This window comes from Sphingopyxis sp. Root154 (genome assembly GCF_001427105.1).
Taxonomy (GTDB): Bacteria; Pseudomonadota; Alphaproteobacteria; order Sphingomonadales; family Sphingomonadaceae; genus Sphingopyxis.
Genome location: NZ_LMGI01000001.1, coordinates 968,652 through 1,022,962, shown reverse-complemented (window position 1 = coordinate 1,022,962; position 54,311 = coordinate 968,652). Strand labels below are relative to the sequence as shown.

The 54,311-nt window shown below is 65.0% G+C and carries 56 protein-coding genes (2 of these 56 cut by a window edge); 31 read left to right on the top strand and 25 right to left on the bottom strand.

Features of this window, described 5'->3' with window-relative positions; translation table 11 throughout:
- Positions 1–327, top strand: the 3' portion of a protein-coding gene (locus ASD73_RS04535; RefSeq protein ID WP_156377283.1) for a hypothetical protein. The gene continues 171 nt to the left of window position 1, outside the view; the window shows 327 of its 498 coding nt (coding positions 172–498); the start codon falls outside the window, past its left edge; the stop codon is at positions 325–327.
- 32 nt (positions 328–359) lie between these two features.
- Here ASD73_RS04535 and ASD73_RS04530 read toward each other — a convergent pair whose 3' ends face one another.
- Both ASD73_RS04530 and ASD73_RS04525 read right to left on the bottom strand, forming a co-directional pair.
- A complete protein-coding gene (locus tag ASD73_RS04530) occupies positions 360–1,073 on the bottom strand; it encodes a hypothetical protein (RefSeq protein ID WP_156407303.1) in 714 nt (237 codons plus the stop codon).
- A gap of 242 nt (positions 1,074–1,315) precedes the next feature.
- Positions 1,316–1,630: a GIY-YIG nuclease family protein gene (locus ASD73_RS04525; protein WP_056368778.1), complete on the bottom strand. Its 315-nt coding sequence runs from the start codon at positions 1,628–1,630 to the stop codon at positions 1,316–1,318.
- 208 nt (positions 1,631–1,838) lie between these two features.
- Between ASD73_RS04525 and ASD73_RS22195 the strand changes: the two genes are divergently transcribed.
- Positions 1,839–2,651 (top strand): hypothetical protein, encoded by an 813-nt coding sequence (locus ASD73_RS22195; RefSeq protein WP_082521354.1) that lies wholly within the window; start codon positions 1,839–1,841, stop codon positions 2,649–2,651.
- Between the two features lie 41 nt (positions 2,652–2,692).
- Here the strand turns inward: ASD73_RS22195 and ASD73_RS04520 are convergent, their stop codons facing one another.
- The 5 genes from ASD73_RS04520 to ASD73_RS04500 form a co-directional block, all read right to left on the bottom strand.
- A complete protein-coding gene (locus ASD73_RS04520) occupies positions 2,693–2,917 on the bottom strand; it encodes a hypothetical protein (RefSeq protein ID WP_039576499.1) in 225 nt (74 codons plus the stop codon).
- Positions 2,918–3,035: 118 nt separating this feature from the next.
- On the bottom strand, positions 3,036–4,100 hold the full coding sequence (locus ASD73_RS04515; RefSeq protein WP_056368781.1) for a ribonucleotide-diphosphate reductase subunit beta: 1,065 nt from the start codon (positions 4,098–4,100) through the stop codon (positions 3,036–3,038).
- A gap of 120 nt (positions 4,101–4,220) precedes the next feature.
- Positions 4,221–6,173: a ribonucleoside-diphosphate reductase subunit alpha gene (locus ASD73_RS04510; protein WP_056368787.1), complete on the bottom strand. Its 1,953-nt coding sequence runs from the start codon at positions 6,171–6,173 to the stop codon at positions 4,221–4,223.
- A 723-nt stretch (positions 6,174–6,896) separates the two neighbouring features.
- Entirely contained in the window at positions 6,897–9,188 is a 2,292-nt protein-coding gene (locus tag ASD73_RS04505; protein ID WP_056368788.1) for an EAL domain-containing protein, read from the bottom strand.
- A gap of 114 nt (positions 9,189–9,302) precedes the next feature.
- Positions 9,303–11,045, bottom strand: coding sequence for an acyl-CoA dehydrogenase (locus tag ASD73_RS04500; protein ID WP_056368789.1), 1,743 nt, complete (start codon positions 11,043–11,045; stop codon positions 9,303–9,305).
- 51 nt (positions 11,046–11,096) lie between these two features.
- Between ASD73_RS04500 and ASD73_RS04495 the strand changes: the two genes are divergently transcribed.
- A complete protein-coding gene (locus tag ASD73_RS04495) occupies positions 11,097–12,044 on the top strand; it encodes an L-threonylcarbamoyladenylate synthase (RefSeq protein ID WP_056368790.1) in 948 nt (315 codons plus the stop codon).
- Here the strand turns inward: ASD73_RS04495 and ASD73_RS04490 are convergent.
- Genes ASD73_RS04490 through ASD73_RS04480 form a run of 3 tightly spaced genes read right to left on the bottom strand, consistent with a single transcriptional unit; the run spans position 12,041 to position 14,231 of the window.
- A complete protein-coding gene (locus ASD73_RS04490) occupies positions 12,041–12,943 on the bottom strand; it encodes a DMT family transporter (protein ID WP_056368791.1) in 903 nt (300 codons plus the stop codon). The genes ASD73_RS04495 and ASD73_RS04490 overlap by 4 nt on opposite strands.
- Before the next feature lie 9 nt (positions 12,944–12,952).
- Complete coding sequence (locus ASD73_RS04485; RefSeq protein WP_056368792.1) at positions 12,953–13,732, bottom strand: SDR family NAD(P)-dependent oxidoreductase; 780 nt, start codon at positions 13,730–13,732, stop codon at positions 12,953–12,955.
- A 10-nt stretch (positions 13,733–13,742) separates the two neighbouring features.
- A complete protein-coding gene (locus ASD73_RS04480; RefSeq protein WP_056368793.1) occupies positions 13,743–14,231 on the bottom strand; it encodes a thioredoxin family protein in 489 nt (162 codons plus the stop codon).
- A 56-nt stretch (positions 14,232–14,287) separates the two neighbouring features.
- Here ASD73_RS04480 and ASD73_RS04475 point away from each other — a divergent pair, with 56 nt between their 5' ends.
- The 4 genes from ASD73_RS04475 (at position 14,288) to ASD73_RS04460 (ending at position 18,447) form a co-directional block, all read left to right on the top strand.
- The gene (locus tag ASD73_RS04475; RefSeq protein WP_056368794.1) at positions 14,288–15,805 is read left to right on the top strand and encodes an acyl-CoA carboxylase subunit beta; all 1,518 of its coding nucleotides are present in this window, start codon (positions 14,288–14,290) and stop codon (positions 15,803–15,805) included.
- 105 nt (positions 15,806–15,910) lie between these two features.
- Positions 15,911–17,044 carry an acyltransferase family protein gene (locus ASD73_RS04470; RefSeq protein ID WP_056368795.1) on the top strand — a complete coding sequence of 378 codons (1,134 nt, stop codon included), beginning with the start codon at positions 15,911–15,913 and terminating at the stop codon, positions 17,042–17,044.
- A gap of 13 nt (positions 17,045–17,057) precedes the next feature.
- Positions 17,058–17,255: a hypothetical protein gene (locus ASD73_RS04465; protein WP_056368796.1), complete on the top strand. Its 198-nt coding sequence runs from the start codon at positions 17,058–17,060 to the stop codon at positions 17,253–17,255.
- 82 nt (positions 17,256–17,337) lie between these two features.
- The gene (locus tag ASD73_RS04460) at positions 17,338–18,447 is read left to right on the top strand and encodes a S41 family peptidase (protein WP_056375944.1); all 1,110 of its coding nucleotides are present in this window, start codon (positions 17,338–17,340) and stop codon (positions 18,445–18,447) included.
- A gap of 86 nt (positions 18,448–18,533) precedes the next feature.
- On the opposite strand, the gene ASD73_RS04455 is transcribed toward ASD73_RS04460, so the two are convergent.
- Positions 18,534–19,013 (bottom strand): GNAT family N-acetyltransferase, encoded by a 480-nt coding sequence (locus ASD73_RS04455; protein ID WP_056368798.1) that lies wholly within the window; start codon positions 19,011–19,013, stop codon positions 18,534–18,536.
- A 266-nt stretch (positions 19,014–19,279) separates the two neighbouring features.
- On the opposite strand from ASD73_RS04455, the gene ASD73_RS04450 reads away from it, so the two are divergent.
- Positions 19,280–20,176 carry a beta-1,6-N-acetylglucosaminyltransferase gene (locus ASD73_RS04450; RefSeq protein ID WP_056368799.1) on the top strand — a complete coding sequence of 299 codons (897 nt, stop codon included), beginning with the start codon at positions 19,280–19,282 and terminating at the stop codon, positions 20,174–20,176.
- A 193-nt stretch (positions 20,177–20,369) separates the two neighbouring features.
- Complete coding sequence (locus ASD73_RS22190) at positions 20,370–21,320, top strand: nuclear transport factor 2 family protein (protein WP_156377281.1); 951 nt, start codon at positions 20,370–20,372, stop codon at positions 21,318–21,320.
- 8 nt (positions 21,321–21,328) lie between these two features.
- Here the strand turns inward: ASD73_RS22190 and ispG are convergent, their stop codons facing one another.
- Entirely contained in the window at positions 21,329–22,480 is a 1,152-nt protein-coding gene (gene ispG, locus ASD73_RS04440) for a flavodoxin-dependent (E)-4-hydroxy-3-methylbut-2-enyl-diphosphate synthase (protein WP_056368800.1), read from the bottom strand.
- Positions 22,481–22,739: 259 nt separating this feature from the next.
- On the opposite strand from ispG, the gene ASD73_RS04435 reads away from it, so the two are divergent.
- A complete protein-coding gene (locus tag ASD73_RS04435; protein WP_056368801.1) occupies positions 22,740–23,492 on the top strand; it encodes a TorF family putative porin in 753 nt (250 codons plus the stop codon).
- Between the two features lie 80 nt (positions 23,493–23,572).
- On the opposite strand, the gene ASD73_RS04430 is transcribed toward ASD73_RS04435, so the two are convergent.
- Genes ASD73_RS04430 through ASD73_RS04415 form a run of 4 tightly spaced genes read right to left on the bottom strand, consistent with a single transcriptional unit; the run spans position 23,573 to position 28,521 of the window.
- Complete coding sequence (locus ASD73_RS04430; RefSeq protein ID WP_056368803.1) at positions 23,573–24,721, bottom strand: alpha-hydroxy acid oxidase; 1,149 nt, start codon at positions 24,719–24,721, stop codon at positions 23,573–23,575.
- A gap of 2 nt (positions 24,722–24,723) precedes the next feature.
- Positions 24,724–25,992: an FAD-dependent oxidoreductase gene (locus ASD73_RS04425; protein WP_056368804.1), complete on the bottom strand. Its 1,269-nt coding sequence runs from the start codon at positions 25,990–25,992 to the stop codon at positions 24,724–24,726.
- Entirely contained in the window at positions 25,982–27,646 is a 1,665-nt protein-coding gene (locus ASD73_RS04420) for an amidohydrolase (protein ID WP_082521350.1), read from the bottom strand. Before ASD73_RS04420 ends, ASD73_RS04425 begins: the two co-directional genes overlap by 11 nt.
- A complete protein-coding gene (locus tag ASD73_RS04415; RefSeq protein WP_156377280.1) occupies positions 27,643–28,521 on the bottom strand; it encodes an NAD(P)-dependent oxidoreductase in 879 nt (292 codons plus the stop codon). The genes ASD73_RS04420 and ASD73_RS04415 overlap by 4 nt, the downstream gene beginning before the upstream one ends.
- A 59-nt stretch (positions 28,522–28,580) precedes the next feature.
- Between ASD73_RS04415 and ASD73_RS04410 the strand changes: the two genes are divergently transcribed.
- The 4 genes from ASD73_RS04410 to ASD73_RS04395 are packed head-to-tail and all read left to right on the top strand — an operon-like array spanning position 28,581 to position 31,214.
- Positions 28,581–29,831 (top strand): threonine ammonia-lyase, encoded by a 1,251-nt coding sequence (locus tag ASD73_RS04410; RefSeq protein ID WP_056368806.1) that lies wholly within the window; start codon positions 28,581–28,583, stop codon positions 29,829–29,831.
- Positions 29,828–30,229 carry an acyl-CoA thioesterase gene (locus ASD73_RS04405; protein WP_056368807.1) on the top strand — a complete coding sequence of 134 codons (402 nt, stop codon included), beginning with the start codon at positions 29,828–29,830 and terminating at the stop codon, positions 30,227–30,229. The genes ASD73_RS04410 and ASD73_RS04405 overlap by 4 nt, the downstream gene beginning before the upstream one ends.
- Complete coding sequence (locus tag ASD73_RS04400; protein ID WP_056368808.1) at positions 30,226–30,723, top strand: GNAT family N-acetyltransferase; 498 nt, start codon at positions 30,226–30,228, stop codon at positions 30,721–30,723. The genes ASD73_RS04405 and ASD73_RS04400 overlap by 4 nt, the downstream gene beginning before the upstream one ends.
- The gene (locus ASD73_RS04395; protein ID WP_056368810.1) at positions 30,720–31,214 is read left to right on the top strand and encodes a GNAT family N-acetyltransferase; all 495 of its coding nucleotides are present in this window, start codon (positions 30,720–30,722) and stop codon (positions 31,212–31,214) included. The genes ASD73_RS04400 and ASD73_RS04395 overlap by 4 nt, the downstream gene beginning before the upstream one ends.
- Here the strand turns inward: ASD73_RS04395 and ASD73_RS04390 are convergent, their stop codons facing one another.
- A complete protein-coding gene (locus ASD73_RS04390; protein WP_056368812.1) occupies positions 31,215–31,694 on the bottom strand; it encodes a MarR family winged helix-turn-helix transcriptional regulator in 480 nt (159 codons plus the stop codon).
- Positions 31,678–32,934 (bottom strand): S41 family peptidase, encoded by a 1,257-nt coding sequence (locus ASD73_RS04385; RefSeq protein WP_162248132.1) that lies wholly within the window; start codon positions 32,932–32,934, stop codon positions 31,678–31,680. Before ASD73_RS04385 ends, ASD73_RS04390 begins: the two co-directional genes overlap by 17 nt.
- A 218-nt stretch (positions 32,935–33,152) precedes the next feature.
- On the opposite strand from ASD73_RS04385, the gene ASD73_RS04380 reads away from it, so the two are divergent.
- Positions 33,153–33,590 (top strand): VOC family protein, encoded by a 438-nt coding sequence (locus ASD73_RS04380; RefSeq protein ID WP_056368817.1) that lies wholly within the window; start codon positions 33,153–33,155, stop codon positions 33,588–33,590.
- 242 nt (positions 33,591–33,832) lie between these two features.
- The gene (locus ASD73_RS04375; protein ID WP_056368820.1) at positions 33,833–34,996 is read left to right on the top strand and encodes a helix-turn-helix transcriptional regulator; all 1,164 of its coding nucleotides are present in this window, start codon (positions 33,833–33,835) and stop codon (positions 34,994–34,996) included.
- Position 34,997: 1 nt separating this feature from the next.
- On the opposite strand, the gene ASD73_RS04370 is transcribed toward ASD73_RS04375, so the two are convergent.
- Both ASD73_RS04370 and ASD73_RS04365 read right to left on the bottom strand, forming a co-directional pair.
- Positions 34,998–35,693: a class I SAM-dependent methyltransferase gene (locus tag ASD73_RS04370; protein WP_056368822.1), complete on the bottom strand. Its 696-nt coding sequence runs from the start codon at positions 35,691–35,693 to the stop codon at positions 34,998–35,000.
- Positions 35,686–36,150, bottom strand: a complete 465-nt coding sequence (locus ASD73_RS04365) for an RrF2 family transcriptional regulator (RefSeq protein WP_056368824.1) — start codon at positions 36,148–36,150, stop codon at positions 35,686–35,688. Before ASD73_RS04365 ends, ASD73_RS04370 begins: the two co-directional genes overlap by 8 nt.
- 246 nt (positions 36,151–36,396) lie before the next feature.
- Between ASD73_RS04365 and ASD73_RS04360 the strand changes: the two genes are divergently transcribed.
- A complete protein-coding gene (locus ASD73_RS04360; RefSeq protein WP_056368826.1) occupies positions 36,397–36,915 on the top strand; it encodes a GNAT family N-acetyltransferase in 519 nt (172 codons plus the stop codon).
- On the opposite strand, the gene ASD73_RS04355 is transcribed toward ASD73_RS04360, so the two are convergent.
- The 4 genes from ASD73_RS04355 to ASD73_RS04340 all read right to left on the bottom strand — a co-directional run bounded on the left by ASD73_RS04355 (position 36,894) and on the right by ASD73_RS04340 (position 39,881).
- Positions 36,894–37,676: an esterase/lipase family protein gene (locus tag ASD73_RS04355; protein ID WP_235534130.1), complete on the bottom strand. Its 783-nt coding sequence runs from the start codon at positions 37,674–37,676 to the stop codon at positions 36,894–36,896. The two genes, ASD73_RS04360 and ASD73_RS04355, sit on opposite strands and share 22 nt — an antisense overlap.
- Positions 37,677–37,769: 93 nt before the next feature.
- Positions 37,770–38,948: a PQQ-dependent sugar dehydrogenase gene (locus ASD73_RS04350; RefSeq protein WP_056368828.1), complete on the bottom strand. Its 1,179-nt coding sequence runs from the start codon at positions 38,946–38,948 to the stop codon at positions 37,770–37,772.
- A 70-nt stretch (positions 38,949–39,018) separates the two neighbouring features.
- Positions 39,019–39,654 (bottom strand): sigma-70 family RNA polymerase sigma factor, encoded by a 636-nt coding sequence (locus ASD73_RS04345; RefSeq protein ID WP_056368831.1) that lies wholly within the window; start codon positions 39,652–39,654, stop codon positions 39,019–39,021.
- Entirely contained in the window at positions 39,654–39,881 is a 228-nt protein-coding gene (locus ASD73_RS04340; protein WP_056375943.1) for a NepR family anti-sigma factor, read from the bottom strand. The genes ASD73_RS04345 and ASD73_RS04340 overlap by 1 nt, the downstream gene beginning before the upstream one ends.
- Positions 39,882–40,172: 291 nt before the next feature.
- Here ASD73_RS04340 and ASD73_RS04335 point away from each other — a divergent pair, with 291 nt between their 5' ends.
- Positions 40,173–40,727, top strand: a complete 555-nt coding sequence (locus ASD73_RS04335) for a sigma-70 family RNA polymerase sigma factor (RefSeq protein ID WP_082521397.1) — start codon at positions 40,173–40,175, stop codon at positions 40,725–40,727.
- Between the two features lie 58 nt (positions 40,728–40,785).
- On the opposite strand, the gene ASD73_RS04330 is transcribed toward ASD73_RS04335, so the two are convergent.
- Positions 40,786–41,580, bottom strand: a complete 795-nt coding sequence (locus ASD73_RS04330) for a response regulator (RefSeq protein ID WP_056368836.1) — start codon at positions 41,578–41,580, stop codon at positions 40,786–40,788.
- Positions 41,581–41,811: 231 nt separating this feature from the next.
- Here ASD73_RS04330 and ASD73_RS04325 point away from each other — a divergent pair, with 231 nt between their 5' ends.
- From ASD73_RS04325 to fghA, 13 genes are all read left to right on the top strand, one after another.
- Positions 41,812–43,335 (top strand): sensor histidine kinase, encoded by a 1,524-nt coding sequence (locus ASD73_RS04325; RefSeq protein WP_235534129.1) that lies wholly within the window; start codon positions 41,812–41,814, stop codon positions 43,333–43,335.
- A gap of 49 nt (positions 43,336–43,384) precedes the next feature.
- A complete protein-coding gene (locus ASD73_RS04320; RefSeq protein ID WP_056368841.1) occupies positions 43,385–44,635 on the top strand; it encodes a putative DNA modification/repair radical SAM protein in 1,251 nt (416 codons plus the stop codon).
- Positions 44,632–46,059 (top strand): UdgX family uracil-DNA binding protein, encoded by a 1,428-nt coding sequence (locus ASD73_RS04315; RefSeq protein WP_056368843.1) that lies wholly within the window; start codon positions 44,632–44,634, stop codon positions 46,057–46,059. The genes ASD73_RS04320 and ASD73_RS04315 overlap by 4 nt, the downstream gene beginning before the upstream one ends.
- Positions 46,059–47,072 (top strand): ligase-associated DNA damage response exonuclease, encoded by a 1,014-nt coding sequence (locus tag ASD73_RS04310; protein ID WP_056368845.1) that lies wholly within the window; start codon positions 46,059–46,061, stop codon positions 47,070–47,072. The genes ASD73_RS04315 and ASD73_RS04310 overlap by 1 nt, the downstream gene beginning before the upstream one ends.
- Entirely contained in the window at positions 47,069–48,637 is a 1,569-nt protein-coding gene (locus tag ASD73_RS04305) for a cisplatin damage response ATP-dependent DNA ligase (RefSeq protein ID WP_056368847.1), read from the top strand. The genes ASD73_RS04310 and ASD73_RS04305 overlap by 4 nt, the downstream gene beginning before the upstream one ends.
- Positions 48,638–48,734: 97 nt before the next feature.
- Positions 48,735–49,349, top strand: coding sequence for a superoxide dismutase (locus ASD73_RS04300; protein WP_056370302.1), 615 nt, complete (start codon positions 48,735–48,737; stop codon positions 49,347–49,349).
- A 111-nt stretch (positions 49,350–49,460) separates the two neighbouring features.
- A complete protein-coding gene (locus ASD73_RS04295; RefSeq protein WP_056368849.1) occupies positions 49,461–50,840 on the top strand; it encodes an L-serine ammonia-lyase in 1,380 nt (459 codons plus the stop codon).
- A 31-nt stretch (positions 50,841–50,871) separates the two neighbouring features.
- The gene (locus ASD73_RS04290; protein ID WP_056368851.1) at positions 50,872–51,984 is read left to right on the top strand and encodes an S-(hydroxymethyl)glutathione dehydrogenase/class III alcohol dehydrogenase; all 1,113 of its coding nucleotides are present in this window, start codon (positions 50,872–50,874) and stop codon (positions 51,982–51,984) included.
- 7 nt (positions 51,985–51,991) lie between these two features.
- Positions 51,992–52,375, top strand: coding sequence for a VOC family protein (locus ASD73_RS04285; RefSeq protein ID WP_056368853.1), 384 nt, complete (start codon positions 51,992–51,994; stop codon positions 52,373–52,375).
- Positions 52,372–53,244: a formyltetrahydrofolate deformylase gene (gene purU / locus ASD73_RS04280; protein WP_056370303.1), complete on the top strand. Its 873-nt coding sequence runs from the start codon at positions 52,372–52,374 to the stop codon at positions 53,242–53,244. The genes ASD73_RS04285 and purU overlap by 4 nt, the downstream gene beginning before the upstream one ends.
- A gap of 121 nt (positions 53,245–53,365) precedes the next feature.
- Positions 53,366–53,746, top strand: a complete 381-nt coding sequence (locus tag ASD73_RS04275; RefSeq protein ID WP_056368856.1) for a VOC family protein — start codon at positions 53,366–53,368, stop codon at positions 53,744–53,746.
- A 30-nt stretch (positions 53,747–53,776) separates the two neighbouring features.
- Complete coding sequence (locus ASD73_RS04270; protein ID WP_443027948.1) at positions 53,777–54,262, top strand: prolyl-tRNA synthetase associated domain-containing protein; 486 nt, start codon at positions 53,777–53,779, stop codon at positions 54,260–54,262.
- Positions 54,259–54,311, top strand: partial view of an S-formylglutathione hydrolase gene (gene fghA / locus ASD73_RS04265; RefSeq protein ID WP_056368859.1) — the 5' portion only. The gene runs 796 nt beyond the window's last position; only the first 53 of its 849 coding nucleotides appear in the window; it begins with the start codon at positions 54,259–54,261; its stop codon lies beyond the right edge, outside the window. The genes ASD73_RS04270 and fghA overlap by 4 nt, the downstream gene beginning before the upstream one ends.

The following is a 54,311-nucleotide window of genomic DNA, read 5'->3' as shown; positions in this document are numbered from 1 at the left end:
CTGCTCGGGATCGCCGCGGTGCTGGCGGTGTGGGCCTATGTGATCGGTATGTGGCGGCGGCGCGGCGATTATCTGCGCCACGACGGGGTGACGCTCTATCGCGGCGGCAGCGCGCGCTGGCCGCTCGCGCTGGTGCGCGACGTGGTGGTGGCGCGCGGCAATATGGGGGTGGAATCGCTGCGGCTGGTCGTCGACGACGACAGCGAAGTCACGCGCGAGCTGGTGAAGCTCTATATGCTCGAAGACCCGCCCGAGGTAGTGCGCGACGGGGTGATGTTCGCGGTGGCGCGGGTGAGCGGGGCGATGCGGCCGGTTACCGTGCATTGACGCGCGCGGGGTCGCTCTGGCGGTCCCAAAGTTCAGCGAAGTTCAGCCCTGTCGTCATCGCGCGTCGGCATCGCCGGCGACGCCGGGACCGCTTCGCCCGCGTCGTCGCGATACCAGTGCGGTAGTTCTCCGTCGCACAGATCGGCCACTTCCAGCGCCACCGCGAGATCGCCCGGGGCCATCAGCGCGGCGGGCGCGGCCGGCGGTTCGGGGTGCAGATGGACCAACGCCTCGGCCACCGGGGTGGTGGCGGGGGCGGCGATGCGGTCGGGGCCGGCGTCGCGAAACCGGTCGGGGCCATAGGCGCGCAGCAGGAACATCCGCAAGCGGTCGCTCTGGCGCAGGCAGCGGCCGACGCGGTTGCCGTCGCGGTCGAACACCGGCTCTTCGCTGCCGACCAGCGCGCGTTCGAAAGCGGCGTCGAGCAATTTCTTCGACGCCGCGTCGATCGCCGCCGACCAGGCGCGGTCGAACGCCTCCGCCCCCGGCGCGCGGCGCAGGCGATAGGCGGAGGATTCGGACATGCCGACACATTGCGCGGCGGTGGCGACCGAGCCGCTGTCGGCCAGCGCCTCGGTAAAGGCGCGCTGTCTGTCGGGCGACCAGCCGTCCTTGCGGCGCTTTTTCAGCACCGGCACCCAGTCGTAAGCGGCAGGGTCGTGGCCGTGCGCGTCGAGCGCGGGGGTGGTTTCGGTCGTGGGAGCGGGTGTCGCGTCGGGCGCGGGGATGGGGGCCATGTGGCTCATCTGCCAGTTTGGAGCATAGGCGAATAATGTAGGACAGCGGTTTTTGGGGTGGGGTGTGCGAAATAGGATTTGGCGCGCGGTGCGGCGCGGGGATTGAGCTTCGCGCGAAGGCTTAGAAACAAGAAATGCTACCCCTCTTTCGTCACCCCGGACTTGATCCGGGGTCCATGACGCCGGCGCTGCTATGGATGCCGGATCAAGTCCGGCATGACGAATGAGGGGGGAGGTGTGGTGGAGGGCCGTCACCCACCCAGCGGCGGCAATCCCAATTCCTCAGCCAAGTCGCGCCAATCCGGGTTTGCCGCCTCGATCAGGTCGATCTTCCACTTGCGCTGCCAGTTCTTGATCTGCTTTTCGCGCGTGATCGCGGCGTGCATCGTCCCGGCGAGTTCGAACCAGACGAGCGTTTTGACGCCATAGCGGTCGGTGAAGCCGCCGAAACTGCCGTCGCGGTGCTGGCAGATACGCTGGATCAGGTGCGAGGTGACGCCGGTGTAGAGCGTGCCGTGCCGCGCGCTTGCCATGATATAGGCGCAGGGCTGGAAGTCGGCGTGCATGGGGTGGAGGCTAGGGCGGCGATAGACCCCGGATCAAGTCCGGGGTGACGAAGATTGGGTCGGATTTGAGGCGTCTCTTCGGGTCGTCATGCCGGACTTGATCTAGGGTCAAGGGCGGAGCAAGATTGATGCGTCATGCGAGGTCGATACATCGTCACGGGAACGCCGTTAATCTAAACGATGACGAAACTAGATTTGGGGGAGTGACATGGCGTCTAATTTGGATCGCTACGAAGAGGACTTCAAGCGCCTAAAAGATCTTGGCTTTCAGCTTGAGCTTAGGATGCAATTTGATTTGTTTCCGGAAGAAATGCGCGAACAGCTAAATAAGCAATTTAAAAACGAAGATGGTCTTGATAAATTTGTAAAAGATCTACCTTCTTTTCATAGAGATTACCAAAAATGGTATTCAGAGTCTCTTGCTATAGTGCGGCAGCTTATTCCAGATCGAGTGAATGATTTTACTGCCTTGTATGAGGTTCCCAAGGGCAGGAAGGATATAAAGTTTGGAAATTACGTGATCCACGACTATTTGCAGGGATTGAGGGTTTCAGACTCTTGGGGAGAAGTTAAGGTAGATACTACTGCCGCTCTTCCGCAGTTTCGCATACAGCGGAATATATTTGAATCCTCTGAGCAAAGATTCAAAAGTTCACTTTTCGAGATTCTGTCGTTGGTCCAAGCCGATTTGCTCGATGATGAGATTGACGCCGCTCGTGTACTGCTAAAAAATAAGTTTACGCGAGCAGCCGGGGCTGTCGCTGGCGTTGTGTTAGAGAGTCATTTAAAAGCGGTTTGCGGTAACCATGCGATAAAAATCGTTAAGCAGAATCCTACAATTTCTGTCCTCAATGACCTACTTAAAGATAATAATATCATTGATGTATCGCAGTGGAGATTCATCCAACATTTAGGCGATATAAGAAATTTGTGTGATCATAAAAAGGCTGCCGATCCAACGTCAGATCAAGTTCAAGATCTAATAGATGGTGTCGCGAAGATTTCTAAAACTGTTTCTTAGCTTCTGCACGCGGCCATTTTAACCTACGCGCCAAATCGCCCTCAAACCGAAAACCCGCCCGCATTCCGCCGGTTCGAGCTCGCCGCCAGCACCTTTTTGCCCTGCGGGGTCAGCGCCCATTTGGCGCCCTGCTTCACGACCAGTCCCAGCGTGACGAGTTCGTCGCGGATCGGGTCGGTGGGGAGTTGGGGGCGGCGGTTCGACAGGCCTTCGAGCGTCGTGCGCTGCGGCTGGCTGAGGATGATGAGTTTCTGTTTTTCGGTCATTTGCTTTTCCTGTGTGGGTCGCCGGGTGGCTTTGTGCCTCGGTAGCCCACCCCGCTGCGACTAGCCAGCCAGCTGGCAAGTCTCGCTGCCCCTCCCGCTTGCGGGAGGGGAGCAGAATTTACTCGGCGGCGATGCCCGCCTGTTTGAACATGTCGTCGCCGTCGGTTTCGGCGGTGATGACGGGCGCGCCGTCGTCGTTCGCCTTGGCCTTCTTGCGGTTGTCGAAGCTGGACCAGACATTGTTCCACTCGCCGCGCGTCGCGCCCTTGCTATATTCGGTCGCGCGCGTTTCGAAGAAGTTGGCGTGCTCGACGCCGTTGAGCAGCGGGGCGAGCCAGGGAAGCGGGTGCTCCTCGATCATGTAGATCGGCGCGAAGCCGAGCTGCCCGAGGCGCCAGTCGGCGATGTAGCGGATGTAGCGCTTGATTTCCTTGGGCGTCATGCCGGGGACGGGGCCCTGTTCGAACGCGAGGTCGATGAACGCATCCTCGAGCCGCACCGTTTTCTGGCAGGTGTCGATGATGTCTTCCTTCACCGCCTTGGTCAGGCAGTCGCGTTCCTTGGTGAAGGTGTGGAACAGCTTGATGATGCCTTCGCAGTGGAGGCTTTCGTCGCGGATCGACCAGCTGACGATCTGGCCCATGCCCTTCATCTTGTTGAAGCGCGGGAAGTTCATCAGCATCGCGAAGCTGGCGAAGAGCTGGAGGCCCTCGGTAAATCCGCCGAACATCGCGAGCGTGCGCGCGATATCCTCGTCATTGTCGACGCCGAACTGCTGCATATAGTCGTGCTTGGCGCGCATCTCGTCATATTCGAGGAACATGCCATATTCGCTTTCGGGCATGCCGATCGTGTCGAGCAGGTGCGAATAAGCCGCGATGTGCACGGTTTCCATGTTGCTGAACGCGGTCAGCATCATCTTGATTTCGGTCGGCTTGAACACGCGGCCGTACTTGTCGTGGTAGCAATCCTGCACCTCGATATCGGCCTGCGTGAAGAAGCGGAAAATCTGCGTGAGCAGGTTGCGTTCGTGGTCGCTGATCTTCTGCGCCCAGTCGCGGCAATCCTCGCCCAGCGGCACTTCCTCGGGAACCCAGTGGATCTGCTGCTGGCGCTTCCAGAAATCGAACGCCCACGGATATTCGAAGGGCTTGTAGGTGTTGCGGGATTCTAACAACGGCATGGCGGCTATCCTCGGGTCAGATTTTTTTCGTCATTCCGGCGAAAGCCGGAATCCATCGATGGGCTCTGCTCCCTCGCGTGGACCCCGGATCAAGTCCGGGGTGACGAGGGAGGATAAGCTTTACTGGCAGGCCAGACACTCGTCGTAATCGGTGGTCTGCAGGTCGTACACCGGGGCTTCGGCGGTGTTGTCGGCCTCGACCCCGCCCGCGAAGCCGGCGCGCTGCACCGATTTCGAGCGGAGATAATAGAGCGATTTGATGCCGAGTTCCCACGCACGGTAGTGGAGCATGAGCAGATCCCATTTCTCGACGTCGGCGGGGATGAACAGGTTCAGCGACTGCGCCTGATCGATATAGGGCGTGCGGTCGGCCGAGAGTTCGAGCAGCCAGCGCTGGTCGATCTCGAAGCTGGTCTTGTAGCAGTCCTTCTCGTCCTGCGACAGGAAGTCGAGGTGCTGGACGCTGCCGCCCTTCTCCAGAATCGAGTTCCAGATATTGTCGCTGTTCTTCGCCTTGTCGACAAGCAAAGCCTCGAGGTGCGGGTTGCGGATCGAGAAGCTGCCCGACAGCGTCTTGTGCGTGTAGATGTTCGCGGGCACCGGCTCGATGCACGCGCTGGTGCCGCCGCAGATGATCGAGATCGACGCGGTCGGCGCGATCGCCATCTTGCAGCTGAAGCGCTCCATCACGCCCTGATCGGCGGCGTCGGGGCAGGGGCCGCGTTCCTTGGCGAGCAGCATCGACGCCTGATCGACCTGCGCGCGGATATGCTTGAAGACGCGGAGATTCGACGACTTCGCCATCGCGCCCTCGAACGGCAGGCCGCGTGCCTGGAGGAAGCTGTGGAAGCCCATCACGCCGAGGCCGACCGAGCGTTCGCGGCTCGCGCTGTACTTGGCGCGCGCCATTTCGGGCGGGGCGCGGTCGATATAATCCTGGAGGACGTTATCGAGCATGCGCATGACATCTTCGATGAAGCCCTTGTCGCCGTTCCACTCGTCCCACGTTTCGAGGTTGAGCGACGAGAGGCAGCAGACCGCGGTGCGATCCTGACCCAGATGGTCGCGGCCGGTAGGCAGCGTGATTTCGCTGCAGAGGTTCGAGGTGGTGACCTTGAGGCCCAAGTCGCGGTGATGCTTCGGCATCATGCGGTTCACCTGGTCGATGAAGATGATGTAGGGCTCGCCGGTCGCGAGGCGCGTTTCGACGAGCTTCTGGAACAGCGAGCGCGCGTCGACGCTGCCGCGGACGCTCTGGTCCTTGGGGCTGCGCAGGTTGAATTCGGTGCCGTCGCGGACGGCTTCCATGAACTCGTCGGTGATCAGCACGCCGTGGTGGAGGTTCAGCGCCTTGCGGTTGAAATCGCCCGACGGTTTGCGGATTTCGAGAAACTCCTCGATCTCCGGGTGCGAGATGTCGAGATAGCAGGCGGCCGAACCGCGGCGCAGGCTGCCCTGCGAGATCGCGAGGGTGAGCGAGTCCATGACGCGGACGAAGGGGATGATGCCGCTGGTCTTGCCGTTGAGCCCGACGGGTTCGCCGATGCCGCGCACGCTGCCCCAATAGGTGCCGATGCCGCCGCCGCGGCTGGCGAGCCAGACATTCTCGTTCCACGTCTCGACGATGCCTTCGAGGCTGTCGGGGACCGAGTTCAGATAGCAGCTGATCGGCAGGCCGCGGCCGGTGCCGCCGTTCGAGAGAACGGGGGTCGCGGGCATGAACCACAGTTTCGAGATATAGTCGTAGAGGCGCTGCGCATGCTCCTGGTCGTCGGCATAGGCCGACGCGACGCGCGCGAAGAGATCCTGATAGGATTCGCCGGGGAGGAGGTAGCGATCCTCGAGCGTTTCCTTGCCGAAGTCGGTGAGCAGCGCGTCGCGGCTGCGATCGGTCACGACCTCGAATCGGCGCGCGTGGACCTTGGCCTCGCTGCTGTCGTTGAGCTTCGCCGTCGGTGCCGCATCGGGAGCCGATTCGCCCTTCGAGTCGCTTGCCACGGGGGCTTCATTCTTCGTCAGTTCCACCGTCGCCACGTCGCTCGTCTCCACCCGTTCCGTTTCCCGAAAATCCATCTTATTCGCCCCCGATCTGAACGCGCACCCGGTGCGCTTTGTTCCTGTCTTGTTCGACTCAGGGCGAAGCCCCGACCCTAGCATCTAAACCTGTCCACGTGGGCACTTTTTTTGGGCGCAAGGAAGGTTTTCCCGTGCCCATATGGGATGGACGACGGAAATCCGCCAGTTGCAGCCGAATACTATTTATTGGGGTGCCCCCGTGTGTGACCCACCACCTATAGTGCCACGTCGGCGCAATGATGCAAGACGGTAAATGACAGAACGGGGACTCAACTCGTCGATAATTTGATTCGTCTCGTCGCGGCTGATGCACGAGCGCGAGGCGCCGCGCCAGCCTTTCCGCGGGTTTGCGGCGCGATTGGCATCGACGGATCGAAAAGCGGAATTTTTGAATGGGAAGGCCGGAGCGAAAGGTGACGCCGGTGACGCCCTTCCGGTGCGGATCACCGCACTGGCAAGCGGTCATCCTGCAGCAGGCCGCGATGCGGGCTCCGGACAAAAAGAAAGGGCCCCGGCGATGCCGGAGCCCCTCCTGAAACCTATTTCTGCTTAGGCCTGACCGCCAGCACTGTCCGTACCGGTGCCGCCCAGGAATCGCCAAAACCAACCCATGATAAATCTCCTGTTCGCACTGCCCACGAGGAACAGTTAACGGCGCGTATACCTTAATTATTAAGGTAAATCGAGTCTTAACTATAAGCATTGCTGCCAGTTTGGCAGTTATGCGGAGCGGTTCTGGGGGTGAGCGGTGAGGGTGGCGGTCAGCTCTGAAAACAGTTGAGGTTTTCCAAGATGATAGCCCTGGCCGACATCGCAGCCGAGACTGGCGAGAAGCGCCATGGTTTCCGCGTCTTCGATGCCTTCGGCGACCGCGACGGCGCCGAGACGGTGCGCGAGATCGATCGTCGATTTCACGACTTCGAGGTTTCGCTGCGAATCGCGCATCGTCATCACGAATCGTTTGTCGATCTTGATCTCGTCGGCCTCGATCTCGGTCAGATATTCGAGGTTCGACTGGCCGGTGCCATAATCGTCGATCGACAGGCGGATGCCGGTGCGGCGCAGCTGGGCGAGCGTCTGGCGCGCCTGACGGCTGTTTTCGATCTGCGCGGTTTCGGTGATCTCGATCGTCAATATCTCGGGCGGCAGGTGATGAGCGGTGAGCATCACGCGGATCGTGCCGACGAGGTCGCTGTGGTCTAGCAGGCTCGCCGAAAGGTTAACCGACATGTTAATCGGAAGCCCGCGTTCGCGCAGCTGCGCGGCCGAGCGGATCGCCTGATCCATCACGAACAGCGTGAGGCGATAAATGTCCTGGCTCTTTTCGGCCTGGACGATGAACTCGTCGGGCGGGATCGGTCCGCGCGTCGGGTGCGTCCAGCGCGCGAGCGCCTCGACCCCGACGAGCCTCTGCGTCGCGATTTGATATTGCGGCTGGAAGGCGACCCATATGTCGCCGCCAGTGAGCGCGTCCTCGAGCTGCGAGTGGAAGGAGAGCTGCCAGCCGGCGTCTTCCTTTTGCCGCGAGGTATATTTGGTCCACAGCGAGCGCGTGCGGATCGCGCGTTCGGCGGCGACGAGCGCGGCGGCGAGGCGCTGCGCGTTCGACCCTTCGAACTCGTCGTTGACCCCGAAGGCGATCGCGACGTCGACGCGTAGCTCGCCGATCGTCAGCGGCGCGTTGAACAGCGCGGCAAGCCCCGCGAGCTGCCCTTCGATCTGGCTGTGCTGATAATAGGGGACGAGCCAGGCGAAGGTGCCGTCGAGATCGTGGTGCAGCGTCGTGCCCTGCGAGGCGAGCTGGAGGCGGCGCGTGACCTGTTCGACGAGCTTGGCGATACCATCGCCCGGAATGAAAGCGGCGAGATCCTCGAAATTGACGACCTTCGCCGCGACGACGGTCGCGCTGCCGAAGGGCGGCAGCGACCGCAGCGCTTCGAAATTGGGCAGGCCCGAGACCGGGTTCTCGCGTTGCGCCGAAGCGCGGCGGCGGGTGCGCGACACGTTGGCAGCGATTGCGGCGATGAAGAAGAGCGCGGCGCCGATCCACGAGGTGACGAGCATGGTGCCGAGGAAGATCTTGCCGCCGATGAGGGTGGCCGTCGTGCCCAGGGCGATCGGCGCGAAGGCACGTTGAAAGCGCGGGAGCAGCGCCAGCCCCGTCGCCGCGACAGCGAATAGCAGCGGCGGAATCCAGCCGATGTCGACGGGATTCCCGCGCTTCAGCGTTTCCGCGGCGATGACGTGAAGGAAACCACCGGGAATGCGATTATGCCCCGGCAGATAGAAATAATCCTGAAAGCTGGGCGCGGTCGGGGCAAAGATCACATCCTTGCCAGCCAGTTCGCGCGTGCCCACCTTGCCCGAAAGCAGGTCGGCCGCGCTATAGTCCGGGATTGTCCGGGTGTTGTAGCCGAGATCGAGGCGAAAGCTCTTCGGCGTATCGCTATGCCTGCCGGCAATGATCGCGGCAAAGGTCGGAAGGAGCCGGCCTTCGGCGCGATAAGCGATCGGAGCGCTCCAGACCTGCCAAAACTCGCTTTCGATGGCGATGCTCGCCATAGGAACATCGGGGCCAAATTGCTTGCTGGGAAAGGTGGTAACCTTTTCGTCGCTTCCGGGGACCTGGCGCGTCGAGACGGCCAGCACCACGCGGTCGCCCATATTCCTTACCGCATCGACGAATAGCGGGAAGTCGCGGTCCGCCTCCCGCCGGTCGAAATAGAAATCGATCAGGAGGCGCTTGGCGCCGGCCCGGTTCGCGGCATCAACCACATTCGCATATTGCGTCATCGAAAAGTTGCGGTTGGGCGATTGCGCCATTGTGCGCTCGTCGAGCGCTACGACAACGACCTGCCCGGTAACCGCGCGATTGGCGAGACGGCCGACGACGGCGTCGAGCACCCGGTCGGCGATTTCGCCAGCCGACGAAATGCCCACCGCCAGCGTAATGAGCAGCGACAGTGCGATGGTTCGCCAGCTGATGATCAGACTTTTGACCGGGATGGGCACGCACGTCTCCAGCAATTGCCGGCCGTGCCTAGTCGCAGATGGTTATCATCGCGTTAATTATGAATGAAATCCTGCGCCGTGCACCGGAGCATCAGGCGCAGGATTCCAAGTGTTTCAGGCGATCGCGGGCAGCGGCTCCAGCGCCGCATCGCCGGCGAGCGCGGAGGCGGCGAGGCCGGTCGCCGCGGGGACGATCTGTTCGAGGTAGAAGCGGGTCGAGACGAGCTTCGCTTCGAGGAAGGCAAGGTCGCCATTGCCCTCATCGAGCGCTGCGCGCGCTGCCCTGTGCTGGATTGCCATCAGCCACCCGCACGTGGCGGTCGCGAGCATGGTGAGATAGGGATAGCTGCCCGCGAGACGGTCGCCGGTATTCGCCCCCACCATCCAGTCGGTCACCGCGCGGGACGCGTCGACAAGTTGCTGCAACTCGGGGAAATCGGCGGCGCCGCCCGCGATATCGTCAATCAGCCCGCGGACGAGATCGCCGCCCGCCATGCCGAGCTTGCGCCCGACCAGGTCGGCCGCCTGAATGCCGTTCGTGCCTTCGTAGATCGGGGCAATACGCGCGTCGCGATAATGCTGCGCGGCGCCGGTTTCCTCGATGAAGCCCATGCCGCCATGCACCTGCACGCCGAGGCTCGCGACCTCGCAGCCGATGTCGGTCGCGTGCGCCTTTACCAGCGGGATGAGGATGTCGGCGCGCATCGCGGCGGCCTCGTCGCCCAGCTTGCCGAAGTCGATCTGCGCCGCGGCATAATAGGTCAGCGCGCGCGCGGCCTCGGTCTGCGCGCGCATCCGCCATAGCATGCGGCGCACGTCGGGGTGCTGGTCGATCGTGACCGGTGTACGGTCGGGCGAGCCCGCGAGCGACGACTGGACGCGCTCGGCGGCGAAGCGCTGCGCCTGCTGCGTCGCGCGTTCGCCGATCTGGATGCCCTGGCAGCCGATCATCAGGCGGGCGTTGTTCATCATCACGAACATCGCGCGCATGCCGCCCATTTCGTCGCCGACGATCTCGCCGAGGCAATCCTCGTCCTCGCCATAGACCATCACCGCGGTCGGCGAGCCGTGGATACCGAGCTTGTGCTCGATCGAGGCGCAATGGACGCCGTTCGAGTGCGCGGGCTTGCCGCCCGCATCGAGGCGATATTTGGGGACGAGGAAGAGCGAGATTCCGCGCGTCCCCTCGGGCGCGCCGGGGGTGCGCGCGAGGACGAGGTGGACGATATTGTCGGTGAGGTCATGCTCGCCGAAGGTGATGAAGATTTTTTGGCCCTTGATCTTGTAAAGGCCGGCGTGTTCGCCCTCGGTGACCTTTTCGGCGGTCGAGCGCAGCGCGCCGACGTCGCTGCCCGCGGCGGGCTCGGTCAGGTTCATCGTGCCGTTCCATTCGCCGGTAATCAGCTTCGGCAGCCAGGTCTGCCGCTGTTCTTCGGTGCCATAGGCCATCAGCGCGTGGATCGCGCCCGGGGTGAGAATGCTGCACAGCGAGAAGCCCATGTTCGCGCTGCCGAGCGCCTCGATCACCACCGTCGCGAGCGTGAAGGGCAGGTCCTGCCCGCCATATTCGCCGGGGCCGTCGATGCTGCCCCAGCCCGCCTCGACGAACTGCCTGTACGCGTCCTTGAAGCCCGGAGGCATCGTGACCTTGCCGTCCTGCCATTTCGGGTTCTGCGTGTCGCCGACGCGGTTGAGCGGGGCGTAAACGTCCACAGCAAACTCGCCGATGCCGGTGACGATTGCCTCGACCATGTCGGGGGTTGCGGCGGCGAATTTGTCGTGCGCAGCCATCGCGTCGACGCGCGCGATATGGTTGAGAACGAACAGCTGCTCGGTGGTCGGAGGCGTGTAGGTCATGGATTGGGCACTTTGCTGGTGAATATCGTTGCGCGGGCGCTATAGCGCGGCATGGCCGAAGCCTCAAAGTCCACAATTGTTCTGCTCTTCGATAGCCAGGCTATCGCCGACGCGAAGGCGCTGATCGCGGCGGGCGAGCCGGTCGCGGTGCCGACCGAGACGGTGTACGGGCTGGCCGCCGATGCGCGCAATGCCGAGGCGGTCGCGCGCATCTATGCCGCGAAGGGACGGCCCGATTTCAATCCGCTGATCGTGCACGTGCCGGACCTTGCAGCGGCCGAGACGCTGGGCGTGTTTGGCGCGGTCGAGCGGGCGCTGGCGGCGCGCTTCTGGCCGGGGCCGTTGACGCTGGTCGTGCCGCGCACGGCCGATTGCCCGGTGGCGAGCATTGCGACCGCGGGGCTCGATACGATCGCCCTGAGGGTGCCGGGGCATCGTGCGATGCAGGCTTTGCTGGCGGAAAGCGGCGCGCCGCTCGCGGCGCCGAGTGCCAATGCGAGCGGGCGGGTGAGCCCGACGAAGGCAAACCATGTGCTCGCGAGCCTCGACGGGCGGATCGCGCTGGTGATCGACGACGGGCCGACGACGGCGGGCGTGGAGTCGACGATCGCGCGCGTGAAGGACGGCGCGGTCGAAATATTGCGGCCGGGGCCGGCCACAGCGGAGATGCTGGCTGAGGCGAGCGGGCGGGCGGTGACCGGGGTGAAAGGTTCCGAGATCGTCGCGCCGGGGATGCTCGCGAGCCATTATGCGCCGGGCAAGCCGGTCCGGCTGGGGGCGAGCGAATTTGCTGGCGACGAGTTCGGAATCGGCTTTGGTACGGTCGCGGGCGATTATGATCTGAGCGCGGCGGGCGATCTGACCGAGGCGGCGGCGCGGTTGTTCGATGCGCTGCACGCGGGGGCCGCGAGCGCGAAGACGAAGATTGCGGTTGCTGCGATCCCGGTCGAGGGGCTCGGCGCGGCGATCAACGATCGGCTGGCACGCGCGGCGGTTTAGGCGGCTGCCGGCTCGATCGGATCCCCATGCGGCGCCTTCCTTGCCACGATCAGACAGGCGGCGACGATCAGCAGCGCGCCGGCGAAAGTCGGCAGCGTGACCGCCTCGTCGAAGAAGAACCAGCCGAACAGCATCGCCCAGAGGAAGCCGGTATATTCGGTCGTCGCGAGAATCTGCGTTTCGGCGCGCGCATAGGCCCAGCTCAAAAGCAGCAGCGAGGTCGTCGCGAGGATCGCGGCGCCGAGGATGTGCGGCGCGTGGTGCGCGGCGGGGACCGCGAGGAACCACGGCGCGCCGAGCGCGAGGATCGCGGCGACGAAGAAATTCTGGAAAAAGGCGATCTCCATCGGCTCGGCCATCTTCGCCTGCCGCCGCGCGAGGATGAGGTTGTAGGCGTAAAAGATCGCCGACAGGAACACCGCGCCGACGGCGAGCAGCGCCTCGTCGCTATAGTCGCTGCCGCCGAGCTTTCCCGCGACGATCACGAGCACCCCGCACAGGCCGAGCATCGAGGCGGCGATCGAACGCGGGCCGATCTTTTCGCCGAGGAAGATCGCGGCCATGTAGAGCGCCATCAGCGGCGCGACAAAGGCAAGCGCGATCGCCTCGGCCATCGGCAGCCGAGCGAGCGCCCAGAAGAAGCAGAGCGCCATGCCGGCGACGAACAGAGAGCGCCAGGCGTGGATCTGCATCGTCGCCTTGTCCGGCCATTTGGGGCGGCTCGCGAAATAGAGCGCGCCGGCGAGAAGCGTGCCGGTGCCGGTGCGCCAGAGCACGGCGTTATAGGCGCCGATGTCGATCGACAGCCCCTTCATCAGCACGTCCATTGCCGAAAAGGTCGCGATGCCTGCGCACGCGATCAGGAAGGGGATGACGGGAGAGGCCGAATCGGGACGCATCGTTGCGCCTTAGCGGAAGGTCGCTTGCCCCGCGCCGTCGATGTTGAGTTTCTGGCCCGAGCAATAGCTGTTCGCGCCCGAGACGAACCACACCACCGCCGCTGCGACGTCGGCGGGGACGGCGACGCGGCTGAAGGGCATTTTGGTGTCGAGGTGGTGGATGTCCGTGTTGCCGGTGATCGCGCGCGACAGCTTTTCGCCCATATCGCTGACGGTGAGTGCGGGGGCGACGATGTTGACGCGGACGCCGTTCGTGAGTTCTTCCTTCGCGAGTGCGTAGGCCAGGGCTTCGCCAGCGGCCTTTGCCATCGTGTAGGGCGCGCCGTTCGGTGAGCGGGTGTAGGTGGCGATGCTCGAGATGACGATGATGTCGCTGCGCTTGTGAGTGCGCAGTTGCGGGAGCGCGAGGCGGCTGAGCCGGTGCGGGCCGGCGGCGTGGACGGCGAAGAGCTTGTCGACTTCTTCGGGTGCCGTTTCGGCCACGGGCAGTCCGCGGCTGGCGATGCCGGCGTTGTTGATCAGGATCGACATGGGGCCAAAATCGGCCTCGACCGCGGCGACCATCGCGGCGCAGGCGGCTTCGTCGGTGACTGACGCCTGATAGGCTTTGGCCTTGCGGCCGAGGGCTTCGACCGCGGCGACGGTTTCGGCGGCGGCTTCTTCGCCGCGGGTATAGTTCACCGCGACGTCGGCGCCGGCTTCGGCCAGCCCGATCGCGATGCCGCGGCCGATCCCGCGCGAGGCGCCGGTGACGAGCGCGACGCGCCCCGCGAGAATCCCGTCGGCCATGCCTCTCTCCCTATTGCATCAGCTCATTATAGATGTCGTCGTCGCTGCGGCTCGCGGCGTTGCGCCATTTGGGCGCGGCCTTGCGGTTGAGCACGGTGCCGTTCGCATCGAGGATCGCGACGGTCGGCGTGCCCTTGATTTTGAAGCGGAAACGTTTTGGTACGTCGGGGTTTCGGCCCCAGCCGCGGATATGCGGCATGCCGATGTCGGCGTAGACGATCTCGTAGCGCGCGCGGACGGGGGCGAAGCGGTCTGTCGCGATCAGGTTCGCGAGCCAGGCGCTGTCGTGGCAGCCGCCGGTGCCCATCACGAGGAGGACGGGCTTGCCCGACTGTTTCGCTTTGGCGAGGGCGGCGCCGATTGCGGGCATCGGGTTCGGGTCGAAGGCGTCGCTCTTGTAAGCGTCCGCTACACCCGGAATCGTCCGCGTTTCGCTGGCGGTCGCGGGCGACATGGCGAGCAGCGCGGTGGTGAAGGCGATGGCAAGCGGGCGTGGCATGGGCCGACGATAGGTTTCGGATGACGTTTCCGTCAACGTAAGATAGCCTTCGCCCCATGAGCTGGGAAAAAGAGATCGACGAACTCGGGCAGCGCCGCGCGATGGCCGAGAAGATGGGCGGCGAGGAAAAGGTCGCGCGCCAGCATAGTCGCGGCAAGATGGACGCGCGGGCGCGGCTCGCGGGCGTCGTCGACGAAGGCAGCTTTCGCGAGATCGGCAAGATCGCGGGGCGCGGGCGTTATGGCGCCGATGGCGAGCTGGAAGATCTGGCCGCGAGCAATTTCATTTTCGGACGCGCCAATATTGACGGCCGGCCGGTCGTCGCCTCGGCCGACGATTTCACCGTGCGCGGCGGCGCGGCCGATGCGGCGCTGCACAGGAAGTTCGTCCAGTGCGAGGCGATGGCGCATGAATATAGGCTGCCGCTGATCCGCATGATCGACGGCACCGGCGGCGGCGGGTCGGTCAAGACGCTCGAGGATATGGGCTATACCTATATCCCGCATGTGCCCGGCTGGGACGAGATCATCGCGAACCTCGATACCGTGCCGGTGGTGGCGCTGGCCTTGGGTCCGACCGCGGGGCTCGGCGCGGCGCGCGTCGTGGCTAGCCATTACAGCATCATGGTGCGCGGGCTGTCGCAACTGTTCGCGGCGGGGCCGGCGGTTGCGGCGGCGATCGGCGATACGCTCGACCGCGAGGAGCTGGGCGGCAGCGACGTGCATACGCGCAACGGCGTCGTCGACGACGAGGTCGCGAGCGAGGCCGAGGCCTTTGCGGCGGCACGGCGGTTCCTGTCGTACCTGCCGTCGTCGATCCACGACAGGGCGCTTCGGACCGCATGCAGCGATCCGGTCAACCGGCGCGACGAGAGCCTGCTTTCGGTGGTGCCGCGCGCGGCGAAGCAGGTCTATTCGATGCGGCGGATTACGGCGGCGGTGTTCGATCAGGGCAGTTTTTTCGAAATGGGGGCGCGTTGGGGGCGCGCGGTGATCACCGCCTTTGCGCGGCTCGACGGTTATCCGGTCGCGGTGCTCGCGAGCGACCCGTCATACCTCGGCGGATCGTGGGATGCGAAGACGAGCGAGAAGGCCGAACGCTTCGTGAAGATGGCCGACCAGTTCCGGCTGCCGATCGTCCACCTTGTCGACAATCCGGGCTTCATGATCGGCGGCGAGGCCGAGCGGACGGGGACGATCCGGTACGGGGTGCAGGCGATGAACGCGATCTACCGCGCGACGGTGCCGCTCGCGTCGGTGGTGGTGCGCCGCGCTTACGGCATCGCGGGCAGCGCGATGTCGAACGCCGAGCGCTTCCAGTACCGCTTCGCCTGGCCGTCGGGCGACTGGGGCAGCTTGCCGATCGAGGGCGGGGTCGAGGTCGCATACAAAAGCGAACTCGAGGCGGCTGAAGATCCCGCGGCGCATCTGGAGGCGATCCGCGAGCGGCTCAACCGCGTGCGAAGCCCGTTCCGGACGGCGGAGAAATTCGGGGTCGAGGATATCATCGATCCGCGCGACACGCGGCCCTTGCTTTGCGAGTTTGCCGAGCTGGCGTGGCGGGTGGTGAAATAGACATATCCATCATCGTCATCCCGGACTTGATCCAGGATCCATTTGCGCGATGTTGGCTGGATCCCGGATCAAGTCCGGGATGACGAAAGTGGGAAGAGGGGGCCGATGACCACGCAACGCCATCACGGCATGGACTGGCTGCGGATCGGAGCGTTCGGGCTGCTGATCCTCTATCATATCGGCATGTATTTCGTGCCGTGGGGCTGGCATGTGAAGATCGCCGCGCCGCTCGACTGGGTGCAGTTGCCGATGCTCGCGACGAACAGGTGGCGGCTCGCGCTGCTGTTCCTCGTGTCGGGTTATGCGAGCGCGGCGCTGTTCGCGAAGCTGGGCGTCAGCGGCGCCTTTGCGCGGTCGCGCAGCGCGCGGCTGCTGATCCCGCTCGTCTTTGGCATCATCGTCATCATCCCGCCGCAGCCGTGGATCGAGCTGGTCGGCCAGCATGGCTACACCCGTGGCTTCCTGCATTTCTGGCTACACGATTATTTCCGCTTCGGATCGCTTGGCGGGATCGTCCTGCCGACGTGGCAGCATCTGTGGTTCGTCGTCTATCTGTGGGTCTATACGATGCTCGCCGCGATCCTCGTGGCGCTGGTGCCGGGCGCGATCCGGACCCGGATCGCCGACGGCGCGGCGCGGTGGCTCGGCGGCGCTGGTCTGCTCGTATGGCCGCTCGCGGCGTGGTTGCTTATCTATGCCGTCTTTCCCGGCCATGACGAGACGCACGCGCTGTTCGACGACGGGCCGTCGCACCTTCATTATCTGGTGCCCTTCCTTGCCGGGTGGCTGCTCCGGGTGCGGCCGCAACTGTTCGACGCGGTGGCGCGCTGGTGGCGTGCCGCGCTGGTCATCGCGGTCGCGGCGTTCGCGGTCGTTGCATGGATCATGTGCCTCTGGCTGACCGGTGCGCGGCCCGCTGACTGGGGCACGCTGCCGTTCCATATCGCGCATCTGGTGCAGGGCTGGACGACGATCGTCGCGCTGGTCGGGATCGCCGACCGTTACTGGAACCGCGATCACCCGTCGCGCACGACGCTCGCCGAGGCGGTATTCCCCTTTTACATCATCCACCAGACGATCATCGTCGTTGTCGGCTGGTATCTGCTGCAGGCCGGCGTCGCGGCGCTGCCGTCGTTCCTCGTCCTCGTCGCGACGACGACAGCCGGCTGCTGGCTATTCTACATCATCGGGCGCAACATCGGCTGGCTGCGGCCGCTGATCGGATTGCAGCGCAAATAAGGGGAGAGCGGGCATGGGAGCATTGAAAGGCGTTCTGGCGATCGTCGGCATTGCGGCGATCCTCGTCGGCGGGCTGTGGGTGCTGCAGGGGCTCGATATCGTGCGCTGGCCCGCGAGCAGCTTCATGCTCGGCGATACGACATGGACCCGCAACGGGGTGATCCTCGCGGTCGTCGGGGTCGTGCTCGTCTGGTTCGCGCGAAAGAAATAGTTCGATTCGACTACAAATGTAGTTGATCTGTATTGCCGATATGATACACCTCTCTTCGGCCGGGGCTGGATTGGAGATGAGGATGATTCGTTCTTCGCGTATTTTGCCCGCGCTTCTGCTCGCCGCCGGGATGGTGGTCGTGCCGGTACTGGCGCCCCCGCCCGCCTATGCCGCGGACGAGGCGAGCGCCGATGCGGTCGCCGAAAAATATGCGGCCTTGCTCGAACGCGACTATGTCTATCCCGAGACGGGCAGGCGTTATGCCGCGGCGATCCGCGCGGGCATTGCGGCGGGGCGTTACAAGGCGCTCTCCGGCCCGGCGCTGGGTGAGGCGATCGATGCCGATGTGAATGCCGTCGCGCCCGACGGCCATCTGCGCCTGCGCGCGCCCGAAGCTGCGGGCGCGCCGGCAGCTGCGGCGCCGGGCGCTGCCGCACCCGTGCGCCGCCCGCCGAAGGTGCCGGTCGAACAGGCGGGCTGGATCGCGCCGGGGATCGCCTTCATCCGCTTCAACGTCTTTCCGATGGACGCGGCGGTGACGGCGCAGGCCGCGAAATTCATGGCCGACCATGCCGATGCGAAGGCGATCATCTTCGACATCCGCACGCATAACGGCGGCGGGCTCGACCAGATGGACGTGATCTTTCCGTGGCTGTTCGCCGAGCCGACCCGGCTGGTGACGATGGCGACGCGCGCTTCGGTCGATGCGCGCGGCGGCTCGCCGATCGACGGGTTGCCGTCGATGCGCGTGGTGAAGGGTGACGCGGGCATGGTGGCGCGCGAGCATTGGGCGACGCCGAATGCCGACAAAAGGCTGCGCGATGCGAAAGTCTATGTGCTGACATCGGGCGCGAGTGCGTCGGCGGCCGAGCATTTCTCGCTAGCGATGAAGCACACGGGGCGCGGCACGCTGGTCGGCGCGCCGACCGCGGGCGCCAATCATTTCGGCAGTGGCGAGGATCTGGGCGGCGGCTATGCGGCATTCATTCCGGTCGGGCGGACTTATGATCCCAAAACCGGAAAGGATTGGGAAGGCGAGGGCGTTTTGCCCGACATTGCGGTCCCGCCCGCCGACGCGCTGGTGCGCGTGCTCACCGACCTCGGCGTGGCGCCGGCGGAGGCGAAGACGCTGTCCGATGCGCATATGCCGAGCTGGCCGATGGAGCGGCGGAAGCCGCGCGGGGTTCGCTAGCTTCCCTCTTTCGTCATGGCGGACTTGCTCCGGCATCCATCCCACGCGCGCGTATGGACCCCGGATCAGGTCCGGGGTGACGAATTTCAGATATTGGCAAGCCTCGTCAGCGCGTCGCCGTTGACGCGCATCACGGTCCATTCGTCCATCAGCCTGGCGCCGAGGCCCTTGTAGAAGCCGATGGCCGGGTCGTTCCAGTCGAGCACCGACCATTCGAGCCGCGCGCAGTCGCGTTCGACGCAAAGCTTGGCGAGATGCGCGAGCAGCGCCTTGCCGAGCCCCGAGCCGCGCGCTTCGGGACGCACGAACAGATCCTCGAGATAAATGCCGGGCTTGCCTTCGAAGGTCGAGAAATTGTGGAAGAAAAGCGCGAAACCCTGTGGGCTCCAGTCCAGCTCGCCGATCAGAACTTCGGCATAGGGGCGCGGGCCGAACAGTTTCTCGCCGAGCTTCGCCTCGTCGAACCGGACCTCGTGCGCGAGCTTTTCATACTCGGCGAGGTCGCGGATGAACTGCGCGATCAGCGGCAGGTCGGCGGCGGCGGCGGGGCGGATCGAAAGGGTCACGCGAATATCCTGTGCAGAGGGGCTTCGGGGTTCCTTAGCGGCGACGCATGCCGCTGGGCAATGGCGCGCGCCCTTACAATCACCCGCCGCCGCCCTATATGGAGAGGATGCCACTGGACCAGGCCGCGTCGCAACGCAGCAGGCCATCTGTCGGGCATTGTCTCCTATCGATCAAAATGACTTTGGTTGGGTTTTCCGGGACAGGAAAATGATCGCGATTCCGGTGGGCTGACAGCCCGGGTCGGCGATCCGAAAGGCATGCCTGCATGATCGGCTATTTCATCCTCCTCCACCGCTTTCCCGAACAGTTCAAACGGATGTTCAATGCCATTTATGCGCCCGGGAACAGCTATGTGATCCACGTCGACAAAGGGTCAGGACCCGAGTTCGCCGCCGATATCGCCGCCTTTCTGAAACCCTTTCAGGGGGTCGCGATCATCGAATCGAAAAAGGCGCTGTGGGGCGGATACAGCCTGGTCGACGCGGAATTGCGCGGAATGAAGCAGCTGCTGAAGATGAATCGCAGCTGGACCCATTATATCAATCTCAGCGGGCAGGATTTCCCGCTAAAGTCGCAAGCCTATATCCGCGCCTTCCTGCGCGCCAACCCGCGGCGGCAATATATTCGCGCGCTCGACCAGCGGGCGGCGCGGCCCGATACGATGAACCGCGTCAGCCATATGTTCGTTGAGGCGCTGGGACGCATGTTCCGCACGCGCCTGCCGCGCGCGTTCCTGAAAGACGCGACGCCCTATATCGGCACGCAGTGGAAAGCCGTGACGCGAAGCTTTTGCCATTTTGCGGTCCATCACCCGAGCGCCGAGCGCTTCAAGACATTCTATCGCCGCAGCTTCATCCCCGACGAGGCGTTTTTCCAGACGTTGATGATGAACAGCCGCGCGCAGGGCGAAGTTATGAACGACGATCTGCGCACGATCGACTGGGTGCCCGACGGCGACATCAAGCTGCGCCCGCGTACCTTCGTGACGGCCGATGCGCTGCGCCTGACGCTTAGTCCGGACCTGTTCGCGCGCAAGTTCGACGCGGAGGAGGATGCGGTGATTTTCGATCTGCTCGAGGCGCATCTGAAAACGCCCGCGGCGAATATTTATGCTGCGGAAACGACCGTCAAACCACAAGACCGGACGCTTGAACCAGCGTAATCCGAGCCCCCCTTGCGATGATGAGGCACGCCCGTTGATGCACCAATAATGTGCATCCACGGGCGCACCGTTTCGTCGCGCAGCGAAATCTCGTATTCGAGGTGCGAGAAGAGAGCTTGGAGGAGGTGCCGATGCCGATGTTCGAACGCTGTGATGTGGTCGTCCTCGTCGACCCCGAAGGTTGGATTGTATCGTGAGCGCGCGATGGATGGCCCTGATGATCGCGCTGGCGAGTGTCCCGGCGATGGCGCAATCGGCGCCGACCGCATCGCCGGAGACCATTCGCGACGGCCAGCGCGATTTCGATTTCGAGATTGGCGAATGGTCGACCGAGGTGCGCGTGCTCACCAATCCGCTGTCGGGCAAGGCACCGGTCTGGGCCGAGTATCGCGGCACCAGCCTGGTTCGCGGGTTGATGGACGGGCGGGCGAACAGCGTCGAACTGACCGTTGCGGGGCCCGCCGGAAAGATCGAGGGCATCTCGCTGCGGCTCTACGATCCCGCAACCCGCCGGTGGAGCCTCAATTTCGCCAGCTTGCGCGACGGGGCGATGACGCCGCCCGTGATCGGCACATTCGGCGCCGGCGGGCGCGGGGTCTTTACCGGGGCTGACAAGCTTGGGGAGCGCCCGATCCGCGTGCGGTTCGTCATCACTCAGGTTTCGCCTGACGAGGCGCATTTCGAACAGGCTTTTTCGATCGATAACGGCGTAACCTGGGAGGTGAACTGGATCGCGGTCGACCGGCGCCGCCCGTCGTCCGCGCCAACAGATACCGCGTTGCCCCCCGATCTTGCCGCTGCGATCGAGGCGCATAACCGCGCGACGATGGCCAAGGATATCACGGCGCTCGGTGAATTGGTCACCGACGATTATCTGCTCGTGAACTCCGATGCGAAGACGCAGGACAAGCGCTCCTATCTCGCCGATTTCGAGAAGCCCGATTTCCGGATCGAGCCGTTCGTGATCGAAGCGCCAACCCGTCGTGTCCATGGCGACACGGCAATGTCCGGCGGGCTCGTGACCCTGCGCTGGACGCTGGGCGGGCAGCATCAGAGCCGGCGGCTGCGCATTGCGCATATGTGGGTCAGGCAGAACGGGCGTTGGCAGATCGCCTACACGCAGCTCACCCGGGTCCCCGGTTAAAGGCCAGCCTAAGCCGCCTTGCCGTGCAGCGTGTCCATGCTCACCGAACTGCCCGCGTCGATCTCGGCGGCCTTCGCCTCGACGAGCTTGACGATGTGGCTGATCATGTCGGCGTCCTCGACATGATGGTCGGTGACCCCCGACAGGAAGACCATATGCTTGCCGTTGCCGCCGCCGGTGATGCCGATGTCGGTCTCGCGCGCCTCGCCGGGGCCGTTGACGACGCAGCCGAGGACCGAGAGCGACATCGGGGTCTTGATGTGGCTGAGCGCGTCTTCGAGTGCCTGTACGGTGCGGATGACGTCGAAGCCCTGGCGTGCGCAGCTGGGGCAAGAGACGACGCGGACGCCGCGGGTGCGCAGGCCGAGCGATTTGAGGATCTCGTAGCCGACGCGGACTTCTTCCTCGGGTTCGGCCGAGAGTGACACGCGGATCGTGTCGCCGATGCCCGCCCACAGGAGATTGCCGATGCCGAGCGCCGACTTGACGGTGCCGCCGATCAGTCCGCCCGCCTCGGTGATGCCAAGGTGGAGCGGGCAGTCAACGGCGTCGGCAAGCTGCGCATAGGCGGCGACCGCGAGGAAGACGTCGCTCGCCTTCACCGCGACCTTGTAATCGTGGAAGTCATGGTCCTGGAGCAGCTTGATATGGTCGAGCGCGCTTTCGACGAGCGCCTCGGGGCAGGGCTCGCCATATTTTTCGAGCAGGTCCTTCTCGAGGCTGCCGGCGTTGACGCCGATGCGGATCGCACAGCCGTTGGCCTTGGCGGCGCGGACCACCTCGCCGACGCGTTCCGACGAGCCGATATTGCCGGGGTTGATGCGCAGGCAAGCGGCGCCGGCGTCGGCGGCTTCGAGTGCGCGCTTATAATGGAAGTGGATGTCGGCGATGATCGGAATGCGCGATGCGCGGACAATTTTGCCGAGCGCCGCGGTCGACTCGACGTCGGGGCACGAGACGCGGATCAGGTCGGCGCCGGCGTCCTCGCAGCGGCGGATCTGGTCGATCGTCGCGACTGCGTCGCTGGTCAGCGTGTTCGTCATCGTCTGGACGCTGATCGGCGCACCGCCGCCGACGGGGACATTGCCGACCATGATCTGGCGGCTTGTCCGCCGCGCGATGTCGCGCCAGGGGCGCAGGCCGGGATTGTGATCGCTCATGGTGCGGGCTCGATAAGAAAGGGAGATATGCGCCGCTCTTTAGCCGCCCGGGGGCCGCTTGGCAAAGCCGGCGTGTTCCGCGGTGGCTGTTGCGCGAAAGACACAGTCTGACGCCGATTCGTCCCTTTGCGCAATTTTCGTTTGTGCATCGCAGCAAAATCGGCAATTCGGACGCGTTCGTCGTTACAGGCCCGTACGAAGAGGCGTGAACACGCAACGCAGGCTGGGACGATCCGTTTTTTATTTAGGGGGATCACCCATGAAGTTTCTTACCAAAGCGTGTTTCGGCATGCTGCTCGCCGCGTCGGCCATGTCGACGCCCGCCTTCGCCCAGGAAGAAGAAGCGGCCAGCGGCCCGTTCACGCTTTCGGGCGGCATCGCGGTCACCTCGGACTATCGTTTCCGCGGCATTTCGCTGTCGAACGAAAAGGTCGCCGTGCAGCCGACGCTGACGGTCAGCCATGAAAGCGGCCTTTACGCAGGCGTCTGGGGCTCGTCGCTTCCCGACAGCGATGCTTATGGCAAGTTCGAACTCGACCTCTACGCTGGCTTCGCGACCGAAATCGCCTCGGGCACGACAGCTGACATCGGCGTGACCTATTACACCTATCCGGGTAGCCATGACGGCGGCGCACCGACCGACTATTTCGAAGGCATCGGCAAGCTGTCGCACGACATCGGCCCCGTCTCGATCACAGGCATGGTCGCCTACGCGCCGAAGCAGAACTCGCTCGGCGACGAAGACAATATCTACCTGAACCTCGGCGCCGGCTTCGGCATTCCCAACTCGCCGGTCACGCTGACCGCGGGCGTTGGCTATAATGACGGTTCGCTCGGCCTCGTGTCGCCCGACGGCAAATATATGGACTGGTCGGTCGGCGCGTCTTTCGCCGCCAGCTTCGCGACCTTCTCAGTCCAATATATCGACACCGACGTCAAAAAATCGGGCATCAAGGCGCTCGACACGCTTTACGATCCAACCGTGGTCTTTACGCTGGGCGCATCTTTCTGATCGCCTAGCGGGTCAGCGACCACGCGCTAAGGGGGCGGCTTCGGGGGAGGCCGCCCCCTTTTTCGTGCGCGAGAGGCGTGTTACCGCCAACGCAGATTTTGGGGGCCGAGATCGGCGAGGGTCCTGGCCCCCATCAATTTCATACCGCGCTCCATCTCGGCGCGCAGGAGCGCGACCGCGCGGCTCACCCCATCCTCGCCCGCCGCAGCGAGCGCGTAGAGATAGAGCCGCCCGCCCGAACAGGCCTTGGCGCCGACCGACAGCGCTTTCAGCACATGCGTGCCGCGCGTGATACCGCCGTCGCAGATCACCTCGACCTTGTCGCCCACCGCGTCGACGATGTCGGCGAGCGCGTCGAAGGGGGAGATGCTTCCGTCGAGCTGGCGGCCGCCATGGTTGGAGACCATGATCGCGGTCGCGCCGATGTCGGCGGCGCGCTTCGCATCCTCGACCGCGACGATGCCCTTCAGGCAGAAGGGGCCGTCCCATCGCTTGCGGATCGCCTCGGCGCGTTTCCAGTCGAGACTCTGGTCGAGCATCGAGGTGAAATATTCGGCGACCGATTTGGGCACGCTTGATCCTTCGGAAACATGCGCGCTGAGGTTCGGCAGGCTGAATTTCTCGCGCAGCACATAGTTCAGCCCCCAGCCGGGCTTTGCGGCGTAGCTCAGCATGTTTCGCGCCGTGAAGCGTGGGGGCGAGGTGAAGCCCGAGCGCAGGCAACGCTCGCGGTTTCCGCCGACGATCGTGTCGACGGTGAGCGCGACCGCGTCGAACTTCGCCTCGCGCGCGGCGTCGAGCATCGCCTGATTGAGGCCTTCGTCGTGGTGGACATAGAGCTGGAACAGCTTGGGGCCGTCGGTGAGCGCGCCGGCTTCGGCGAGGCTGATCGTCGCGAGGCTCGATATGCCCGCGACGGTGCCGGCGTTCGCCGCGGCGCGCAGCACCGCGCGCTCGCCCTGCCAGTGGAACAGGCGCTGGAGCGCGGTGGGCGACAGGAAGAGCGGCATCGCCATGTCGCGCCCGAAGAGCGTTGTGCGCATGTCCACGCTTTCGACGCCGGCGAGGACGCGCGGGATGAGGTCGCAGCTGTCGAAGGCTTTGCGGTTGCGGCGACGGGTGACCTCGTCGTCGGCGGCGCCGTCGATATAGTCGAACACCGGCCAGGGCAGGCGCCGCTTTGCGAGCGCGCGGAAATCGTCGATATTGTGGCAGTCGGTCAGGCGCATCGTCAGAAGACGGTCCGCGCGGCGACGCTGCCCTTCGTCGCGAAGCTGAAGCGCGGTTCGACGGCGAGATTCTTGTCGAGAATATGCGCCGCGACGCGTTTCCCCACCGCGGGGCCGTTCTTGAACCCATGACCCGACCCGCCGCCGACGAGCCAGACATGGTCCTGCCCCGGGAAGCGGTCGATCAGATAATCGCCGTTCGAGCTATTCTCATACTGGCAGACGCGCCCGCCGATCAGCGGCGCCGACGCAAGGCCGGGGAAGCGGCGCTGCATATAGGCGCGCGCCTCGGCAATCCCGGCGGGGGAAAGCTGGCGTTCCATCGTGTCGGGATCGACCACCGGGCCATGGGCGTCGATTGCGATCTTGAACCCCGCACCTTCGAGGTCGGGGATGCCATAGACGATGCGGCCGTTGTTGAAATCGGCCCAGACCGGAAGCTCGGGCGGCGCAAAGCGGCTGTCGCCCTGTGGCGCCCCGAAATGATAGACTTCCTGCCGCGTCGCGACGATCTTGTTCATCAGCTGTTGCGGGAAGAGTTCGGCAAGCCATGGGCCGGCAGCATATACCAGATGGTCGGCGGTGCCGCCGTCGGGGAGTGTGTGCTTCTTGATGCGCTTCGAGAAAAGCGGCGCGGGCATGACGACGCGCTCGACCTCGATCTGCGCGTCGGCGATAACTTCCTGCACACCGCGCCCGGCGATCAGTGCGCCGGTCTCGGTCTCGAGGATGCCCGTTTCACCCTGATAGAATTGCATCTGGCGATATTTGTTCTGCAACCAGCTGACGTCGCCATGCTCGTGCCCGACGCGGTTCGCCTGCAGCCACGCGAGCGACTGCGCGGTATACGCGTCACCCTGCGGCGCGAACCAGAGCACGCCCGTGTTGTGGAAGATCGGCGCGCTCGCGCTGTCGGAGAGATCTTTCCAATATTTGAGCGAGTCGCGCGCCATCTCCGAATAGATGGTATCGGCGCCGTAGCCCATGCGGATGACGCGGCTTTCGCCCCCCGACGAGGCGCGCGCGTTACCCGCACCATAGGCGTCGAACAGCCGGACCGTCTTGCCCGCGCGGAGCAGATGCCATGCCGTCCACGCGCCAAACACGCCCGCGCCGATGATCGCGACATCGACATGCTGGACCTTGGGCTTGGCGGGTTTGCGCTTTTTCGAGCGGCGTTCCTTGCGCTCGGCCGCCGATGCTGCCGCGGCGACCGGCAGCGCGGCGAGGCCCGTAAGCAGCGCGCGGCGAGACGGCGTATCAGCGGCCAACGGTCGCGCCCTCGCTTTTCTTGTAATAGCGATAGCCCCCGATCCAGGTTTCGAGCGGGGTCATGCGGCGGATCTCGTCGGGGCTCGCGAGCATCGGGTCGGCTTCGACGATTAGGAAGTCGGCGCGCATCCCGGGCATCAATGTGCCGATGCGGTCCTCGGCGAACCCGGCGAAAGCCGCGGTGCGGGTGAAGCCGTCGAGCGCGGTCTCGCGGCTGACTGCTTCCTCGGGGCGCCAACCGCCGAAGGGTTCGCCCTTCGCATCGGTGCGTGAGATCGCGGCGGCGATGCCGGGGAAGGGATTCGCGCTCTCGACGGGCACGTCGGAGCCGAAGGCAAGGCGTGCGCCCGCGCTGGCGAGGCTGCGCCACGCATAGGCGCCCTTCAGCCGGTCGGGACCGAGGCGGGCTTCGGCCATCAGGCGGTCCGACGTCTGGTGGACGGGCTGCATCGAGGCGATGACCTTGAGGGTTGCGAAGCGCGGAATGTCGACGGGATCGATGATCTGCGCATGCTCGATCCGCCAGCGCCGCTCGCCGGGCAGGTCGGCGGTGAGGTCGGTGATCGCGTCCAGGGCCTCGGCATTCGCCGCGTCGCCGATCGCGTGGATCGCGACCTGGAACTTGTCCATCGACGCGCGCACCATCTTGTTGCGGAGCTGCGCGGGGGTGAGGAGCGGCAGGCCCTTTTGCCCCGGCGCGTCGCTATATGGTGCTTTGAGCCACGCGCCGCGCGATCCCAAGGCGCCGTCGAGATAGAGCTTCACCCCGACCATGCGCAGGCGGTCGTCGTAGAGCCAGGGGGTCGGTTCGGACCCGGCGATCAGCGCCATATTGTCGATGTCGCCGCCGTAGCTGAGAATGCGCACGGCCAGCTGTTTCTTGTCGCCGGCGCGGCGATACGCCTGCCAGTCCTCGATCGACGTGCCCATGTCGGCGATCGCGGTGATCCCCTGTTCGAGCAATTTCTGCTGTGCGAGATACAGCGCGCGGTCGAGGTCGCGCGCGAGCGGCTTGGGCTTGGCGCTGTCGACGAGGCGCATCGCGGCATCGACGAAGACCCCGCTCGGCTTGCCGCCCTCCATCTCGATGCGGCCGCCCTCGGGCGATTTGCTCGCGGCGGTGATCTTCGCCGAGGTCATCGCGGCGCTATTCGCCCAGCCGGCATGGCCGTCGACGCGTTCGAGCCAGACGGGCCGGTTCGGCACCGCGGCGTCGAGGTCGGCGGCGGTCGGGAAACGGCCGAGGCCCCATTTTTCCTGATTCCACCCCGACCCGATGATCCACGGCATTTCGGGATTGTCGGCGGCATATTTGCGGATCGCCGCCTGCGCCTCGGCGAGGCTGTTCGTGTTCGACAGGTCGAGCAGCATCAGCTGGAAGCCCAGACCCATGACATGGCCGTGCGCGTCGATCAGGCCCGGGATCAGCGTGCGGCCCTTGCCGTCTTCCTTGAAATCGGGGCGTTCGGGGCGCTTGTCCTTGCGGTCAAGCAACTGCTTGACCTTGCCCTGCGTGTCGATGACGAGGCCGGTGAAGCGGACGAGCTTGCCGTCCTTGTCGAGCGTGATGCCGTTGACGTTATCGACGAGCGTGTCGGCGTGCGCGGGGGCGGCGAGGGTCAGCGCGAGGGCCGTCAGGGTCAGGCGCTTCACTTGGGCAACCTCGTCACGAGCGAGCTGGTGTCCTTTCGTCCGCCGCCGGTCTTTTGCACATCGGCGTAGAATTGGTCGACGAGGCTGGCGACCGGCAGCGTCGCGCCGTTGACGCGCGCTTCATCGAGCGCGAGGCCGAGGTCCTTGCGCATCCAGTCGACCGCGAAGCCGAAGTCGAACTCGTCCTTCGCCATCGTGCCCCAGCGGTTGAGCATCTGCCAGCTCGCCGCTGCGCCGCCTGACACCGCCTCGAACACCTTGTCGGTGTCTAGCTTCGACGCCTGCGCGAACCGCAGCGCTTCGGAGAGTCCCTGGACGACCCCGGCGATCGCGATCTGGTTGACCATCTTCGTCGTCTGCCCTGCGCCGGGGCCGCCGATATGGACCATGCGCGCGGCATAGGCCTGCATCACTGGTTCGGCGGCGTCGAACGCCGCCTTGGTGCCGCCGCACATGATCGAAAGCGTGCCGTTCTGCGCGCCGGCTTCGCCGCCCGAAACGGGGGCGTCGAGGCAGAGCAGGCCGAGCCCTTCCGCCTCGACCGACAATTGGCGCGCGATGCGGGCGGAGACGGTGGTGTGATCGACGAACAGCGCGCCCTTCTTCATCGCCTTGAAGGCGCCGTCGCGGCCGAGCGTCACTTGCGCGAGATCGTCGTCATTGCCGACGCAGGTGAGGACGACATCGGCGTCCCTTGCCGCCTCGGCCGGCGTCGATGCCGCCGTGCCGCCATTCTGCGCCACCCAGGCGTCGGCCTTGGCGCGCGTCCGATTGTAAACGGTGAGGGCGTGGCCCGCCTTGACGAGGTGGCCTGCCATCGGTCCGCCCATGACGCCGGTGCCGATGAAGCTGATGCGCAATTTTTGTTCGCTCATGGCCAAGTCCATAAGCATAGTTTGCGCGGCGCGCCAGATAGGCTAGTGCGCTTGCCGTTATGACAGATCAACTCACCCTGACCTCCGCCGCCGATTTACCGGTGATCACATTGGACGATGTGCGCGCGGCGGCGGGGCGAATTAACGGCGCGGTCGTCCGCACCCCGACGCTCCATTCGCAGACCCTGTCCGAAATGGTCGGCGCCGAGGTGTGGCTGAAGTTCGAAAATCTGCAGTTCACCGCGGCGTACAAGGAACGCGGCGCATTGAACGCGCTGTTGCTGATGGATGAGGAAGCGCGCGCGCGTGGTGTGATCGCCGCGTCGGCGGGCAATCATGCGCAGGGGCTCGCCTATCACGGCAAGCGGCTCGGCGTTCCCGTTACCATCGTGATGCCGAGCACGACGCCGCAGGTGAAGGTATCGCAGACCGCGAGCCATGGCGCGACGATCGTGCTGTTCGGCGAGAAATTCGACGATGCCTATGCGCATGCGCGCGAGCTGGAAGTCGAGCGCGGGCTGACGTTCGTTCACCCCTTCGACCATCCGCACGTCGCGGCAGGGCAGGGGACGGTGGCGCTCGAAATGCTCGAGGATGTTCCCGATCTCGACACGCTGATCGTGCCGATCGGCGGCGGCGGGCTGCTCGCGGGCATGGGCACCGCGGCGCGCGGGATCAAGAATGACATGCGCCTCGTCGGCGTGCAGGCCGAGCTTTATCCGTCGATGTACGCCGAACTGAACGGCGTCGACATGGCATGTGAGGGTGACACGCTCGCCGAGGGTATCGCGGTCAAGGAGCCGGGTTCGTACACGCGCAAGCTCGTCGCCGAACTCAACGACGACATCGTGCTGGTGGCGGAGCGCCATCTGGAGCGCGCGGTCAGCCTGCTGCTCCAGATCGAGAAGACGGTGGTCGAGGGTGCGGGCGCCGCGGGGCTCGCGGCGCTGCTCGCGCATCCGGAAGAGTTCGCCGGGCGCAAGGTCGGGCTGGTGCTGACCGGGGGGAATATCGACACGCGGCTGCTCGCGAACGTGCTGCTGCGCGACCTCGCACGCTCGGGCCGCATCGCGCGCCTGCGCATCCGGTTGCAGGATCGGCCGGGCGCACTGTTCAAGGTGATGAAGCTGTTCGACGAGAAGCAGGTCAATATCATCGAAATCTATCACCAGCGCATCTTCACGACGCTGCCCGCCAAGGGGCTGATCACCGACATCGAGTGCGAGGCGCGCGACCGCGAGCATCTCGACAGCCTCGTCGCCGCGCTTCGCGATGCGGGTTATATGGTGACCACCGTCGAACTCGCATGAGGGAGTATACCCTCGACCTCGTCGCGACGCCCGAGAGCATCGACGAACTGGGGCATGTTAACAATGCGGTGTGGGTCCAGTGGATCCAGCAGGTCGCGACCGGGCATTGGGACGCGGCGGCGCCTCAATCGCACAAGGACGCGTACATCTGGGTCGTGGTGCGGCACGAGATCGACTATCTCCGCGCGCTCGGCCCCGGCGAGACGGTGACCGCGCGGACATGGGTTGCGGACAAGCCGCAGGGCGCGAAGTTCGACCGCTTCATGGAATTCACCGCCGCCGACGGGCGGGTGCATGTGCGGGCGCGGACGGTTTGGGCGTTGCTCGACAAGGCGAGCGGGCGGCCGCTGCGCGTGACGGCCGACGTGGTCGCCCCGTTCGTCGCGGACGCCTCATGAGCGGCGCGGGACAATGGCGGCCGATGCGTGAGGCCGACCTGCCGGCCGTCGTCACGATTTCCGACGCCGTGCACGGCGATTTTACCGAGCCGCTGGAAACCTTTGCCGACCGTCTCGCGCATTATCCGGCGGGGTGCGCGATCCTTGAACGCGACGGCGCGTCTTTGGGTTATCTGATCAGCCATCCCTGGCCGCGCGATGCTGCGCCGCCGAAGCTTGGTGCGTTGCTGGGGGCGATTCCGGTGGCGGACAGCTATTATCTCCACGACATTGCGCTGCTGCCTGCGGCGCGCGGAACCGGCGCCGGGGCGACGGCGACCGCTTTCGTCGTGCACCAGGCCGAAGTCGAAGGCTGCCGCGATATTCGGCTCGTCGCGATCCAAGGGGCGGACAGCTATTGGCACGCGCAAGGGTTCGCCTATGTCGGAGCCGCCATCGAAGGCCCCTATGGGCCGGGGTCGCACCTGATGCAGCGCGCGATCGAAGCGGCATGACCGCACCGCCGTTCATCCGGCCTGCGCGCGCTCACGATGCCGCGGCGATCTGGGCGATCCTCGAACCGGTGATCCGCGCGGGCGAGACCTATACGCTCGATCGCGACATGAGCGAGGCGGATGCGCTCGCTTACTGGTTCGGGGCCGACAAGGACGTGTTCGTCGCGGAGGAAGGCGGCGCCGTCCTCGGCACCTATTATCTGCGCGCCAATCAGGCGGGCGGCGGCAACCATGTCTGCAACGCGGGCTATATGACCGGTGCCGCGGCGACGGGGCGCGGTGTCGCAAGACGGATGTGCCTCCATTCGATCGACCATGCGAAGGCGCGCGGGTTTCGCGCGATGCAGTTCAACTTCGTCGTCAGCACCAATGTGCGTGCGGTCGGGCTGTGGCAGTCGCTGGGATTCGAGATCGTCGGCCGCCTGCCGGGGGCGTTCGACCACCCGGCGGAGGGTTTCGTCGATGCGCTGGTGATGCTCCGGGCGCTCTGACTATTCCTTGACGCGTTCGCTCAGTGGCTTGTCGGCCAGGGCCTTGAGCGCCTTCAGTATCGCGCCATGAACGTCGCCGACCTCTTCGAAGAGCGCGCGATAGACCTCGCTGATCCGCACGCTATAGGCGTCGATACGGCGGAGCTGGTCGTGGCCCGCATCGGTCAGCCGGAAAATCTTGCGCCGCGCGTCGGCGGGGTCGGCGTGCTGGGTGATAAGGCCGAGGCGGAGCAGCGCGGGGCATTTCTGGATCACCAGCTGGTGCGACTGACCGAGCGCGCGCGCGAGGTCGGCGGCTGAGGCTTCGCCGGCTTCGACGAGTGCGGTGAGCAGCGAGCAGGACCGCACGGGGACGGTGATGCCGGCTTCGTCGAACAAGGGACGCGTCTGTTCCTCGATCCGCTGGCTCAGCGCTTCGCTGAGGCGGCCGAGGAACGAGATGTCGTCGAGATCGGTCGAGATGTCAGTCGAGGCGGGCATAGGTCAGGGTGGTTCCGTCGCGGTCGATGCGTTCGAGTGCGACGACCTTGGCGCCTTTGCGCACGATGCGAAAGCGGAAGTCGCGCACGCCTTCGATTGCCAGCAGGTCGCCGTCGAGCGGTTCGAGCGTCAGGCGCAGCCGTTCGCGCCAGGTGTAGAGCAATTTGCCGCCGACGAGATCGATGCGCCGTCCTTCGTAGCGGCCGGTGATCGCCTTGAGTGCGGCGGTGGTCGGCTGCGCGCGCGCGGCGAGCATGGGCGCGAACCAGTCGGCGTCGGCTTTCTTGACTGGATCGGCCTTCGCAAGATCGGCGAGCGCGAGGCGGTGCGCGACGGCGAGGGCGTCGGCCGATGGGACCTGATGGTCGGGCGTGACGCCCTGTCCCTCGAAATCGCTGCGGTCGACAGGGTCGCGGATCTGGCCGATCGGCACCTGCACGAAGAAATCGGTGCCGACAGGTTTGCGGTCGACCGGATGCGCGCCGCCCGCAGTACGTTCGCCCACCAAGGTCGCACGGCCGAGTTTCTTCAGCGTGTAGGCGAACCATTCGGCGGCGGAGAAGCTGGTCGATCCGGTAAGGACATAGACGGGTTTTCCGGTCAGCCGTTTCGCGGGCAGCGCGGGGAGCACCCATTGGCCGCGTTCGACGCGGCGGCCGTCGAGCGTGTAATAATAGTCGAACAGCTCCTGATCCTTGTCGCCGCGGAAGAGCTGGCTCGCCAGCAACTGCGCCATCTCGAGATAACCGCCATTGTTGTATCGCAGGTCATAAATCACCGCGTCGCCATTCTCGATAAAGCGCATCGCGGCGGCGGCGGCGTCGTATCCGAGTTCGGGGTCGGCGAAATGCGACAGGTCGAGATAGGCGATATTGCCGTCGAGGTAGCGAAGGCCGGCAAAGCCGAAATTTTTCGGCGTCTCTTCGCGTCGTTCGTCCTCGCGCAGCGCCGCCGCGCGTGCAGGGTCCTGCCGCGCGGCGTAGCTGGCGACCCACTCCGGATCGACCCCCACCGAGAAATGCAGGTCGTTGCTCGCGGCAATCAGATCGTCGGTCAGGTCGCCCGCGAGGGTGCGCCGGTCGGGCGCGGCGTCATAATTGCCGGCGTCGAGGTTGCGGCGGAGCGTCGCGGCGATGGTCTTGGCCTTGTCGGGAAAGACATAGTTCGCCTCGAGCGCCTGACCGAGTTGCTCGACGACGGCGCGCTTGTCGGCGGCCGTGAACGGCGCGTCTTGCGCCAAGGCTGCGCTTCCCGCCCATGTCGTCGTGGCGGCCAGAATTAGTGTCCAATGCCGGATATTCATTCGTTTTCCCGTCCGTGATTCGATTCATACAACATATTGCGCAATATGTTGTAATTATCGTCGAGGCAAGCCCCGCCTTCGATTGAGACGGTGGGAACCATCATCCGGCGAGGTGGTTTTTCGTGTGCGGCGCGGGCATGAGAGGAGAGTCATTCATGGAAACGCAATTGCTGCACCGCGGGCGGTTGATCGATCATATCCAGCTTGTGGTCGCCGATCTGAAGGCGAGCCGCGCCTTTTACGGCGCGATCTTCGACACTCTCGGCGTGCCGATCGGCGGTGAGGCCGAGGATTATTTCTGGGCCGACGAGTTGTTCGTGTCGACGAAGGACAGTCAGGCGGCGCTCGGCAAACTGACGGGGCGGCACCATCTGGCGTTTCAGGCGGCGGACCGGGACGCGGTCGATGCCTTTTACAAGGCAGGCCTCGCGGCGGGCGGGCACGACAATGGCGCACCGGGCGAGCGGCCCTATCATCCGGGCTATTATGCGGCCTTCCTGCTCGACCCCGACGGCAATAATATCGAGGCGGTCTATCATGGTGCGCATCAGCGCAGCGCGCCTTCGGTGGAGGTCCGGTTCGAAGGCCGATAAGCCCCGGCTAATCTTCCGCACCCCAAAAATGAAGTCCGCCGGCAAGCCGACGGACTTCAAGAGAGCAAGATGGCCTTGGTTCCACCTTTCTCGGGTCGCACCCACCTAATGTCCGATTCGGTGGATTGTTTCACTACCCACGTGGGTAGGGACAGAATATTTTCATTTTATCGCATTGCACTTGCCATCGCGGCTCTGCTCCTCTCAAATGAGATCGCTGCGGGTCTTCTGGGGGGAAGTGCATGCAGAGCGACCACGTACCGACCTTTCCGTCCGACCATAATGCGCCGGCCGAATGGGAAGTGCTCAACGCGCTGATCGGCGAAATCTATGATTCGGTGCTGCATCCCGAAAGCTGGAACGAGACTCTCGCCCGCATCACCGGCACGCTATGCCCGCTGAGCTGGGAAGCGGCTTTCATCCTGTGGGAAAGTAACAGCCCGCCGAGCGCACGCTTCGTCGCCGCGACCGGGCTCGCCGCCGGGGTGCAGGAAATCTACACCGCGGTGTATGCGGGCAACCATCCCTGGTCGCGCAAACTGATGCGCTACGGCAACGGCAGCGTTGTCGACAGCAACGACATCATGACGCGTGAGGAATTTCTGGAAACCGAATTCTTCCGCAATTTTCTCGCGCCCTGGGGGATCGACCGGATGATCGCGGTACTGCTCGACAAGCGCGGCAGCGAGCGGCTGGGCCTGATGCTGCCCGGGCCCGGCGACCGCGATGTCGAGCGGTTGAAGCGCGGGCTGCGCGTCCTCGCCCCGCATATGCAACGCGCGATGCGGATCAGCGACCGCATCGCGACGCTCGATCTTGCTGCGGGAGCGGCACGCGCCGCTGCCGATGCCGCGCCTTTCGCGATCTTCAGCCTCGACGATCAGCTGAATATTCTCGCCGCGAACAGCCGCGCCGCGCGCTATGAAACGGCGGGTTTCATCCGGACCGCGCAGGACCGCTTCGCCTTCACCCATCCCGCAAGCCAGAAACAGCTGCTCGATCTGGTCAAGCGCGACGCGCCCGCAGGGGTGGCCTTTCAGGCGCTCAGTGACACGGGCAGTGAATGTCCCGTGCTCGTCGCGCGCGTCACGCGCCAGTCGGCGCAGCAGCTTGGCGGGTTGCGCCTCGGCGCCTCGCTGATCGTCACGCTCGGCAGCGCGCCCGGCGAGACCCCCGTGGTCGAAATCGACCGCGTCGCGCAATGGTTCGGGCTGACCCCGGCCGAAGCCCGCCTTGCCGTCGCGCTCGCCGCGGGCGACACGCTGAAGGACTATGCGGCGTTGCGGGCCGTCAGCGTGAACGCGGTCCGCTTCCTGCTGAAAGGAATCTTCCGCAAGACCGGCGCCACCACCCAGGCCCAGCTCGTCGCGCTGCTCGCGCGCCTGCCTGCGCCGGGTACGAATTAGGTCACGCGTAGCCCACCCAGCCGCGCCAGGTGAGGGCGGCGTAGAATTGTTCGACATCGTGGAAACCCGCGGCGCGGAGCACGTCTTCGTCGGCCTCGGGGCTCAACATCGCGACGTGGGTGGCGACGGCTTCGCGCCCCTTGGCGACCTGTTCGGGGTCGCCGCCCGATGCGATGGCAAAGGCGGCGTAGCGGTCGAGCCAGCGGTCGCGTTCGTGCGCGCCTTGCGGGAAGCTGCCGTGCGCGGCCACGAACGGTGCGCCGGGCTTGAGGCGGCGGCGGATTTCGGCGGTGGTGCGGATGCGCTCTTCGACCCCGAGAAAATGGAGGGTGAGGAGGCAGGTTGCGCCGTCGAAGGGGCCGGCGGGGGCGTCGTCGATATAGCCTTCGATCAATTCGGCGCGGTGGGCGTTGGGGCCGAGAACCTCAGCCGCGAGGTCGAGCATCGGTCCCGCGGGATCGACGCCGGTAAAGCCCCAGCCGGGATGCGCCTCGGCCATCGCCTTCATTTCGCTGCCGCCGCCCGCGCCGAGCACGAGGATATGCGCGTCGTCCGGGACGCGCTCGGCCAGCAAAAGCCCGGTCATGCGGTGGAGCCCGTCGAGCCCGGGAACGAAGCGCCGCGGCCCCTCGGTATAGCGCGCGACCGCTTCGGGGTCCTTGAAACTGTCGAGGAAATGCCGGGCGCCTTCAGCCATGGATATGCTCCTGTGCGGTGGGGGAAGTTGTGCGCGCGGCCATGCGCGCGTGGAAATCGGCGGCGAGCGCGGCGAGCGTCACTTCGCCGAAGCGCGCGAGCAGCAGCGTCTCGGCCTCTTGAAAGCTGGTGTCGAGCGCGACGTTGACCGCCTGCTCGACGAGACAGCCTGGCGCTTCGGTGCGGTTGCCCATCGCCATCAGGCTGGGCCGCCCGATCGCGTCATAGACGTCGCGCATCGTGATGTCGGTGAGGTGTCGCGCGATCGTCCAGCCGCCGCCATGCCCCTTTTCGCTATGGACGAAACCCGCATCGCGCAGCCCGCTGAGGATGCGGCGGATCACGACGGGGTGCGTCTGCATCGCTTTCGCAAGCTGGTCCGACGTCATCGGCGCGCGATGCTCGGCCATATGGAGGAGGACGTGGAGCACGCCCGAGAGTCGGCTGTCGCGTTTCATGTAACTTTAAATAGTGCGTGAAAATGAAGCGTCAAGAGGAGGACTTGATCGCCGCGCGCGGCGCTGTTAGGCCCGCCCGCGATGACCAACGACCAATCCCTGCGATTCAAGGCGTATTGGCGCTCCTTTACATAGGAGCGGCATGGCATCACCTGTGACCATCGCCGCCGTGTTCGGACAAGGCGAATGGTCATCATCACACCACTACCCCCGGTCACGGCGTGCGCTTTTTGAAGAAGACGCGACATGACCGATACCTTGCTTGCCCTGTCGACCGACCATTGCCGCATCACGCCGCTGTTTGCCGATGATGCGCGCGCCTTGTCCGCGATCACTGACGAGACGGTGACCTCGCAGGTCCATTTCCTGCCCGCACCCTTCACCGAGGCCGACGCGCGCGCGCTGATCGCGGGATCGGGCGGCGGCGATGTTTTTCATGCGGTGCGCGACGAAAGTGGCCTCGATCTCAACGGCGTGATCGGGGTCCATCGCCGTATGGGGGAGGAATATGAGATCGGTTACTGGTTCGCGGCGCGGGCGCGCGGGAAGGGGATCGCGACCGAGGCGGTGCGGGCGGTCGTCGAGGCGCTCGCCGCGTCGCGGCCGGGCTGCTCGATCGTCGCCGAATGCCACCCCGATAACGAGCGATCGCGCGCGCTGTTGCGCCGGATCGGTTTCGTGTCGACGGGGCGCGCGGGGAAAAGGCCGGGGCGGATGTTGATGGCGTGGCGCGCCGCGCCCGCCTATCGCATCGACGTGTGCTGAGCGACAGGCTCGGAGCTCACCTCTTCGGTGAGCGCTTTGACGATCGCCGCGACGGACGTCGGGGCATAGGCGAAGCCCATATGGCCGCAGTCGACCTCGACCTGCCGGTCGCTTTCGTGCGGCTGGCCGCGCGCGCTGCTCACCGCGACGACGCCGTCATGCTTCGACCAGAGCGCGAAGGTCGGCATCTCGGGGCGCGGCGCGGGGTGGAAGTCGATCGGCGGATTGTCGACCGGGTGGCGTGCGACGAGGTGATAGAGGCGCCAGGCGCGGTTGGCGCGGCGGCTACCCGAAAAGGGCGATCCCAAGGTGACGACGCGCGCAACCTTGCCCGGGTGATGCTTGGCATATTCGCGCGCATAGATGCCGCCAAGGCTCCACCCGACGAGCGCGGGCGCGTAGCCGGTGCGGTCGATGATCCACTGCACGCGGGTGTCGATGCGATCGATGATGTCGGGGGTCGCGCCGCGGTTGAAGCCAAGACCCCAGGCGTAGCAGCGAAAGCCCGAACGGCGAAGGTCGGCGCGGAGCGCCTTGGTGGCCCAGTCGCCCGACAGGAAGCCGGGGAGCACCATCACCGGCGGATGTTCGCTGTCGGGGTTGGGCTCGGGCGGCATCGGGCGGATGCGGCCACCGAACGCGCGCGCCAGCGACCCGATCTCGCGCCACAACAAAGCCAGCGGTGGCAAGGCATCGGGATCAGGAATGCGCGCAGGCCATTCGGCGCGCCGGGTGAGGAAGCCGCGGATCATGGGAAACATATAGTCATGGTTGCTCCCCGGCGAAAGCCGGGGTCCAGAAACATCGCGCAACCTGTCATGGACCCCGGCTTTCGCCGGGGATCACGAAGGGTGCTATTTCTTCGGAACCAGCTTCACCAGCTTGCCGTCCTCGCCGTCGGTCAGCAGCCAGACCGAACCGTCGTCACGCACCTCGACCTCGCGGATGCGCTGGCCGAAGTCCCAGCGGTCGGACTTATGCAGCTTGTCGCCGTCGACCTGCATGCGGATCAGCCCTTCGCCCGACAGCGCGCCCATCAGCAGGCTGTTCTTCCAGCCGCGATAGGCGTCGCCGCCGTACCAGACGAGCCCGGCGGGCGAGACCGACGGGTTCCACCACAGTTTCGGCGCGGCGAATTCGGGGCGCGTCGGATGGTCGGGAATATCCTTGCCGTCATAATGATCGCCGTTCGACACGATCGGATAGCCGTAATTCGCCTTAACCTCGACGAGGTTGACCTCGTCGCCGCCCTTCGGCCCCATTTCCTGGTTCCAGAGCTTGCCGGTGCCGTCGAAGGCCAGCCCCAGGATGTTGCGGTGGCCGAGCGACCAGATTTGCGCGGTCACGCCGCTTTCGCTGACGAAGGGGTTATCGGCGGGAATGCTGCCGTCGGGATTGAGGCGCAGTATCTTGCCGAGGTTGGCGGTCATGTCCTGCGCGGGCGTGAATTTTTGGCGCTCGCCCGATCCGATGAAGAGATATTTGCCGTCGGGCGAGAAGGCGAGGCGGTGCGAATAATGGCCCTGCCCGGTGACCTTGGGATCCTGTTTCCAGATGATCTGGAGCCCTTCGAGCGTCGGCGCTGCACCCTGTTTGAGCTTCGCCTTGCCGACCACCGCGCCATAGGTGTTGCCGGGGCCGGGCTCGGCCCAGCTCAGGTAAATCGTGCCGCTGGTCGCGAAGTCGGGCGCGACGATCACGTCGCCGAAGCCACCCTGACCGCCATAGGCGACTGCGGGGACACCCGCGACGTCGAGCGTCGGGCCGCTTTCCTGCCACAGTTTCAATTTTCCCGATCGCTCGGTGACGAGCGCGGCGCGCGTGCCGGGGACGAAGGTCATCGCCCAGGGTTCGTTGAAGCTCGCGATTTCCTTGACCGTGAACGGCGCGTCGGCGAGCGGCGTCGCGGGCTGGGCGCCCGAGGCGTCGAGTTTGGCGGTGTCGGCGGGCGCGGCTTCGGTCGACGCCGGGGCGGCCGAGCAGGCGGCGACGGCCAGCGCGGAAATCAGGGCAAGATGCGGCAGGTTTTTCATCGAAAGGGGCTCGCTTCGCTGGGGACGGATGCGCACATCTGACGCGGCGGCGCGGCAAAGTCGAGAGGTCTTAGCGGCTTGCCGCCTCGCGCCGCGCTGTGATCGTCTCGACGCTGTCCATAATCGCGTCGACCGCTTCGCTCGCGGGCGGCGCATCGGCGCGCTTCTGCGAGAACTGACCGCTGTTCATGATCTCTTCGAGGGCGGCGCGCGCGCGCGAGACGCGGCTTTTCATCGTGCCGAGCGCGCAGTCGCAGATGCTGGCGGCTTCTTCATAGGACAATCCGCCGGCGCCGACGAGGATCAGCGCCTCGCGCTGGTCCTGCGGCAATTCCATGAGCCCGCGCTGCAGGTCGGCCATCTCGCCGCTGTCTTCCTGGCTGGCCGGGGTCGACATCGTGCGCTCGACCGAGGTCTCGTCATATTCGCCGACGAATTTGTTGCGACGCATCTGCGACAGAAAGGTGTTGCGCAGGATCACGAAGGTCCACGCCTTGATCGAAGTGCCGCGTTCGAACCGTTCGCGCGACGCCCATGCCTTGACCATCGTGTCCTGCGTCAGATCGTCGGCGAGGTCGGGGTTGCCCGACAGGCTGCGGCCATAGGCGCGCAGGTGGGGGATGACGCCGGCGAGCAGCGTCTTGAATTCGCTATCGGACAGGGTTTCGGCCTGCGGCTGCGAAGCAGCGGCGGTGGGTCCGGTCATTATTGCTTCGGGCTTTTCTGATCGAGCTGGGAAAGAAGGTCGAGCATATTATCGGGCAGTTTTTCGGCGACGACATTGCCATAGATCATGCGCAGCTTCGCGCTCACCGGCTCGGGCGCCTGCCGCCCCGTCAGCGTGCGATGCCACTGGTCGCCGGTAGTGCCGGGAAAGCCCCCCAACGTGCGGCGCGCATCGGCGCCCGGGGGAAGGGGGCCCTTGCCGTTCATCCTGTTGTTGCCTTGCGTAGCCATGCGGGAGCAACGACGAAAACGGCCCGGGGTTCCCCGCCTGCTGGTTTTTTCGACGAACGGTGTTGCGATAAAAGCACAATGTCTGGTCCGGCCGGTATCGGTTACTGCCTCTTTGATGCGCTTTTGGTTCCCATAAAGGATTCAACCCGCTAAGCCCTTGGTCCATTCAGCGGTGCTTCAGGGCGCCCAAGCGATCAGGATTGTGTGAACAGCGACGAAACGCCTCAGCCGCTCGACGATGCCAGCTTCAAGCGCGAACTCGCGGCGATGTTGCCACATCTGCGCGCGTTCGGACGCAGCCTGACGGGCAACGCCGACCTTGCCGACGACCTGGTGCAGGAAACGATGCTGAAGGCGTGGAAGGCGCGTGCGCAATATGTGCCGGGACCCGCCAGCATGAAGAGCTGGGCGTTCGTCATCCTGCGCAATTGTTTCCTGTCGCAGATGCGGCGCAAGAAATTCACCGCCGAATATGACGAACTTGCTGCCGAGCGATTGCTCGTCGCGCCTGACGATCAGGACGACAGCCTGCACCTGGCCGACGTGCAGCGCGCGCTGATGATGCTGCCGGTCGACCAGCGCGAGGCGCTCGTGCTGATCGGCGCCGGGCAATTATCCTATGAGGAAGGTGCGGCGATCTGCGGCTGCGCCGTGGGCACGATGAAAAGCCGCGTGTCGCGCGGCCGCGCGGCGCTGCAGGCGATATTGGAGAGCGGCGAAATGCCGCGGCGCAGCGCCGACGTCATACCATCGAGCGAGGCGTTCCGCACGATCATGGACAATGTCGATCAGCTGACAACGCATGGACCCAGCGGAGATTAGAATAAGTTTCCGATGAAGTTGGATCCCTCCCGCAGACGAGAGGGAGTAGAAAGAAGCCCTATGCCGCGAGCTGCGGCGTGAAGAGCAGGCTCTGGCTGATCGCCGCGCGCACGGTATTTTCGCGGAACGGCTTTGAAATCAGGAACGTCGGCTCGACGCGTCCGCCCGTGAGCAATTTTTCGGGAAAGGCAGTGATGAAGATCGCCGGGACCGGGGCGATCGCCAAAATGTCCTGCACCGCGTCGATCCCCGACGATCCGTCGGCAAGCTGAATGTCGGCAAGGACGAGCCCCGCGTCGGTCCGTTCGAACGCTGCGACCGCGTCTTCGTGAGTGGTCGCGATGCCTGCGACACGGTGCCCCAGATCGCGCACAATCTGTTCGAGCTCCATTGCGATCAGCGGCTCGTCTTCGATGATCAGCACCGAGGTTTGTGATTCGCGATCGAGTTCGCCGACCGCATCGGCGAGCAGGGTTTCGACCGTCGGCCCGTCGGTGCCGGTGATCAGCCCGGCCTCCTCGACCGAAAAGCCCTCGAGCGCGGTGAGCAACAGGATCTGCCGGCCGAGCGGGGTGATATGGACGAGGCGGCGATGCGCGGCGCGGACGAGCGGGTGCTCGCCTTCGTCGCTGTCTTCGCCCTCGTCGATATAGGCGCTTTCCCAGATGCGGTGGAAATTGCGGTAAAGGTCGATCCGGGTGCCGTCGCCGCTGTGGAATTCGTCGGGTGCCGCGACGATGACTTCGAGCGTCGTGTGAACGAAATTGTCGCCATGTTGCTGACTACCCGTCAAAGCGCGCGCGTAGCGGCGCAAGAAAGGCAAGTGCCCGCGAAGTTCCTCACCCAATGTCATCTAAACTGCTCCCTCTTGAGTGCAGTCATACGCGTCCCGGCGCGGGTCGGTTCCGCGTGGCGGCCGAAACAGCGCCTCGGGGCTCTGCAACTTGTCGCGCCGCGGTGCGTAGAGTCTGCCGGGACGCGAAGATGTTGCGATGTAAGTTAGTGGAATGACACCACTTTCCCTTTGCGCGGCACGTATGCTTTTGTAGGGACCATTTTCATGGCAGAGCGGCGCCCCGGGGAAATGAGCGATGCACAGCCATCGGCATTGCAAGGCAGCGAGGGACGGGTGTTGGCGGACGGGGAAGACGAAGACGCGGCGCGGGCCGAGAGGCGGCGCCTCGATACGCTTCGCGAATATCGCATCATGGATACCGCGCCCGAGCCGGCGTTCGACCGCGTGACGAAAATGGTCGCCGACCTGTACGGCGTGCCAATCGCGCTGGTCTCGCTGGTCGACGATTGCCGCCAGTGGTTCAAATCGGCGTACGGCCTCGATACCCCCGAAACGCCGCGCGAAATCAGTTTTTGCCAATATGTCATCGCCGAAGACCGGCCGGTGATGGTGACCGATGTGCTGGGCGATCCGCGGTTTCAGGACAATCCGCTGGTGACCGGCGACCTGCACATCCGCTTCTATGCCGGCGTGCCGCTGCGCGCTTATAACGGCGCGATCCTCGGCAGCCTTTGCGTGATCGACCGCGAAGAACGCGGACCGTTGACCGATGTCGAGCTCGAGCGGCTTGAGGATTTCGCCGGGATCATCATGGCCGAGGCCGATCTCCGCCGCATCGGCGTCGAGCGCGACGAGGCGCGCCGGACGCTCGAACGCGCGCTCGATTTTTCAGGGATAGCGACGTGGCAATATGATCCGCGGACCGACCGCCTCAGCACGCAGGGCGCCGGCGCCGAACTCTGGGGCTCCGAATTCCAGACAATGCTCGCGACCGGCAACGGATTTTTCGACCTCGTACACCCCGACGACCGCGCCGCGCTACGCGCGATATTGAAGGAAGCGGTCGCGAACGGCACGCCCTATGCGGCCGAATATCGCGTCCTCAACCCCGAGCGCGGGGTGCGCTGGAACGCCGTGCGCGGCGACTGGGACGTGCGGTCGGACGACGCGATGTTGACCGGGGTGAGCATCGACATCACCGAACAGAAGAGCCGGCAGGAAAATGCCAATCTGTTGATGCGCGAATTGCACCACCGGATGCGCAACCTGTTCGCGACGGTCAGCGCGATCATCTCGCTGACCCGCCATGCCTCGCGCGACGTCGACGATTATGTCGAGCGGATCAGCAGCCGGCTTGACGCGCTCAACCGCGCGCAGAATGTCCTGCTCGGCGCCAATTTCATGACCGGGTCGATGCACGCGCTGATGCGCGAGGTCGAGGCGGCCTTTCCGCGCATCCGCTGGTCGGGCCCCGACCTGCTGTTGCCTGAAAATGCACTGGTCGCGATGGCGCTGGTGTTCAACGAACTTGCGACCAATGCGGTCAAGCATGGCGCATTGATGAACGACGGGGGACGCGTGGAGGTCAACTGGTCGCAGGACCCGCAAGGCAGCGACTCGCGGATGTTCCGCCTGACCTGGACCGAAACCGGGACGCAGGGGCTGGTCGGGCCGCCCGACCGCACCAGTTTCGGCACGCTGCTGATGGAACGCAGCGTGCGCAACAATCTGGGCGGCTCGATCGCGCGCCACTGGGAACCGACCGGGCTGGTGGCCGAAATCGCGCTGCCCGCAAAGTGGCGCGAGGCTTAAGCACGGCAGGCAATTTGTTCTCTCTATGTTCCTGTGCTAGTCATGGGGGATGTCCGCCAAACCGATTCTGGAAAAGCTGAGCATTCTCGCCGATGCGGCCAAATATGATGCGTCTTGCGCGTCGTCGGGAACGGTCAAACGCGATTCGGTCGCGAGCAAGGGCATCGGCTCGACCGAAGGCATGGGCATCTGCCACAGCTACGCGCCCGACGGCCGGTGCATCTCGCTGCTGAAGATCCTGCTCACCAACTTTTGCATTTACGACTGTCGCTTCTGCATCAACCGCGCGTCGAGCAATGTCGAACGCGCGCGGTTCAGCCCGCAGGAAGTCGTCACCCTCACGCTCGATTTCTATAAGCGCAACTATATCGAAGGGCTGTTCCTCTCGTCGGGCATCATCCGCTCGGAGGATTATACGATGGAGCAGCTGGTCGAGGTCGCGCGTATCCTGCGCGAGGAGCATCGCTTCCAGGGTTATATCCATTTGAAGACGATCGCGGGGGCTGACCCTGGGCTGATCGCGCTCGCGGGGCTTTATGCCGACCGGCTGTCGACCAATGTCGAATTGCCGACCGAGGCCGGGTTGCAAAGTTTCGCGCCCGAGAAAAAGCCCGAGACGATCCGCAAGACGATGGCGTCGGTGCGCGTCGGCGCCGATGATGCGATCGAGGCGGCGAAGAGCCGGCTGATCGGCAAGGCGGCGCCGCCGCGCTTCGCGCCCGCGGGGCAATCGACGCAGATGATCGTCGGCGCCGATGCGGCGCGCGACGATGATATTTTGAAGACCGCGACGAACCTCTATTCGGGCTATCAGCTCCGCCGCGTTTATTATTCGGCGTACAGCCCGATCCCCGATGCGAGCAGCGATTTGCCGCCGGTGCGCCCGCCGCTGATGCGCGAGCACCGTCTGTATCAGGCGGACTGGCTGTTGCGCTTCTATGGCTTTGAGCGCGCCGAGATCATGGAAGGCGCGCCGGGCGGCATGCTCGACCTCGCGATCGATCCGAAGCTCGCGTGGGCGCTGATGCGGCGCGAGGCGTTTCCAGTCGACATCAACCGCGCGCCGCGCGAACTGCTGCTGCGCGTGCCCGGGCTCGGCACGCGCGCGGTCGATCGGATCGTCGCGGCGCGGCGGCTGGGCAAGCTGCGGCTCGGCGACCTCGCCAAGCTGACCGCGTCGGTGAAGAAGGTCCTGCCTTTCATCGTCACCCTCGACTGGCGGCCGGGGAAGCTCACCGACAGCGCCGACCTGCGCGCACGTTTCGCGCCACCGGCGGAGCAATTGGCGCTCGCGCTGTGAGGGAGGTCGTTCTGGCCGAGCCCGGCGATTTTGCCGAATGGCGAAGCGCAGCTAGGAGCTTGCTCGCGGGTGGTGTCGCGCCCGAGCATGTGAGCTGGCGCGGCGGCGCGGAAGGCGCGTCGCTGTTCGGCGACGCGGTGGCGGCGGCGTCCGCCGGTGCGGTGTCGCTGCCGCGCGAATTGCTCGAAATCGTCGAGCGCGTGATCTGCCACCGCGACCCGGAAGTTCCGGCGCGGCTTTACCGGATTGTCTGGCGTGCGGCGCGCGACCGGCATTTGCTCGCGCGGACGACCGATGCCGAGGTCGACTGGCTGCGCAAGGCCGACAAGGCGATCCGCCGCGACGTTCACAAAATGCACGCCTTCGTGCGCTTTCGCCGGCTCGGCGAAGAGGCGGGGCGCGAAAGCTTTGCCGCGTGGTTCGAACCGACGCACCGCATCCTGCGGCTCACCGCGCCTTTTTTCCAGCGCCGCTTCTACGGCATGGACTGGGCGATCGTGACGCCCGATGCGCGCGCGATCTGGCAGGACGAAACGCTGAGCTACGGCCCCGGCGGGACGAAGGACGAGGTGCCCGACAGCGATGTGGTCGAGGATCAGTGGCGCACCTATTATGGCGCGATCTTCAACCCCGCGCGAGTGAAGATCGACGCGATGCGCGCCGAAATGCCTAAGAAATATTGGAAGAACCTGCCCGAGGCGCAGGATATTGCACCGCTGCTCGCCGGCGCCGAGGCGCGGGTGGAACGCATGCGCGAAGCGGCCGTTTCCTTGGCGAACCCTCTGACCGACAAATGGCGGACGCGCGTGCCCGACGAATTGCTCCTCGATGATGATGTGAAGACGCTGGGCGAGCTGGCGCGCGCGGTGGATCGCTGCACGCGCTGCCCGCTCTATTGCAATGCAACGCAGGGCGTCGCGGGCGAGGGGCCCGAACGCGCACGGATCATGCTCGTCGGCGAGCAGCCGGGCGATCAGGAGGATCTGCAGGGGCGGCCGTTCGTGGGCCCGGCGGGGCAGGTGCTGAACGAGGCACTGGAGGAAGCCGGACTCGATCGGACGCGGCTGTTCCTGACCAACGCGGTCAAGCATTTCAAGTTCGAGCCGCGGGGCAAGCGGCGGCTGCACCAGAACCCGACGACGGGCGAGATCGACATTTGCCGCTGGTGGCTCGACAAGGAGCGGGCGTTCGTTCAAGCCGACCTGATCGTGACCTTGGGCGCCAGCGCGCTGCGCGGTGTGACGGGGAAGAGCGCGAGCATCAAGTCGATGCGCGGTGCGGTGCATGGCCTGGCCGGAGGTGGCAAGCTGATCGCGACGATCCACCCATCCTTCCTGCTCCGTCTTCCCGATCGCGAGCGCGCCGCCGAGGAGCGGGCGATGTTCGTAGCCGACCTGATCCGTGCGCGGAAACTCGCGGCCTGATGGCGCGGACCAAATCCTGGATCGAACCCCATTCTAGCGGGATTTATGTAAAGCCTGCGGACCTGTGGATCGACCCGTCGCGCCCGGTCGAGCGCGCCGCGGTGACGCACGGCCATGCCGATCATGCACGCAGCGGCCATGGCGCGGTCTTTGCGACCCCCGAGACGCTGGCGATTATGGCGCTGCGCTATGGGGTCGATGTCGAGGCGAGCCATAATCAAGCGTATGAATATGGCGACGGGTTCGAGCGGGGCGGGGTGCGGTTCAGCTTCCATCCCGCCGGGCATGTGCTCGGCAGCGCGCAAATCTTGATGGAATATCAGGGCGAGCGGATCGTCGTAACCGGCGACTACAAGCGCCGCGCCGATCCGACCTGCAAACCCTTCGAGGTCGTGCCGTGCGACATCTTCATCACCGAGGCGACCTTTGGCCTGCCGGTATTCCGCCACCCGCCGACAAACGACGAGATCGCCAAGCTGATCGGCGCGGTGCGCGCCGAGCCCGACCGTTCGGTGCTCGTCGGCGCCTATGCGCTGGGCAAGGCGCAGCGGGTGATCGCCGAATTGCGCGGCGCCGGATGGGACGCGCCGATCTATATCCACGGCGCGCTTGAGAAGATGTGCGAGCTCTATGCGGTGCATGGCGTTGATCTCGGCGAGTTGCGGCTGGTCAGCGAAACCGACAAGGCCGAAATGGCGGGGCATATCGTCCTCGCACCGCCCTCGGCGCTCAATGATCGCTGGTCGCGGCGGCTGCCCGATCCGGTGACCGCGATGGCGTCGGGCTGGATGCGCGTGCGCCAGCGCGCACGCCAGCGGATGGTCGAACTGCCGCTGGTCATTTCGGACCATGCCGACTGGGACGAACTGACGACGACGATTTCGGAAGTGAACCCGAAGGAAAGCTGGATCACGCACGGCAGCGAGGACGGACTGCTGCGCTGGTGCGAGCTGCATCAACGCAAGGCGCGCGCGCTGCACCTCGTCGGCCGCGATCTGGAGGAGGAGGCGTGAAGCGCTTCGCGGCCCTGATCGACCGGCTGATCTATACGCGCTCGCGCAACAGCAAGCTCGCGCTGATCGTCGATTATCTCCGCCACACGCCCGACCCCGACCGCGGATGGGCGATCGCGGCGCTGACCGAAAGTCTCGACTTTCCGGCGGTGAAAGCGGGGACGGTGCGGACACTGCTCGCGACGCGGGTCGATGAGGAGTTGTTTCGGCTGTCGCGCCATTTCGTCGGCGATACGGCCGAGACGGCGGCACTGCTTTGGCCCGATGCGCCGGGCGCGAAAGCCGATCTCAGCGTATCGGCCGCGGTCGATGCACTTGCCGCCGCGAGCCGCAGCGACGCCCCCGCCGTCGTTGCATCGCTGCTCGACCGTCTCGACGCCGACGGGCGTTATGCGTTGCTCAAGCTCGCGCTCGGCGGGATGCGCGTCGGGGTGTCGGCGCGGCTTGCGAAGCAGGCGTTTGCGCAGGCGTTCGACGTGCCCGTCGACGATGTCGAGGAGCTTTGGCACGCGATCGCGCCGCCTTATGCGCCGCTGTTCGCGTGGGGCGAAGGCAGGGCCGAGCGGCCCGACCTGAAAGATGTCGCTTTCTTTCGCCCCTTCATGCTCGCGCATCCGCTCGAAGAGGAAAGCGTCGACCTCGCCGACTATGCCGCCGAATGGAAATGGGACGGTATCCGTGTCCAGATCGTCCATGGCGGCGGCGAGACGCGGATCTACAGTCGCGGCGGCGAAGAGATCAGCGGGGCCTTTCCCGAACTCGTTGCGGCGTTCGATCAGGATGCGGTGATCGACGGGGAACTGCTGGTACGCGGCGAGGTGCAGGGGGGTGAGGCAGCGAGCTTCAACGCGCTTCAGCAAAGGCTTGGGCGAAAGGTCGTCTCGAAGAAGATGCTCGCCGATTATCCGGCATTCGTGCGCGTCTATGACTTGCTCGCGGTCGACGGCAACGACCTGCGCGGCTTGCCGTGGACCGAGCGGCGGCGGCAATTGGAGGCCTTCGTGCCGCGGCTCGCCGACAGCCATTTCGACCTGTCGCAGGTGATCGACGCGAGCGATTTCGACGATCTCGCCGAACGCCGCGCGGGCGCGCGCGATGCCGCGATCGAGGGGGTCATGCTCAAGCGCCGCGATGCGCCCTATGTTGCGGGGCGGCGCGCCGGGCTCTGGTATAAATGGAAGCGTGACCCGCTCACCGCCGACTGCGTGATGATGTACGCCCAAAGGGGCAATGGACGTCGCGCGAGCTTCTATTCGGACTACACCTTCGGATGCTGGTCCGACGCGGGCGAGTTGCTCCCTGTCGGGAAGGCCTATTCGGGCTTCACCGACGAGGAATTGAAATGGCTCGACAAGTTCGTGCGCGACAACACGCTGAACCGCTTCGGCCCGGTGCGCGAGGTCGAAAAGTCGCTCGTGCTCGAAGTCGCCTTCGATTCGATCCACAGCAGCAAGCGCCACAAGTCGGGGCTCGCGATGCGCTTTCCGCGCATTTCGCGTATCCGCCGCGACAAGCCCGCCGAAGAGGCCGACCGGATCGCGACGCTTCAAGCCATGGTGACCTGAAAAATAACCGCAAAATTTGCGGTCACAGGGTTGCAACCCGCAGGTCCGATACCGAGTTTAAGGCCGCAAACCCCTCGATAATAAAATGGAGACTGCCATGACGATCGCCCATCCTCCCCTGCCTTATGCCCAGGACGCGCTGGAGCCGCACATCTCGGCCGACACGCTGGCGACGCACCATGGCAAGCATCACAAGGCCTATGTCGACAAGACCAACGCCGCGATCGAGGGCACCGAGCTGGCGTCGAAGCCGCTCGAGGAAATCGTTCATCACGCCGAAGGTTCGGGCAACAAGGGCCTGTTCAACAATGCCGCGCAGGCGTGGAACCACGCTTTCTATTGGGAAAGCCTGTCGCCCACCAAGACCGAGCCGAAGGGCGACCTGCTCGCCGCGATCGAGCGCGATTTCGGTTCGCTCGATGACCTGAAGAAGAAGCTCAAGGAAACCGCGGTCAACCATTTCGCGTCGGGCTGGGCCTGGCTCGTCTCGCGCGACGGCACGCTGTCGGTCACCGACACGCACGACGCCGGCACCGAACTGGTGGCGGGCATCAAGCCTTTGCTCGTGATCGACGTGTGGGAACACGCCTATTATATCGACCGCAAGAACCTGCGCCCGGCCTATGTCGACGCGGTGGTCGACGAACTGCTGAACTGGGATTTCGCCGCGGAGAATTTCGCTCGCGACACCACCTGGACCTATCCGGCGTAATGCCATGATCCTCCCTGTGCTTCGAGCATGGGGAGGATTTCCTCTTTGCCGTAACGAAAATTGGCCCGCGCGGGCCTATCGGGATCGTCCGCCTTCTCCTATAGGGCCGCCATGACGATCAGCCTGTTCGAACTCTTCAAAATCGGTGTCGGTCCCTCCAGTTCGCATACTGTGGGCCCGATGGTCGCCGCGCGGCGTTTCACCGTATGGCTCGACGAGCAGGGGCTGTTGGCGAGGGCGACGCATGTCGAGGCCGACCTCTACGGTTCGCTCGCGCTGACCGGGAAGGGTCACGCCGCCGACACCGCGATTGTCGCGGGGCTCGCCGGCGAAATTCCGGCCAGCACCAGCCTCGCCGCGATCAAGGCGCATTGGGATCGTGCCGAGAGTGAAGGTTTTATCTACCTGCTCGGCCGCCAGCGCGCTCGCTTTCAACCGAAAAGCGACCTGCATTTCCAGATGCGCCAGCGCCAGCCGTTCCACAGCAACGCCGTGAGTTTTACCGCGCGCGACGGCGATGGCGAGATACTTGCAAAGCGCATGTATTTCTCGATCGGCGGCGGCTTCGTCGTCGACGAGGATGAGGCGGGGCGCAACAGCCGCGGTGCCGAGGACGAGGTAGAGCTGCCCTTCGCCTTCACCTCGGGTGCCGATCTGCTCGAAATGGGGGCGGCGTCGGGCAAGAGCTTTGCCGAGATGATGCTCGAGAATGAGCTGGTGCATCGCAGCCTCGACGAAGTGAACGCCGGACTCGACGCGATCGCGGGCGCGATGGATTCGTCGATCGACGCGGGCTGTTGCAGCACGGGAATTTTGCCGGGCGGACTCAAGGTCAAGCGTCGCGCGCCGCAAATCGCCGAAGACATTCGCAATCGCCACGAACAGAATCTGACCGACCCGCTCGCAATGATGGACTGGATCAACCTGTGGGCGATGGCGGTGAACGAAGAAAATGCCGCAGGCGGCAAGGTCGTCACCGCGCCGACCAACGGCGCGGCGGGGATCATCCCCGCGGTGATCCGCTTTTACCGGCGCGGCTATCGCGGCGATGATGCCGGGGTGCGAACCTTCCTGCTCGCCGCAGGCGCGGTCGGCGCGCTCTACAAGCGCAACGCCAGCATCTCGGGCGCCGAGGTCGGCTGCCAGGGCGAGGTCGGTGTGGCCTGCTCGATGGCGGCGGCGGGGCTGACCGCGGCGCTCGGCGGCACGAACGCGCAGATCGAAAATGCCGCCGAGATCGGCATGGAGCATAATTTGGGCCTGACATGCGATCCGATCGGGGGTCTCGTGCAGATTCCGTGCATCGAACGCAATGCGATGGGCGCGATCAAGGCGATCGACGCGAGCCGCATCGCGATGATCGGCGACGGCACGCATGTCGTCAGCCTCGACACGGTGATCGTGACGATGCTGCAAACCGGTCGTGACATGCGCGACAAATATAAGGAAACGTCGAAAGGCGGGCTTGCGGTCAGCGTCGTGGAGTGCTGATAGCGCGAGCAGACCTAAGGAGACTCGTGCCATGAAGACCCGCGCCGCCGTTGCGTTCGAAGCGAAGAAGCCGCTCGAAATCGTCGAGCTCGACCTCGAAGGCCCGAAGGCGGGCGAAGTGCTGGTCGAGATCATGGCGACGGGTATCTGCCACACCGATGCTTATACGCTTGATGGCTTCGACAGCGAGGGCATCTTCCCGAGCGTGCTCGGCCATGAAGGTGCGGGCGTTGTGCGCGAAGTCGGCGCGAGCGTCACCAGCGTGAAGCCAGGCGACCATGTGATCCCGCTCTACACCCCCGAATGCCGCCAGTGCAAAAGCTGCCTGTCGGGCAAGACCAACCTCTGCACCGCGATCCGCGCCACCCAGGGAAAGGGGCTGATGCCCGACGGCACGACGCGCTTTTCGTACAAGGGCCAGCCGATCTTCCACTATATGGGCTGCTCGACCTTCTCGAACTTCACCGTGCTGCCCGAGATCGCGGTCGCGAAGATCCGCGAAGACGCGCCGTTCCAGTCGAGCTGCTACATCGGCTGCGGCGTCACCACGGGTGTCGGTGCGGTGATCAACACAGCCAAGGTCCAGGTCGGCGACAATGTCGTCGTCTTCGGGCTCGGCGGCATCGGGCTCAACGTGATCCAGGGCGCACGCCTCGCGGGCGCCGACAAGATCATCGGCGTCGATATCAATCCGGCGCGCGAGGAATGGGGCCGCAAGTTCGGCATGACCGAATTCCTCAATTCGAAGGGCATGAGCCGCGAGGAGGTCGTCGCGGCGATCGTGCAACTGACCGACGGCGGCGCCGACTATACCTTCGACGCGACGGGCAATACCGAGGTGATGCGCACCGCGCTCGAAGCCTGCCACCGCGGCTGGGGCACCTCGATCATCATCGGCGTGGCCGAGGCGGGCAAGGAGATCGCGACGCGTCCGTTCCAGCTCGTCACCGGGCGCAACTGGCGCGGCACGGCGTTCGGCGGCGCCAAGGGCCGCACCGACGTGCCGAAGATCGTCGACATGTATATGACCGGCAAGATCGAGATCGACCCGATGATCACCCACGTCATGGGCCTCGAAGAGATCAACAGGGGCTTCGACCTGATGCATGCGGGCGAGAGCATCCGCAGCGTCGTCGTGTTCTGAGGCCGGCATGTTCAGCCATGTCGCGCTGGGCGCCGACGATATTGAAGCCGCGCGCCGTTTCTATGACGCCGCGCTCGGCGCGCTCGGGATCCCGCCGGGCGTCGTCGACGAATGGGGCCGGCTCATCTATTCGCACGCCGGTGGGCGCTTTTTGCTGACGAAGCCGCTCAATGGCGAAACCGCCAGCGGGGCCAATGGCGGAACGCTGGGTTTCGTCGCGGCGTCGACCGAGGCGGTCGATGCGTGGCACGCCGCGGGTGCGGCGAACGGCGGCGCGGCGATCGAGGACCCGCCCGGCATTCGTCACGTAACCGCAGGACGGACGGTCTATCTCGCCTATCTGCGCGATCCCGCCGGGAACAAGCTGTGCGCGACGCACCGGCTGGCATGACCGAAATGGACCAGCCCGCCTTTGTCCTGACCTTCAGCTGCGCCGATGCGGTCGGCATCGTCGCGGCGGTGACGGGGCTGCTCGCGGAACGCGACGGCTTCATTCTCGACAGCCAGCAATATGCCGATCTCGATTCGGGGCGCTTTTTCATGCGCGTCGAGTTTCGCGGCGCGGGGCCGCGCTTTCCGGGCGAGCTGGCCGCGGTGCAGGACGCTTTCGCACCAATCATCGATCGTTTCGCGATGGACGCGCGGATCAGCGACAGCCGGGTCAAGCCGCGCTTCGTCATCGCGGTGTCGCAGGGCAGCCATTGCCTCAACGACCTGCTCCACCGCTGGTCGACCGGCAACCTCGCGATCGACATCGCCGCGGTGGTGTCGAACCACGAACATCAGCGGCGCCTGACCGAATGGCACGGTGTGCCCTTCCATCACCTGCCGGTCAGCGACGCCAACCGCGCCGAACAGGAAGCCGCGATCCTGCAGATCATGGCCGATGCGGGCGCCGAACATCTGGTTCTCGCACGCTATATGCAGGTTCTGTCGCAGGATCTGTCGGCGAAGCTGTCGGGGCGCTGCATCAACATCCACCACAGCTTCCTGCCGGGCTTCAAGGGCGCCAAGCCCTATCACCGCGCGCACGAACGCGGGGTCAAGCTGATCGGCGCGACCGCGCATTTCGTGACGAGCGACCTCGACGAGGGGCCGATCATCGAACAGGCGGTCGAGCGCGTCGATCATCGCGATTCGGTCGACGAACTGATCCGTATCGGCCGCGATACCGAAGCGCAGGTGCTGGCGCGCGCGGTGCGCTGGGTCGCCGAGCAGCGCGTTTTGATCGACGGACGCAAGACGGTGGTTTTCCGTTAGGAGCCTTACGCTGCGCTCCGGTTCATCATTTTTGGAGAATCCGGAACATTATGGCGGCTGGTCCTGCCCGGCGGGACAGCGTAGGTATCGATTCGCAACCAAATCAGGAGGAGCAAAGGCGATGTACAGTCACAATATGGTCGGGTCGAACGACCTCGAAGCCGCCAGGAAATTCTACGACGCGACCTTCCAGGCGATCGGCGGCAAGCCCGCGATCCAGGACGACAAGGGCCGTCTGATCTATGTGCATAATGGCGGCCTGTTCCTTGTCGGCGCACCGATCGACGGCGAACCGGCAACGGTCGGCAACGGCTGCACGATCGGTTTCGCGATGGAAGGTCCCGAACAGGCCAAGGCGTGGCACGATGCTGGTGTCGCCAACGGCGGCACCTCGATCGAAGACCCGCCGGGCGTACGCGAAGGCGGGTTCGGCGCCATGTATCTCGCCTATCTGCGCGATCCGTCGGGCAACAAGCTCTGCGCGCTGCACCGCGTCGTCTGAGCCGATACCATGATGCGAGGCGAAGCGGGATTGCTGGCCGATTTGGGCGTGCTTGCGATCCCCTTTGCCGCGCACGAACATGAGGCGGTGTTTACCGTTGCCGAGAGCGACGCGGTGCACGCCGCGATGCCGGGGGCGCACACCAAGAATCTGTTCCTAAAAGATAAGGGCGGCGCCTTCTGGCTCGTCACCGTGCCGTCCGACGCGCGGGTAAACCTGAAGGCGCTGCCAGCGGCGATCGGGTGCAAGCACGTGAGCTTCGGCAAGGCCGAGGATATGGAGCGATTGCTCGGCATCACCCCGGGGTCAGTGACCCCGCTCGCGGCGATCAACGCGGTGCCCGGAAGCATCACCGTCGTGCTCGACGACGTGCTGGCGGCGGCGGAAACGGTGAACGTCCATCCGCTGCGCAACACCGCGACGCTGGGGCTACCTGGCGGGGCGGTCCTCGACCTGCTGCGTCATTGGGGGCATCAGCCGCTTGTCGCCGCCATCCCTGTGCAGGAAGAATCATGACCCTCGAAACCATCTCCACCGTTCGCAGCCATGGCGGCACGCAGGGTGT

What these genes read in the sequence shown, in the direction of transcription:
- ASD73_RS04450 (WP_056368799.1), top strand. Translation starts at nt 19,280, where the DNA reads ATGATCGGCTATTTCATCCTCCTCCACCGCTTTCCCGAACAGTTCAAA.
- ASD73_RS04410 (WP_056368806.1), top strand. Translation starts at nt 28,581, where the DNA reads ATGACAGATCAACTCACCCTGACCTCCGCCGCCGATTTACCGGTGATC.
- ASD73_RS04345 (WP_056368831.1), bottom strand. Translation starts at nt 39,654, where the DNA reads ATGACCGGACCCACCGCCGCTGCTTCGCAGCCGCAGGCCGAAACCCTG.
- ASD73_RS04485 (WP_056368792.1), bottom strand. Translation starts at nt 13,732, where the DNA reads ATGGCCGACGGGATTCTCGCGGGGCGCGTCGCGCTCGTCACCGGCGCC.
- ASD73_RS04415 (WP_156377280.1), bottom strand. Translation starts at nt 28,521, where the DNA reads ATGAGCGAACAAAAATTGCGCATCAGCTTCATCGGCACCGGCGTCATG.
- ispG (WP_056368800.1), bottom strand. Translation starts at nt 22,480, where the DNA reads ATGAGCGATCACAATCCCGGCCTGCGCCCCTGGCGCGACATCGCGCGG.
- ASD73_RS04350 (WP_056368828.1), bottom strand. Translation starts at nt 38,948, where the DNA reads ATGAAAAACCTGCCGCATCTTGCCCTGATTTCCGCGCTGGCCGTCGCC.
- ASD73_RS04380 (WP_056368817.1), top strand. Translation starts at nt 33,153, where the DNA reads ATGGAAACGCAATTGCTGCACCGCGGGCGGTTGATCGATCATATCCAG.
- ASD73_RS04500 (WP_056368789.1), bottom strand. Translation starts at nt 11,045, where the DNA reads ATGACCTACACGCCTCCGACCACCGAGCAGCTGTTCGTTCTCAACCAT.
- ASD73_RS04290 (WP_056368851.1), top strand. Translation starts at nt 50,872, where the DNA reads ATGAAGACCCGCGCCGCCGTTGCGTTCGAAGCGAAGAAGCCGCTCGAA.
- ASD73_RS04375 (WP_056368820.1), top strand. Translation starts at nt 33,833, where the DNA reads ATGCAGAGCGACCACGTACCGACCTTTCCGTCCGACCATAATGCGCCG.
- ASD73_RS04370 (WP_056368822.1), bottom strand. Translation starts at nt 35,693, where the DNA reads ATGGCTGAAGGCGCCCGGCATTTCCTCGACAGTTTCAAGGACCCCGAA.
- ASD73_RS04275 (WP_056368856.1), top strand. Translation starts at nt 53,366, where the DNA reads ATGTACAGTCACAATATGGTCGGGTCGAACGACCTCGAAGCCGCCAGG.
- ASD73_RS04360 (WP_056368826.1), top strand. Translation starts at nt 36,397, where the DNA reads ATGACCGATACCTTGCTTGCCCTGTCGACCGACCATTGCCGCATCACG.
- ASD73_RS04390 (WP_056368812.1), bottom strand. Translation starts at nt 31,694, where the DNA reads ATGCCCGCCTCGACTGACATCTCGACCGATCTCGACGACATCTCGTTC.
- ASD73_RS04480 (WP_056368793.1), bottom strand. Translation starts at nt 14,231, where the DNA reads ATGCCACGCCCGCTTGCCATCGCCTTCACCACCGCGCTGCTCGCCATG.
- ASD73_RS04285 (WP_056368853.1), top strand. Translation starts at nt 51,992, where the DNA reads ATGTTCAGCCATGTCGCGCTGGGCGCCGACGATATTGAAGCCGCGCGC.
- ASD73_RS04335 (WP_082521397.1), top strand. Translation starts at nt 40,173, where the DNA reads ATGTTGCCACATCTGCGCGCGTTCGGACGCAGCCTGACGGGCAACGCC.
- ASD73_RS04355 (WP_235534130.1), bottom strand. Translation starts at nt 37,676, where the DNA reads ATGTTTCCCATGATCCGCGGCTTCCTCACCCGGCGCGCCGAATGGCCT.
- ASD73_RS04515 (WP_056368781.1), bottom strand. Translation starts at nt 4,100, where the DNA reads ATGCCGTTGTTAGAATCCCGCAACACCTACAAGCCCTTCGAATATCCG.
- ASD73_RS04405 (WP_056368807.1), top strand. Translation starts at nt 29,828, where the DNA reads ATGAGGGAGTATACCCTCGACCTCGTCGCGACGCCCGAGAGCATCGAC.
- ASD73_RS04330 (WP_056368836.1), bottom strand. Translation starts at nt 41,580, where the DNA reads ATGACATTGGGTGAGGAACTTCGCGGGCACTTGCCTTTCTTGCGCCGC.
- ASD73_RS04465 (WP_056368796.1), top strand. Translation starts at nt 17,058, where the DNA reads ATGGGAGCATTGAAAGGCGTTCTGGCGATCGTCGGCATTGCGGCGATC.
- ASD73_RS04510 (WP_056368787.1), bottom strand. Translation starts at nt 6,173, where the DNA reads ATGGATTTTCGGGAAACGGAACGGGTGGAGACGAGCGACGTGGCGACG.
- ASD73_RS22195 (WP_082521354.1), top strand. Translation starts at nt 1,839, where the DNA reads ATGGCGTCTAATTTGGATCGCTACGAAGAGGACTTCAAGCGCCTAAAA.
- ASD73_RS04325 (WP_235534129.1), top strand. Translation starts at nt 41,812, where the DNA reads ATGAGCGATGCACAGCCATCGGCATTGCAAGGCAGCGAGGGACGGGTG.
- ASD73_RS04525 (WP_056368778.1), bottom strand. Translation starts at nt 1,630, where the DNA reads ATGCACGCCGACTTCCAGCCCTGCGCCTATATCATGGCAAGCGCGCGG.
- ASD73_RS04300 (WP_056370302.1), top strand. Translation starts at nt 48,735, where the DNA reads ATGACGATCGCCCATCCTCCCCTGCCTTATGCCCAGGACGCGCTGGAG.
- ASD73_RS04460 (WP_056375944.1), top strand. Translation starts at nt 17,338, where the DNA reads ATGATTCGTTCTTCGCGTATTTTGCCCGCGCTTCTGCTCGCCGCCGGG.
- ASD73_RS04365 (WP_056368824.1), bottom strand. Translation starts at nt 36,150, where the DNA reads ATGAAACGCGACAGCCGACTCTCGGGCGTGCTCCACGTCCTCCTCCAT.
- ASD73_RS04320 (WP_056368841.1), top strand. Translation starts at nt 43,385, where the DNA reads ATGTCCGCCAAACCGATTCTGGAAAAGCTGAGCATTCTCGCCGATGCG.
- ASD73_RS04435 (WP_056368801.1), top strand. Translation starts at nt 22,740, where the DNA reads ATGAAGTTTCTTACCAAAGCGTGTTTCGGCATGCTGCTCGCCGCGTCG.
- ASD73_RS04430 (WP_056368803.1), bottom strand. Translation starts at nt 24,721, where the DNA reads ATGCGCCTGACCGACTGCCACAATATCGACGATTTCCGCGCGCTCGCA.
- ASD73_RS04520 (WP_039576499.1), bottom strand. Translation starts at nt 2,917, where the DNA reads ATGACCGAAAAACAGAAACTCATCATCCTCAGCCAGCCGCAGCGCACG.
- purU (WP_056370303.1), top strand. Translation starts at nt 52,372, where the DNA reads ATGACCGAAATGGACCAGCCCGCCTTTGTCCTGACCTTCAGCTGCGCC.
- ASD73_RS04475 (WP_056368794.1), top strand. Translation starts at nt 14,288, where the DNA reads ATGAGCTGGGAAAAAGAGATCGACGAACTCGGGCAGCGCCGCGCGATG.
- ASD73_RS04400 (WP_056368808.1), top strand. Translation starts at nt 30,226, where the DNA reads ATGAGCGGCGCGGGACAATGGCGGCCGATGCGTGAGGCCGACCTGCCG.
- ASD73_RS04310 (WP_056368845.1), top strand. Translation starts at nt 46,059, where the DNA reads ATGGCGCGGACCAAATCCTGGATCGAACCCCATTCTAGCGGGATTTAT.
- ASD73_RS04470 (WP_056368795.1), top strand. Translation starts at nt 15,911, where the DNA reads ATGACCACGCAACGCCATCACGGCATGGACTGGCTGCGGATCGGAGCG.
- ASD73_RS04495 (WP_056368790.1), top strand. Translation starts at nt 11,097, where the DNA reads ATGGCCGAAGCCTCAAAGTCCACAATTGTTCTGCTCTTCGATAGCCAG.
- ASD73_RS04395 (WP_056368810.1), top strand. Translation starts at nt 30,720, where the DNA reads ATGACCGCACCGCCGTTCATCCGGCCTGCGCGCGCTCACGATGCCGCG.
- ASD73_RS04340 (WP_056375943.1), bottom strand. Translation starts at nt 39,881, where the DNA reads ATGAACGGCAAGGGCCCCCTTCCCCCGGGCGCCGATGCGCGCCGCACG.
- ASD73_RS04530 (WP_156407303.1), bottom strand. Translation starts at nt 1,073, where the DNA reads ATGAGCCACATGGCCCCCATCCCCGCGCCCGACGCGACACCCGCTCCC.
- ASD73_RS04295 (WP_056368849.1), top strand. Translation starts at nt 49,461, where the DNA reads ATGACGATCAGCCTGTTCGAACTCTTCAAAATCGGTGTCGGTCCCTCC.
- ASD73_RS04490 (WP_056368791.1), bottom strand. Translation starts at nt 12,943, where the DNA reads ATGCGTCCCGATTCGGCCTCTCCCGTCATCCCCTTCCTGATCGCGTGC.